Annotated in this window: 44 protein-coding genes (1 of these 44 cut by a window edge); 27 read left to right on the forward strand and 17 right to left on the reverse strand. The window is 60.6% G+C overall.

What is annotated here, in order from left to right; translation table 11 throughout:
* Positions 1-81 precede the first annotated feature (81 nt).
* The 4 genes from truA to G5221_RS02480 all read right to left on the reverse strand — a co-directional run bounded on the left by truA (position 82) and on the right by G5221_RS02480 (position 5,875).
* Positions 82-891 (reverse strand): tRNA pseudouridine(38-40) synthase TruA, encoded by an 810-nt coding sequence (gene truA, locus G5221_RS02465; protein ID WP_421262749.1) that lies wholly within the window; start codon positions 889-891, stop codon positions 82-84.
* A 188-nt stretch (positions 892-1,079) separates the two neighbouring features.
* Entirely contained in the window at positions 1,080-3,272 is a 2,193-nt protein-coding gene (locus tag G5221_RS02470) for a FimV/HubP family polar landmark protein (protein WP_421262750.1), read from the reverse strand.
* Between the two features lie 271 nt (positions 3,273-3,543).
* On the reverse strand, positions 3,544-4,560 hold the full coding sequence (locus G5221_RS02475) for an aspartate-semialdehyde dehydrogenase (protein WP_107684968.1): 1,017 nt from the start codon (positions 4,558-4,560) through the stop codon (positions 3,544-3,546).
* 193 nt (positions 4,561-4,753) lie between these two features.
* On the reverse strand, positions 4,754-5,875 hold the full coding sequence (locus G5221_RS02480; RefSeq protein ID WP_421262751.1) for a 4-phosphoerythronate dehydrogenase: 1,122 nt from the start codon (positions 5,873-5,875) through the stop codon (positions 4,754-4,756).
* A gap of 247 nt (positions 5,876-6,122) precedes the next feature.
* On the opposite strand from G5221_RS02480, the gene G5221_RS02485 reads away from it, so the two are divergent.
* The 26 genes from G5221_RS02485 to G5221_RS02610 all read left to right on the forward strand — a co-directional run bounded on the left by G5221_RS02485 (position 6,123) and on the right by G5221_RS02610 (position 39,762).
* The gene (locus G5221_RS02485) at positions 6,123-6,860 is read left to right on the forward strand and encodes a phosphatase PAP2 family protein (protein WP_421262752.1); all 738 of its coding nucleotides are present in this window, start codon (positions 6,123-6,125) and stop codon (positions 6,858-6,860) included.
* 101 nt (positions 6,861-6,961) lie between these two features.
* Positions 6,962-7,639, forward strand: coding sequence for a ribonuclease T (rnt, locus tag G5221_RS02490; protein WP_216953912.1), 678 nt, complete (start codon positions 6,962-6,964; stop codon positions 7,637-7,639).
* 273 nt (positions 7,640-7,912) lie between these two features.
* Positions 7,913-9,235, forward strand: coding sequence for a Na+/H+ antiporter family protein (locus G5221_RS02495; protein WP_005344933.1), 1,323 nt, complete (start codon positions 7,913-7,915; stop codon positions 9,233-9,235).
* A 363-nt stretch (positions 9,236-9,598) separates the two neighbouring features.
* Positions 9,599-10,357: a flagellar motor protein gene (locus G5221_RS02500; RefSeq protein WP_421262753.1), complete on the forward strand. Its 759-nt coding sequence runs from the start codon at positions 9,599-9,601 to the stop codon at positions 10,355-10,357.
* Positions 10,335-11,210 carry a flagellar motor protein MotB gene (locus G5221_RS02505; protein ID WP_194496089.1) on the forward strand — a complete coding sequence of 292 codons (876 nt, stop codon included), beginning with the start codon at positions 10,335-10,337 and terminating at the stop codon, positions 11,208-11,210. The genes G5221_RS02500 and G5221_RS02505 overlap by 23 nt, the downstream gene beginning before the upstream one ends.
* Positions 11,211-11,372: 162 nt before the next feature.
* Positions 11,373-13,511 carry a TonB-dependent hemoglobin/transferrin/lactoferrin family receptor gene (locus tag G5221_RS02510; protein ID WP_421262754.1) on the forward strand — a complete coding sequence of 713 codons (2,139 nt, stop codon included), beginning with the start codon at positions 11,373-11,375 and terminating at the stop codon, positions 13,509-13,511.
* Positions 13,511-15,517, forward strand: coding sequence for a prolyl oligopeptidase family serine peptidase (locus G5221_RS02515; RefSeq protein ID WP_421262755.1), 2,007 nt, complete (start codon positions 13,511-13,513; stop codon positions 15,515-15,517). The genes G5221_RS02510 and G5221_RS02515 overlap by 1 nt, the downstream gene beginning before the upstream one ends.
* Positions 15,514-17,961 carry a proprotein convertase P-domain-containing protein gene (locus tag G5221_RS02520; RefSeq protein ID WP_421262756.1) on the forward strand — a complete coding sequence of 816 codons (2,448 nt, stop codon included), beginning with the start codon at positions 15,514-15,516 and terminating at the stop codon, positions 17,959-17,961. Before G5221_RS02515 ends, G5221_RS02520 begins: the two co-directional genes overlap by 4 nt.
* A gap of 59 nt (positions 17,962-18,020) precedes the next feature.
* A complete protein-coding gene (locus G5221_RS02525) occupies positions 18,021-19,460 on the forward strand; it encodes a DUF1566 domain-containing protein (RefSeq protein WP_421262757.1) in 1,440 nt (479 codons plus the stop codon).
* A gap of 13 nt (positions 19,461-19,473) precedes the next feature.
* Complete coding sequence (locus G5221_RS02530) at positions 19,474-20,043, forward strand: DUF1566 domain-containing protein (RefSeq protein WP_005351118.1); 570 nt, start codon at positions 19,474-19,476, stop codon at positions 20,041-20,043.
* A gap of 376 nt (positions 20,044-20,419) precedes the next feature.
* Complete coding sequence (locus tag G5221_RS02535) at positions 20,420-20,824, forward strand: NADH-quinone oxidoreductase subunit A (RefSeq protein ID WP_005344919.1); 405 nt, start codon at positions 20,420-20,422, stop codon at positions 20,822-20,824.
* A gap of 29 nt (positions 20,825-20,853) precedes the next feature.
* Positions 20,854-21,528 (forward strand): NuoB/complex I 20 kDa subunit family protein, encoded by a 675-nt coding sequence (locus G5221_RS02540; protein WP_005344917.1) that lies wholly within the window; start codon positions 20,854-20,856, stop codon positions 21,526-21,528.
* A 2-nt stretch (positions 21,529-21,530) separates the two neighbouring features.
* On the forward strand, positions 21,531-23,336 hold the full coding sequence (nuoC, locus tag G5221_RS02545) for an NADH-quinone oxidoreductase subunit C/D (RefSeq protein WP_421262758.1): 1,806 nt from the start codon (positions 21,531-21,533) through the stop codon (positions 23,334-23,336).
* An 80-nt stretch (positions 23,337-23,416) separates the two neighbouring features.
* Entirely contained in the window at positions 23,417-23,959 is a 543-nt protein-coding gene (gene nuoE / locus G5221_RS02550) for an NADH-quinone oxidoreductase subunit NuoE (RefSeq protein ID WP_270817113.1), read from the forward strand.
* Positions 23,956-25,341 carry an NADH-quinone oxidoreductase subunit NuoF gene (gene nuoF / locus G5221_RS02555; protein WP_199416046.1) on the forward strand — a complete coding sequence of 462 codons (1,386 nt, stop codon included), beginning with the start codon at positions 23,956-23,958 and terminating at the stop codon, positions 25,339-25,341. The genes nuoE and nuoF overlap by 4 nt, the downstream gene beginning before the upstream one ends.
* Before the next feature lie 41 nt (positions 25,342-25,382).
* Positions 25,383-28,139 carry an NADH-quinone oxidoreductase subunit NuoG gene (nuoG, locus tag G5221_RS02560; protein ID WP_421262759.1) on the forward strand — a complete coding sequence of 919 codons (2,757 nt, stop codon included), beginning with the start codon at positions 25,383-25,385 and terminating at the stop codon, positions 28,137-28,139.
* A complete protein-coding gene (nuoH, locus tag G5221_RS02565) occupies positions 28,136-29,104 on the forward strand; it encodes an NADH-quinone oxidoreductase subunit NuoH (RefSeq protein ID WP_005337244.1) in 969 nt (322 codons plus the stop codon). Before nuoG ends, nuoH begins: the two co-directional genes overlap by 4 nt.
* Before the next feature lie 10 nt (positions 29,105-29,114).
* Entirely contained in the window at positions 29,115-29,657 is a 543-nt protein-coding gene (nuoI, locus tag G5221_RS02570; RefSeq protein WP_005351100.1) for an NADH-quinone oxidoreductase subunit NuoI, read from the forward strand.
* A gap of 10 nt (positions 29,658-29,667) precedes the next feature.
* Positions 29,668-30,219: an NADH-quinone oxidoreductase subunit J gene (gene nuoJ, locus G5221_RS02575; protein ID WP_335812715.1), complete on the forward strand. Its 552-nt coding sequence runs from the start codon at positions 29,668-29,670 to the stop codon at positions 30,217-30,219.
* Positions 30,216-30,524: an NADH-quinone oxidoreductase subunit NuoK gene (nuoK, locus tag G5221_RS02580; RefSeq protein ID WP_005337247.1), complete on the forward strand. Its 309-nt coding sequence runs from the start codon at positions 30,216-30,218 to the stop codon at positions 30,522-30,524. The genes nuoJ and nuoK overlap by 4 nt, the downstream gene beginning before the upstream one ends.
* On the forward strand, positions 30,521-32,368 hold the full coding sequence (gene nuoL / locus G5221_RS02585) for an NADH-quinone oxidoreductase subunit L (protein WP_421231455.1): 1,848 nt from the start codon (positions 30,521-30,523) through the stop codon (positions 32,366-32,368). Before nuoK ends, nuoL begins: the two co-directional genes overlap by 4 nt.
* A gap of 98 nt (positions 32,369-32,466) precedes the next feature.
* Positions 32,467-34,011: an NADH-quinone oxidoreductase subunit M gene (gene nuoM / locus G5221_RS02590; protein WP_421231454.1), complete on the forward strand. Its 1,545-nt coding sequence runs from the start codon at positions 32,467-32,469 to the stop codon at positions 34,009-34,011.
* Positions 34,008-35,471 carry an NADH-quinone oxidoreductase subunit NuoN gene (gene nuoN / locus G5221_RS02595; protein WP_421262760.1) on the forward strand — a complete coding sequence of 488 codons (1,464 nt, stop codon included), beginning with the start codon at positions 34,008-34,010 and terminating at the stop codon, positions 35,469-35,471. Before nuoM ends, nuoN begins: the two co-directional genes overlap by 4 nt.
* 181 nt (positions 35,472-35,652) lie before the next feature.
* On the forward strand, positions 35,653-36,777 hold the full coding sequence (locus tag G5221_RS02600; protein ID WP_216953930.1) for an FIST signal transduction protein: 1,125 nt from the start codon (positions 35,653-35,655) through the stop codon (positions 36,775-36,777).
* Between the two features lie 2 nt (positions 36,778-36,779).
* Positions 36,780-38,210, forward strand: a complete 1,431-nt coding sequence (locus G5221_RS02605; protein WP_421262761.1) for an HD domain-containing phosphohydrolase — start codon at positions 36,780-36,782, stop codon at positions 38,208-38,210.
* 16 nt (positions 38,211-38,226) lie between these two features.
* The gene (locus tag G5221_RS02610; RefSeq protein WP_421262762.1) at positions 38,227-39,762 is read left to right on the forward strand and encodes an HD domain-containing phosphohydrolase; all 1,536 of its coding nucleotides are present in this window, start codon (positions 38,227-38,229) and stop codon (positions 39,760-39,762) included.
* A gap of 64 nt (positions 39,763-39,826) precedes the next feature.
* Here the strand turns inward: G5221_RS02610 and purL are convergent, their stop codons facing one another.
* Positions 39,827-43,750 (reverse strand): phosphoribosylformylglycinamidine synthase, encoded by a 3,924-nt coding sequence (gene purL, locus G5221_RS02615; protein ID WP_421262763.1) that lies wholly within the window; start codon positions 43,748-43,750, stop codon positions 39,827-39,829.
* A gap of 149 nt (positions 43,751-43,899) precedes the next feature.
* Here purL and mltF point away from each other — a divergent pair, with 149 nt between their 5' ends.
* On the forward strand, positions 43,900-45,384 hold the full coding sequence (mltF, locus tag G5221_RS02620) for a membrane-bound lytic murein transglycosylase MltF (RefSeq protein ID WP_421250289.1): 1,485 nt from the start codon (positions 43,900-43,902) through the stop codon (positions 45,382-45,384).
* 373 nt (positions 45,385-45,757) lie between these two features.
* Here mltF and G5221_RS02625 read toward each other — a convergent pair whose 3' ends face one another.
* The 12 genes from G5221_RS02625 to pepB (G5221_RS02680) all read right to left on the reverse strand — a co-directional run.
* A complete protein-coding gene (locus tag G5221_RS02625; RefSeq protein WP_421262815.1) occupies positions 45,758-45,982 on the reverse strand; it encodes a zinc ribbon domain-containing protein in 225 nt (74 codons plus the stop codon).
* 124 nt (positions 45,983-46,106) lie between these two features.
* On the reverse strand, positions 46,107-47,603 hold the full coding sequence (gene der, locus G5221_RS02630; protein WP_005333794.1) for a ribosome biogenesis GTPase Der: 1,497 nt from the start codon (positions 47,601-47,603) through the stop codon (positions 46,107-46,109).
* Between the two features lie 74 nt (positions 47,604-47,677).
* On the reverse strand, positions 47,678-48,862 hold the full coding sequence (gene bamB / locus G5221_RS02635) for an outer membrane protein assembly factor BamB (protein ID WP_421262764.1): 1,185 nt from the start codon (positions 48,860-48,862) through the stop codon (positions 47,678-47,680).
* Positions 48,855-49,505 carry a YfgM family protein gene (locus G5221_RS02640; RefSeq protein WP_021229680.1) on the reverse strand — a complete coding sequence of 217 codons (651 nt, stop codon included), beginning with the start codon at positions 49,503-49,505 and terminating at the stop codon, positions 48,855-48,857. The genes bamB and G5221_RS02640 overlap by 8 nt, the downstream gene beginning before the upstream one ends.
* Positions 49,506-49,508: 3 nt before the next feature.
* A complete protein-coding gene (gene hisS, locus G5221_RS02645; RefSeq protein ID WP_005351051.1) occupies positions 49,509-50,786 on the reverse strand; it encodes a histidine--tRNA ligase in 1,278 nt (425 codons plus the stop codon).
* A 138-nt stretch (positions 50,787-50,924) separates the two neighbouring features.
* A complete protein-coding gene (gene ispG / locus G5221_RS02650) occupies positions 50,925-52,040 on the reverse strand; it encodes a flavodoxin-dependent (E)-4-hydroxy-3-methylbut-2-enyl-diphosphate synthase (protein WP_216977892.1) in 1,116 nt (371 codons plus the stop codon).
* Between the two features lie 10 nt (positions 52,041-52,050).
* Positions 52,051-53,022, reverse strand: coding sequence for a cytoskeleton protein RodZ (gene rodZ / locus G5221_RS02655; RefSeq protein ID WP_421262765.1), 972 nt, complete (start codon positions 53,020-53,022; stop codon positions 52,051-52,053).
* The gene (tapF, locus tag G5221_RS02660; protein WP_421262766.1) at positions 53,012-53,803 is read right to left on the reverse strand and encodes a PilW family type IVa pilus biogenesis/stability lipoprotein TapF; all 792 of its coding nucleotides are present in this window, start codon (positions 53,801-53,803) and stop codon (positions 53,012-53,014) included. The genes rodZ and tapF overlap by 11 nt, the downstream gene beginning before the upstream one ends.
* Before the next feature lie 11 nt (positions 53,804-53,814).
* Entirely contained in the window at positions 53,815-54,918 is a 1,104-nt protein-coding gene (locus G5221_RS02665) for a bifunctional tRNA (adenosine(37)-C2)-methyltransferase TrmG/ribosomal RNA large subunit methyltransferase RlmN (protein WP_005344856.1), read from the reverse strand.
* 167 nt (positions 54,919-55,085) lie between these two features.
* Positions 55,086-55,514 carry a nucleoside-diphosphate kinase gene (ndk, locus tag G5221_RS02670; protein ID WP_005333805.1) on the reverse strand — a complete coding sequence of 143 codons (429 nt, stop codon included), beginning with the start codon at positions 55,512-55,514 and terminating at the stop codon, positions 55,086-55,088.
* A 267-nt stretch (positions 55,515-55,781) separates the two neighbouring features.
* The gene (pepB, locus tag G5221_RS02675; RefSeq protein WP_005359802.1) at positions 55,782-57,065 is read right to left on the reverse strand and encodes an aminopeptidase PepB; all 1,284 of its coding nucleotides are present in this window, start codon (positions 57,063-57,065) and stop codon (positions 55,782-55,784) included.
* Positions 57,062-57,671 carry the end of an aminopeptidase PepB gene (pepB, locus tag G5221_RS02680; RefSeq protein ID WP_421262767.1) on the reverse strand. Its footprint extends 695 nt past the window's final position, so only the last 610 of its 1,305 coding nucleotides appear in the window; its start codon lies beyond the right edge, outside the window; its stop codon occupies positions 57,062-57,064. The genes pepB (G5221_RS02675) and pepB (G5221_RS02680) overlap by 4 nt, the downstream gene beginning before the upstream one ends.

The following is a 57,671-nucleotide window of genomic DNA, read 5'->3' on the forward strand; positions in this document are numbered from 1 at the left end:
GAGCCTAGATTGTTCAATGACTTAATAGCTCGATGGCAACAAATGACGGGTCATTAAACCACAATTTTTCGGGCGCAGTTACTAAAAACTGGTCGTACCCGGTGCCGAGTCCGGCAGCCACAGCGGGCCGAGCGGCAACTGCGGCAGAGCAAACTCGGCCGGGTAATCCACATCGACCAGATAGAGGCCACCGGCCTTGGCGGTCGGCCCGGCCAGATTGCGATCCTTGGCAGCCAGCACCTCGGCAATCCACTGCACCGGTTTGAGCCCCTGCCCCACCAGCAGCAGGGAGCCGGTGATGTTGCGCACCATATGGTGCAGGAAGGCGTTGGCCTTGATGTCGAGCACGATGTAGGGGCCGGAGCGGCTGACACACAGATGAGTCACATTGCGCCACGGGGTGTTGGATTGGCAGGCGACGGCACGGAAGGTGCTGAAGTCGTGCTCCCCCAGCAGGCTCTGGCCCGCCTGGTGCATCAACTCGGCATCGATGGTCTCGTGGTAGTGGCTGACGCCACTGCCGAGGATCGCCGGCCGGTAGTTGTGGTTGTAGATGACATAGCGGTAGCGACGGGCGGTGGCGCTGAAGCGGGCGTGGAAGCTCTCGTCCACCTGCTTGACCCAGCGCACGGCGATATCCGGCGGCAGGTTGGAATTGAGCCCCAGGGTCCAGGCCCCTTCGGCACGGTTCGCCTCGGTATCGAAGTGGATCACCTGACCGGTCGCATGGACACCGGCATCGGTGCGTCCGGCACACTGGATGGAGACAGGGTGGTTGGCGATCCGGCTGATGGCCTTCTCCAACTCCTCCTGCACGCTGATCACTTCACGCTGACGCTGCCAACCGAAATACCGGCTGCCGTCATATTCAATACCTAGGGCAATTCGCATGGATAAACTTGTCTTGTTGTGAAACGCAGTGAAAGAAACGGGGCGGATTATACGCGCTCAACTCGAAAAGTCCCACAAACCGCCTGATTGGCTTGCATGGGCGGAGAATTCACCCTGTGCAAATTGCCATGAAGAAGGGGGCAGCCAATGGCTGCCCCCTTCTTGCTGATCCCGCGACAGGGACAATTTTACCCCAACCGCTTGAGCAGTTTTTCCGCCTCGGCACGCTGATGCTCGGTGCCCTGCTCTGCCGCTTCTTGCAGCAGCTCGCGGGCGCTATCCTTGTCGTCGATCTCGAGGTAAGCGCGGGCCAGATCCAGCTTGGCCCCCACACCGCCGTCATCGGCATCCACATCAAAGCCGGTGGATTCAGGCAACACCTCGGGGAAACCATCGAGCCCCACGTCCAGCGAGAGACCCTGATAGGGCTCCTGCTCCGGCGCGGTGGCATCCGCATCGGCCAGCAGCTTGTCGATCTCGACGTAACCGCTTGCCTGGGCCTGTTCCCTTGGCTGCAATTCTGCCGGATGAGACTCCACTTCGGTAAAGGCATCCTCGAAATCGGAGAGCGCCAGTTCGTTGGGATCCCACTCAAGATCGAGCTCGGTCTCCTTGCCTTTGGTTGGCTCAAGCCCCAACTCGGCCAACATATCATCAGCCGAACCATCCACGCTCAAGTCGATGGCATTATTGCCCTCGCCCGCAGCCGGTTTATCCAGCTCATTTTCAAAATCACCCAGATCAAAACTGGCCAGATCATCAGCAGCCGTACTCTTGCTGCTTGCACTCAACTCCGGTTCCAGATCAGCCGAAAGATCCGCATCCAGTTCGGCAAACAGGGCTGCCTGCAGCTCCTCTTCGCTCATGAGCTCATCAGCATCCCTGGACTTGGGATTGAACTCGCTGGCCAGATCCATGTCGGGTTCATTGGCCAACGCGACAGGCTCATCCAGCGAGAGATCGAGATCCGGCACCAGATCCGGGTCACGACTGGCTGACTGGGCAGCCATTCGCTCCGGCTCGAAACCTTGCAGATCGATCTCGCCATCGTCGCTGAAAACCAGATCAACATCCGGCTTTTTAGCCGATTCATCTGGCTCGACCGGCATAAAGCCATCAGGGGTATTGAGATCCGGCACCGGGCGTACCGGCTCGTTGTCGGTCACATCGACACTCAGCAGATCGTCAAACTCGCTCTGCTCCTGATCCATCATCATGGCGGTGGACTCGGAGAGGCTCTTCTCCTGCTCCTCCAGCTCGCGACGGGCACGGGCCCGCAGCCACAGGGTCACCAGCGCCAATACCAGCAGCACCGGCAGCAGGATGATCATGGCAAGGTTGAGCGGTGAGGAGAGCAGCTCCATCAGCCAGTGCTGCTTGGGTTCAGGCTCTGCCACCACGGGGGGGACAGGTCTGGCCTTCAGCTCGGCGAGCTCTTTTTGCAGCGCGGTCTGATCCTGCAACTGGGCCTTGAGGGTCTCGACCTCTTCGGTGAGAGATTGCAAGCGCAGTTTGAGCCTGTGGTTCATCTCGGTCACCTGACCGAGCTGGGCATTGGCATCTTCCAGCGCCAGCGCCATCTCGGTGGCCGGTTTGCCCACCGGTTTTTCCAGATCGGAAGGCAGAGGCGCCGGTGTGGTGCTTGCTGCGGCGCTCGTCGCCGGGACTGGGGCCACCGCCTCTTTTGGCGCAGGCTCACTCGCCTTGACAACATCTTTGGTTTCAGCAGACGGTTGCGGTGCTACGACAGGAGCAGGAATGGGTGCCGCTTTTGCCGCAGGCAAAGGAGCTGGCGCGGTTTTCACCGGTTCGGCTTTGGCAGTCTCAACCTTCACGGGCTTGGCCGCCGGTTTGGCGCCATGGGCCTGCTTCTCGGCGAGATACTTGGGGCTTAACCCCTTCCAGCTGGCGTTGTCGCTGCGGAACTTAGCACGCGCCTGGGCATCGGTGATGACGCTCGCCTCGGCCACGGTCGGCAACAGGATGCGTGACCCCACCAGAATGTGGTTGATATTGCCATCGGCAAAACTGCGGGGGTTTTTCTCGTAGATCGCCACCATGGTCTGGTAGACGCTGACACTACTGGAGGGACGGTATTTGCTCGCCAGACTCCAGAGAGTATCGGTTGGACGAACAGGGCCATAACTACCGGCATTGGCCGTGACCTGACGTACCACCGGCTGGGCGGTTGCACGTACCGGTTGCGCCACGGGTCTGGCGACCGGTTGCGCCAGCGGCTGGGAATTGACGGCTGGAGGTGCGGGCTCGTCAGGGCCTTTTAGCTCGACAAAAAAAGGCTCCCGCGCAGCGTCTTCAGCCTGGACGGAGCCCAGCAGACCCAATGCGAGTAGCGTTGCCAATGTTATGCGGGAATGTCCCATATTCGTTCCTTCGTATGACGGCCCTATCACATTGAAAAATCTGGATAGTTACCCCAAAACAGTCGGTTCAATATAAATCAGGCTCGCGTCGCAAGCCAGTAGTCCGACACATTTAGCACCCGACTTGACTCTGAGTGTAGGAAAAAACTTAATCAGTTGATATCGCAACAGAATCTTGAAGTGACGGAGTGCGGCATGGGTCACACCCCCGATTTATCACAGGCCGGATGCGCAGCACTCCCTGCTGCGCATCTGTGGCATCTGACCTGCCTTACAGATAGTCGCGAACCAGCAGCTCGGCAATCTGTACACTGTTGGTTGCCGCGCCCTTACGAACGTTATCGGCCACGATCCACATATTGATACCACTTGGATGAGAAATATCCTGGCGCACCCGACCCACCAGCACCTCATCCTTGCCGGTTGCGTCACGCACCGGGGTCGGATAGTCCCCTTCGTCATCAAACAGGGTCACACCCGGCGCATTGCGGAGCAGCTCCTTGACCTGTTCGGCATCGAGCGGCTGGTGCAGTTCGACGTGTACCGCCTCGGCGTGGCCGTAGAATACCGGCACCCGCACGCAGGTGGGGTTCACGGCAATGCTGGCATCCCCCAGGATCTTCTGGGTTTCCCACACCATCTTCATCTCTTCACGGGTGTAGCCGTTGTCGGTGAAGCTGTCGATCTGCGGGATCAGGTTAAAGGCGATCTGCTGCGGATAGAGGGTCGGTTCCACCGGACGACCGTTGAGCAGATGAGCAGTTTGTCCCGCCAGCTCGCTGACACCCTCTTTGCCGGAGCCTGACACGGATTGATAGGTGGCCACGTTGATGCGGGCAATGCCCACTTCGTCGTGCAGCGGCTTCAAAGCCACCAGCATCTGGATAGTGGAACAATTGGGGTTGGCGATGATGTTGCGATTGCGAAAATCGGCCAGCGCATCCGGGTTCACTTCCGGGATCACCAGCGGGATATCTTCGTCGTAACGGAAGCAGGAGGTGTTGTCGATGACGATGCAGCCGTGTTCGGCAGCAATCGGCGCCCACTTGGCCGAGACCTCGGCACCGGCGGAGAAGAGTGCGATCTGCACCTGGCTCCAGTCAAACTCCTCCACATCGAGGATCTCGAGGTTCTTGCCGCCAAAGCGCACGGTATCACCGGCGCTGCGGCTGGAAGCCAGCGGATAGAGGGTCGCTACCGGAAATTCGCGCTCTTCCAGGATCTCGATCATCGCCTGACCCACGGCGCCGCTGGCACCCAATACCGCTACGTTAAACTGCTGGCTCATTCTTTTCTCCTCTGATAATGCTGCAATGGCGCCGGGTGGCGCCATGGTCGGCTGGCTCCCGCACGGCGAGATGACGCTGCCTGATATGGCTGAGCCGGCGCAGTAGTATCTGCGCCAGCTCAGTAAAAAATGGGGTCGAGGTAGCCAGTACGGCTCACCCCTTCCGGTTATCTTCCAACTCTTAGCCCCCGATTCAGGGACGTGACCGCGCAAATCCCAACGCACCGAGATCCTGACTGGCAAACGCGCCCTCGATCTGCAGGGAGGATAGTTCACGGCGCTCGGGATAATGTTTGCGCTGCTCGTCAAAGCTGCCGGACAGGCCGAGTCGGGCCCGGAAACGGGCATCATCGCGGCGCACATCATAGACCAGATGCACCAGCTGCTTGATCAGCGCCTGATCCGGTGTGCGGCCCGGCACCACCGCCTGCACATCGGGGGCTGGCAGGAGCTTACTCAAATCCTGACGAGGCTGGCGTCCCAGCTGCTGGCAGAGCGCCTGATAGAGCATCCAGGTACCGCGGGCCTTCCCCTCCAGGCTGTAACCGGCGATATGGGGGGTGGCAATCTCGGTATGGGGCACCAGCGCAGCCAGTGGCTCGGGCTCGTTCTCCCACACATCCATCACCAGTCGCAACGGCGCATCGCCCAACTGGCGCGCCAGCAGGGCCCGGTTATCCCACACCTCGCCACGGGATGCGTTGATCAGGATCTGCCCGGCAGGACGCGCGGCAATCTGCTCGGCATCGAGCAGATGGTAGGTCGCATCCGGCCCTTCACGGGTAATGGGCACGTGGAAACTGACGATATCGGCACCAAGAGCGGTCTGATAATCGACAAAGCCCGCATCGGGATTATCCCGCGCCCTGGGCGGATCGCAGCGCAGTACCCGCATGCCGAGCGCTTGGGCCTTGCCAGCCACACACTCGCCGGTATTGCCCGCGCCAATCACCGCCAAAGTCATGGCCGAGAGGTCGAGTTCATAGCGCTCCGCTAGCACCAGCAAAGCGGAGAGCACATAGTCCCCCACCGAATACTTGTTGCAACCGGGGGCGCTGAAGAAGGGAATATTGCGGCTTGCCAGCAACGCCTTGTCCACATGGTCGGTGCCTATGGTGGCGGTGCCGACAAACCCGAGTTTGGGGCTGGTCGCCAGCAAATCGCCGTTGACGCGGGTGACCGAACGCACCAGCAGCACATCGGCATCGAGCAGATCGCAGGCCTGCATCTGCCGTCCGGGCAAGGGGATCACCTCGCCAAATTCGGCAAACAGCTCCACGGCATGGGGCATATTCTCATCAACGACTATCTTCATCGGGCTCTCTTTGGTCACAACCGCCACGGGGGCGCCATTCTAGCGCAAAGCCGCCCGAGATTTCAGCCTGTGATGCAATCAGGCGCGAAAGGGGACCACATTGTTCGGTGGCCACTCTCTCCTGCTGTTCAAACTGAGGATGTCGCCACAAATGTGTAAGCAGAGGTAACAAACGTGCTGCTCGGCTTTGTCCGGGCATGTCACGGTGGCACAATGCCCCTCTTTTTCGCGATCGCCCATATCCACCATGCCGCCACATTTCTCGTCGCTCTCTATCTCCTCACTCACCCGCAGTCAGGTGCTTGGCTTCACTGCCCTGTTGATCCTGCCCCTGCTGATGCTCGCCACCCTGCCCTGGCAGCCTTTTCTGACCGGTTCACTGCAGTCAGGCTGGCTATGGTGGTTATACGCCCTTACCCGCATGGTCGATATTCCCGGGATCGGGGTCAGTGGCGCCCTCTTGCTGCTACTGACCCGCTACAAACTCAAACTGGAGCTGGCGCCCTTCATTGCGCTGGGGTGTGTACTGGCTGCCCTGCTTGCCAGCGACTGGGTGATCAAGAGCCTGGTCAAACACCTGACCGAAGAGCCCAGACCCTACCTGCTCTGGCTGGAGAGTCAGGGGCTGATCCCGGCCATTAAAAGCTTCTACGCCAGTAGCGTCGATGTACGCAGTGAGCAGGTGCATGCGGCCAGCCAGTTGCTGGCCCTGCCAGAGTGGCTCGGCCACCACTGGCAGGACGAGGTGAACTACGCCTTCCCTTCTGGCCACAGCATCGCCGCCATCAGCCTGGCCCAATTTTTTGGTCTGATCTGGCTGGCCCGCGCTCCCACGGGCGTCTGGCTGCTGCCACTGTGGGCATTGGGAATTGGTCTGTCGCGCATGGTAATGGGGATGCACTGGCCGGTGGATGTGCTGGCCAGCGCCCTGCTGGGGTCGTTCACGGCGTTGATTGCCGCCCGCTGGTGGCTGCACCGATACTGAAACCAGGCACTGCATTGTAAGCGGCTTACTGCAACGGGATGGGGGACAAGCCTGTGCTTTTTTGCCATAATGCCGCCTCATTTTATCCCGACCGAGATCCCATGACCGACGCAGTTCATACCCTCAAGGGCCGTTTCCGTGGTTTTTACCCCGTCGTCATCGATGTTGAAACAGCCGGGTTCAACGCCAAGACCGATGCCCTGCTCGAGATAGCGGCTTACACCCTGAAAATGGATGAGCAGGGTTGGCTCGTTCCCGATCACATATTCCACTTTCATGTCGAGCCCTTCGAAGGGGCCAACCTGGAAAAGGCCGCGCTGGAGTTCACCGGCATCGATCCCTACAACCCGTTGCGTGGCGCTGTCTCGGAAAAAGAGGCGCTGACCGAGATCTTCAAGGGAATCCGCAAGGGGATGAAGGAGCAGGATTGCGGCCGCGCCATCATAGTGGCCCACAACGCCACCTTTGATCACGGCTTCGTGATGGCTGCCGCCGAGCGCGCTGGCCTCAAGCGCAATCCGTTCCACCCGTTTGCCACCTTCGACACCGCTGCTCTCTCCGGATTGGCGCTGGGGCAGACCGTGCTGGCCAAAGCGTGCCAGAGCGCCCGCATCCCGTTTGACAATAAAGAGGCGCACTCTGCCCTCTATGACACCGAACGCACCACAGAGCTGTTCTGTCATATCGTTAACCGCTGGAAGAGCATGGGGGGTTGGCCGCCTGCGCATCCGGATGATGACACAACCGATGCCCCTACCGATGATGAGGGACAAGAATAAACGGATGAAGGCTGCCACTGGCAGCCTTCGCTTTTTGGGGAAGTGATTGATTGCACAGCGCACCGGAAATCGCTATCAAGGTCACTATCCACCGCTGAGCGCGGGATGCACGGAGACAAACAGGTCACAAACCCTCAGGTTGAGCAACCTTGTGCCACATGCTGCTGCAATATGAGGGGTTTGACTGATTTTTTTCTCGACATTTGTCACATTTTTCGCAAACTAACTCCCCTTCACATGACAGACAGCAATAACAAACTATAAGGAAATCAAATGAATCCAGTTGTTATCGCAGTCGGGCTGATGCTAGTGCTCAGTCTGCTGCGGATCAATGTGGTGGTCTCGCTGGCGCTGGGTGCCATTGCGGGCGGTCTGGTGGGCGGGTTGTCGTTGACAGATACCCTCACCACCTTCAGCGGTGGCCTGGGCGGTGGCGCCGAGATTGCCCTCTCCTACGCCATGCTGGGCGCCTTTGCAGTTGCCATCTCCCGCTCCGGGATCACCGACCTGCTGGCCCGCAAGGTGATCAGCCAGTTGGGCAAGGATGCCAGCTCGACCCGCATCATGTGGGTCAAAACCCTGCTGCTCTCTTCCGTGCTGGCCGTGGCTATCTCGTCCCAGAACCTGATCCCGGTTCACATCGCTTTTATTCCCATCCTGATCCCGCCGCTGCTGCATGTGATGGCGCAGATGCAGATCGACCGTCGTCAGGTGGCCTGTGTCATCACCTTTGGCCTGACAGCTACCTATATGGTGCTGCCGGTCGGCTTTGGTGGCATCTTCCTGAATAACATTCTGGCCAAGAACCTGATCGATAACGGCGTGCCCATCACCACCAGCCAGATCCCGCTGGCGATGGCCATTCCGGTTGCCGGTATGGTACTGGGCCTGCTGATTGCGGTATTCATCAGCTATCGCAAACCGCGCCAGTACGATCTGGCCAAGATCCTGGATGCCGAGCCCGAAGCGGTCGAGCTCAACCTCACCCACATCTGGGTGGCCCTGCTGGCCATTGGCGTAGCGCTGGGGCTGCAACTGATGACCAACAGCATCGTACTGGGTGCGCTAGCCGGTTTTGTCATCTTCACCTGCGGCGGCGTCATCAAGTTTCGCGAAAGCCAGGATGCCTTCACCCAGGGGGTGCGGATGATGTCGCTGATCGGCTTCATCATGATCTCCGCCGCCGGTTTTGCCGCCGTGATGAAGGCGACCCACGGGGTCGACTCTCTGGTTCAGGTGGTCGCCTCCGGCATCGGTCAGCACAAGGGGATCGCCGCCTTCCTGATGCTGCTGGTTGGCCTGCTCATCACCATGGGGATCGGCTCCTCCTTCTCCACCGTGCCCATCATCGCCACCATCTATGTGCCGCTCTGTCTGCAGCTCGGCTTCTCACCGATGGCGATCATCGCCCTGGTCGGTACCGCAGGCGCGCTGGGGGATGCGGGTTCACCTGCATCTGATTCAACTCTGGGCCCCACCTCCGGCCTCAACGCCGATGGCCAGCATGACCATATCTGGGACAGCGTGGTGCCCACCTTTATTCACTACAACATCCCGCTGGTGATCTTCGGCTGGATTGCCGCCATGGTGCTCTGATAGCCACTCTGGCATCGAACCATGCTCTGCAAAATACGAAACAAGAAGGCGACCTTATGGTCGCCTTCTTTATAAGCACGTTCACCTAATCACCAGGACATGGTCCCGAGAGGAGAAGCTCTTTATTGGGCGACATGGATTCCCGGATCTGGATGATTGCGCACTGCTTGTTTCGCTCCTTGCTCTTATGGGATCAGTCTCTAGCCACAGATGCCATAACAGCACTCAGCCCCCCAGCGTTGTGCGCCACACCCGTTGCCACATACCACGCCGATTAATTGCTCAGCGATTGGATATCATTTTGAAAAACTGATACTTAACTAGCTACACTAGCGATTATCACCATACAGGGACGTGTAAAAAATGAGCTTGATTGGCTTGGTGCTGGCGTTGATCGCCATCCTTGGCGGCAACATGATCGAGGGGGGGCACCCCAGTGCACTGCTCGATCTGCCCGCATTCCTCATTGTGATCGGTGGCACCATAGGTGCTGCGCTGACCCAGTTCCCTTTCTCCGTCGTCGGCAGCACCATGAAGCGTTTCAAATGGCTGCTCTCCCCCCTCAAGCTCGATATGCATGAACAGGCCCTGTTGCTGGAGACCCTGGCAGGCAACGCCCGCCGCAGCGGCATGCTGGCGCTGGAAGGGATGATCGACGAGATCAAGGATCCTTTCCTGAAGAAAGGGGTGCAGATGATGGTTGATGGTTACGAAAAGACCAAGATACACGAGGTGCTGGAGAACGAGATCGAGTTCGAGCAGGAAGATCTCGAACAGACGGTCAAATTCTACGAAGCCATGGGCGGCTACTGCCCGACCATGGGGATCGTCGGCGCGGTGTTTGGCCTGATCCACGCCATGGGTCTGCTGGATGCCCCCGACAAGCTGGGCGGCGCCATCGCCGTGGCCTTTATCGCCACTATCTACGGGGTATCCGCCGCCAACCTGATCTTCTTGCCGTTCGGCAACCGTTACAAAGGGTTTGCCCACCAGATCCGCCACTACAAGGAGATGACCCTGACCGGCATTCTCTGCATCGTGGATGGCGAGTCCCAGGCACGCCTGCAAGTTACCCTCGAACCTTATCTGGGAGGTCACGGTGGCGAAAAAGAAAAAGGCTGAAGCACCGGAGAACCACGAACGCTGGCTGGTCTCCTATGCCGACTTCATGACCCTGCTGTTCGCCCTGTTTGTGGTGCTCTACTCCTTTGCCATGGCCAAACAGTCCGAAACCCGGGTGCTTATCCAGGGCTTTATCGAGTCTCTGGGTAAAATCGGCCTCATCTCCCCGCCTGCCGGCTCACCCTTGATGCAGGGGGGCACAGGGATTCTCGAGCCGGAATCAAAAACCACGCCGAGCAGCCCGAAAGAGGAGACTGTGCTGGAGAAAGATGCCCCCATGGCGGCATCGGACCCCTTCAACGAGACCATAGGTGCCTCGGAAAAACCGAGCGCCACCGAAGCCTGGCCCCACAAGACCCAGGAGCAGGAGTGGGTGCAGGTGACCAAGCAGAAGCTGGAGCAGCAGCTAAAGGCCCAGATCGAATCGAAGGATCTCGAGGTCGAGCAGCTTGGCAGCCAGCTGGTGATCCGCATCGGCGAGAAGGCGCTATTCCCCTCTGATTCGGCGTTCCTGCAGCCCCAGTTCATCCCGCTGGTCAACAAGATCGCCGGCATTTTGGCCAATATCCCGGGGCAGGTAGTGGTCACCGGTCATACCGACAACTCCCAGGCGCCGGTGGAGCTCTATCGCAACAACTGGGAGCTCTCGGTGCTGCGGGCCTCTTCCATCGTGCAAACAATGCTGACCAACCCCCAGCTGGATGCCAGACGAGTCATCGCTCAGGGGGTTGCCGACACTCAACCCCGCTTTGCTAATGACACCCCCGAACATCGCCAGGCGAATCGCCGGGTCGATATCACCCTCTCTCAAGGCAAGGCAGCAGAAGAGTCGCTGCAACTGCTCAAGCCCTGATCACCCCGCTCCCGCTTCGCGCGGGAGCCTCTTTTTAAAAACAAATAACTCAATAATATCAACACCATAAGCTCTTAATGATAATGATTACTATTTGTTGTCAAGTGGTCAGGCCTCTGCAATAATGCCGCCCTTCAGGCTTAAATAAAAACAATTATCATTATGAACAAACTGCTTCAGGCATGGCCGGCACTCCTGTGTGCCTCCGCTGGCGCGGCCGATCTTCCCCCTGTGGAGAAGGCGCGCAGCGACGACTCCATCATTGTCACCGGGCAACGGGTACAACAGAAACTCTCCGATGTCTCCGGCTCCATCACCGTCATCACCCAGGAAGAGCTGGACCGTCAGGTCGCCAGCGAGCTGACTCATGTGTTTCGCAAGATCCCCGGTGTCTCGGTCACCGGCTCTGCCGGGCGACCGCAAAACATCAGCGTGCGCGGCATCGGTGGCAACCGTATCCTGCTGATCAAGGATGGGGTGCGCGTCAGTGACGGCTTTGGCGCCGACAACATCAATGACAAGGTGGGTCGCTTCAACTTCGATCTCGATGACATCAAACAGATTGAGGTGGCCAAGGGGGCCGGCTCCTCCCTGCATGGCTCCGATGCCATCGGCGGTACCGTGGTGATGAATACCAAGCAGCCGGAAGATTATCTGCAACAGCAAGATAGCTATCTGGCGGCCAAGACCCTCTACGGTGGCGACAGCAACAAGAAGAAGCTCAGCATGACCGGCGCGGTGCGGGCACTGGAGAGCGAACATCTGTTACGCCTCTCCGGCTGGCGTGGCAACGAAACCGCCAACTTTGAGGAGAACCGCATTCCGGCTGATCTGGATGGCATGAGTGCCTCCACCAGCAGCCGCCTCCCCCTCAATGCCCATCACGCTCTGCGGCTGGAGCTGGACTACTACGAGGATCACGCCAAACGCCAGATGGGGCCCAAAGCGGTGCCCCAACCCGATGGCAGCTGGGACGTGGTCGGTTTTCAGGAAGATGGCGATCAGCGCACCCAGGGCGGCAAGTTCAGCTGGGAGGCCAACGATCTGGGCATGATCGATACCCTCAACTGGAGCCTGTTTGGCAATCAGTCACGCAACGAAGCCAACCAGCGCCAGCTGCTGCGCAACGATGCCCTGAGCGGTTATCCCAGATATCGCAGCCAGCGCACCCTCTCCACATTCGAGGAGCTGCGCCTTGGCAGTGAGCTGGAGCTGCAGAGCAAGCTGAGCACCGGCTCGCTGGATCACACCTTCAGCTACGGTGTGGAGCTGGAGCAGGCCAACCACGAGCGGCCGGTCAGCAATCTGACCCTGGAAGATGGCATCACCACCCAGGGACAGAAAGCCCCCTTCAGCAAGGCCGAGACCCGCCGCGATGGCATCTGGCTGAGCGATGTGATCGATCTGGGCAACTGGCAGTTTACCCCGACCTTGCGCTTTGACCGCCAGCGCCTGCGCGCACCGGACAGTAATCTGGCCGAGAACCACAGCGACCACTTCTCCCCCAGTGTGGCGGCCAGTTACCGCTTCAACGAAACATGGCGCAGCTGGCTCAGCTATGCCAACGGCTTCCGCGCCCCCGCTTACGATCAGGTTTACGGCAACATTCCCCACTACTTTGCCATGCCGCCATTCGAGATCATTGCCAACCCCAACCTCAAGGAGGAGACCAGCCACAGTCTGGAGTGGGGAGTGAATGGCCAAAGCGACAACTGGAGCGTCAAACCGGCCGTTTTCTACAACCGCTACTACAACTTCATCGACTGGCGCCAGACCGGTTTTCGCCTCGATGACGGTGTCTTCCTGCGCCAATATCGCAACGTTGCCAAAGCAGAAACCTGGGGCGCCGAGCTGGCCGCCAGCCTCTGGCTGAGCGACGAGTGGGAGCTTTCGACCAATCTGGCCTGGATGGATGGCAAGGATCACCGCGGTGAGCCGCTGCGCACGCAGACACCGCTGGAAGGCAACACCACCCTGCGCTGGCAACAGCTCGACTGGGGGGTTGAGCTCAGTGGCAACTATGCCGCCGCCATGACCAAGGTGCCACAGTGCGCCAATGCGCAGACTTGCTACAACGGTGCCTGCCAGAGCAGCGCAGGTTGGTTCAGTCTGGATCTCACCGGCGACTGGCAGATCACCGAGGCGCTCAAGGTCAATGCCACCATCGGCAACCTGCTCGATACCCGCTACGTCCGCTATCAGGATGTGGCCGGACTTCCGGCTGGCAGCGATACCTCCCTCTACAGCCAGAGCGGCCACTACCTGTCAGCCAGCCTCAGTTACCGTTTCGTGGGGATGTGATGAAACATCATGCAATCATGGCGGCCCTGTTGGCCGTCCCGTTGGCGTGGGCGCAAGAGGCCCTGCCACCCCCGATCCCGTCCCAGCCACACCTGATTTCAGGCAATCCCGTACGCCAGGATCCCTACTTCTGGTTGCGGGACGAGAGCCGCAGCAACCCGGCCATTCTCGCCCTGCTCAAGCAGCAAAATCGCTGGAGCGAGCAGCAACTCGCCGCGCAGCAGCCGCTGGAGGCAACCTTGCGCGCCGAGTTTGCCCGTCATCCGGCGGGTGAACCCGTACCGGACAACTGGCTTGTGCGCGGCGATCAGGCATGGCTGCTGCGCCCGGATGGCTCACTCTGGCAACGCTACGGGGGCAAGGTGCAGCAACGGCTTCCCGCCAGAGCGGGTGAGGGCTATTACGACGCGGGCGGCTGGGCCCTGAGCCCGGATAACCGCACGCTGGCCATCGCCGAAGACAGGCGCGGCGATCTCGACTATCAGGTCACCCTGCTCGATCTCCAGAGCGGCAAGGTGCTGGCCAGTTTGGCGCAGCGCAGCGCTGATCTCGCCTGGTCACAAGATGGTCGCACCCTCTACACCATCGCCAACGAGCGCTACACCCTGCGCCCCTGGCAGCTGCGCGGCTGGCAGGATGGCCAGGAGCAGACTCTCTATGAGGAGCAGGATCCCGCCTGGCTGCTCAGCCTCTATCGCACCACGGATGGCCAGCATCTGGTGTTGCAGGGCAACAACCACGACAGCTCGGAGCAATACCTGCTCGACTCGGGCAAGCCGCAGCAGATAAAACCCCGCCAGCGCGGGGTGGAATACTATCTGGACAGTCAATCCGGCTGGGTGATCAAGAGCAACCGGGAAGGGGCGTTTGCCCTCTATTCAGCCAGCACGCCGCTCGATGAGTGGCAGCGCCTGTGGCCCGCCAAAGGGGAAGATCTCGGCGATCCCGAGAAGTGGCGACTGTTTGATCGCCATCTGGTGGTGCAGTTTCGCCAGCAGGGGGAGGATTGGCTCGCCCTGCTCGATCGCAACGGCCATGAACGCCAGCGCCTGCCGCTGGCCAGTGGCGCCGGTACCGGCTGGCTGCAAGGAGAACATGACCCGGCCAGCGACCGCATTCTGGTGCGCAGTCAGGGCTTGAGTCAGCCCCCCGGCCAGCGCTGGCTGGATTTAAACAGCGGCCAGTGGATCAACGACCAGCACACCGCAGGCAATAAAGAATTGCCCTATCAGAGCGAGCGGCGCTGGATCACCTCTGCCGATGGCACCCAGGTGCCTGTCTCGCTGGTGTGGCGCAAGGATCTGGCCCCTCGCGCCGTACTGCTCTACGGCTATGGCGCCTATGGCACGCCGATGCGCCCCTACTACCAGAAAGAGCTGTTAAGCCTGCTGGATCGGGGCTTTGTCTACGCCATCGCCCATGTGCGCGGCGGCGGCATGCTGGGGGAGCAGTGGGCCCGCGACGGACGGGGCATAAACAAGCAGAACGGTATCAGCGACTTTATCGCAGCCGGCAACACCCTGCGCCACTGGTCGCCCGACTCTGCTCCCCTGCCCCTGTTTGCCATGGGGGGCAGCGCGGGGGGCACGCTGGTTGCTGCGGCCCTCAACCAGCAACCGACACTCTTTAGCGGCGCCGTGTTGCAGGTTCCCTTCGTCGATATGCTCGGCACCATGAGCGATCCTGCCCTCCCCTTGACCCGTCAGGAGTATCAGGAGTGGGGCAACCCGGCCAAGCCCGCAGAGTATCAGGCGATGCGCCGCATCAGCCCCTACGACAACCTGCACCGCGCCCCCTACCCGCCCCTGCTGGTCACTACCGCCCTGCACGACAGCCAGGTGCCCTACTGGGAGCCGGTCAAGTGGCTGGCCCGCCTGCGGGAGCACAGCACGGGCTCCGGCCCCTACCTGCTGCTGACCGAACTGGAGGGGGGCCACCGCGCCGGTGGCGGCGATCGGGCTCGTGAATTTGCCTTCTTGTTGCATCTGGCGGGGATCAACCAATGACCCTGCCGCTGATTGGGAGTACCACTATGAAACCCCTGTTGCCCGCCCTCTTGCTGGGGCTGGCTGGCTTTTCCACTCAGGCCGCCGAACTGCGTTTTGTCGAACAGGACGCCCCGGCCGATACCCGCCTCTGGCTCGAACAGCAGCTCGGCGTCACCCTGAGTGATGCCCCGGCCTATCAGCGCCAAGGCAAGCTGGGCCACTATCTGCATTATCGTCAGCAGCTCAATGGCGCACCGATCGCCGGCCTGATGGCCGCCGTCAGTCTCGATGAGCAGGGTCGCCCGTGGCGCCTTTATCACAATACCCGGCTGATGCAGGCACTGGCGACGCCATGTGATGAAGCAAGCCGCGCCGGGGTGGATGCCTATACCGCCACGCTGGATGGTACTGTGTGGCAATTCGCTGGCAGTGACGAAGCCCAGCCTTGGTACTGGCAGGATGGCGACACACTGACTGCGGCCTGGCGTCTGCTGGCGGTGGAAAGCCAGCCGGGCAACAGCAAGAGCAGCTACTGGCAACTGTTTGTCACCTGCGATGGCAGCGCCCTGCTGGGGCGCACGCTGCAAGAGGCCAACACCCGTGCCGAAGCGATCCCGCTGGCAGGGGAAGCGGCTACGGTGCAGGCCCGCATCTTTGCCCTCGACCCACGCACCCAGCTGCAAGATGGCAACCTGCTGTGGCGCCACGATCTGGTGCTGGACAACGGGGCCTATCGCACCGTCCCGCTCACGGTACAAAAGGTGGATGACACCTACCAGCTGAGTGGCCCACGCGCCCGGGTCGTGGATGGCACGGCGCCGGAAACTGCCCCCTTTAGCAGCCCTGATGCCGATGGCTTCCAGCTGGATCACCAGCAGCCCGCCTTCCTCGATATCAATGGCTACTACCATCTGGATCTGGCACAGCGCCATGTGGAATCCCTTGGCTACCCGACGCTGATGGGCGGCCCCCTGGCCATCGATACCGATGCAGGGGAGCAGGACAACTCTCTCTATGACCCCTTCCTGCGCCGGTTGGAAATTGGCCGGATCGGGGTACCCGATGCGGAAGATCCCATGGTGATCTGGCACGAGTTTGGCCATGCGGTGCAGCACCATATCCTGCCCGACATGGGAGAAGAGGGTGACTGGGGCGCCATCGGCGAGGGCTTTAGCGACTATCTGGCCGCCAGCTGGCGCCAGCGTAGTCCAGAGGCTCGCCAGTTCGAGCCTTTCATGGTCTTCAACTGGGATGCCAGGATCAGCGGCCGGACGCCCCGTCAGCTCGACGATCTGCGGGCGCGCTATCATCCGGGCTTCCTCTATCCGGCTCACCTCACCATCAACGGCAGCAACGGCGACCAGCTGTGGGGCACTCCGCTCTTCACCGCGCTGCGCCAGGCCGTTGAACAGTATGGCGAGGTAGCCCGTGACGAGTTCGATACCCTGCTGATTGAATCCCACTTCGGCCTCGGCCCGCAGGTGCGGATGCCCCAGTTGGCGCGGGTCACCGTGGATACCGCCAACCGCCTCTATCCGGATCGCAGTTATGGCAAGCTGCTGGAGCAGGCCTTCCGCCACCACGCCCTGCTGCCCACGCCCATCGCGGCCCGCCTTGCCGATGACAGCTACCTGTTGCCCGGGGAGAAAAAGAGCCTCGCCATCGAATTGACCAACCAGAGCGGCCGCCCCCTGACCGTGGCTGACGCCAGCCTGCTCCCGAGCAAGGGTCTCATGGGTGACGGTCACTGGCAAGGAGAGCTAAACGCCGATGGCACCGCCCGCTGGACCCTGCCGCTGGAAGCAGCGAGCAACCTGACCTGTGGCGAGGCAGTCACCTTGCTGCTGCAGTTCCAGCTCACCCTGCCCAGCCCCACCGAGCGCCAGACCCGCCTTGACCTGCAACTGCCGATCGGTGAACCGCTCTGGCAGCGGGCCATCGGCCAGGGTGGCCAGATCAAGGATGCGGTGAGCGATGAACGGCACGGCCTGTCCCGCTTCACCCTCACCTTGCCCGAGAGCAAGGCCCGCATCGACAGCGGATTCGTGGTCGCCCTCGATCTGGAGCACAGCAAGCTGGAGCAGCTGGAGATCTGGCTCACCTCCCCTTACGGCACCCGGATCAGCCTGTGGAACAAGGGTTACGCCAGCCATACCCGGCTTAAGGGGGAGTTTCCCCGTGAACTGGTACCGTTCGAATCGCTGGACAAGCTGCATGGCGAACCGCTCGCTGGCCGCTGGCTGCTGGAGATCAACGACACCAGCGCCGGTGACACCGGTCAGTTGCGCAACTGGCGTGTAGCCCAGCAAGTCGGCGCCCGCTGCGACAAGGATGAAGCCCTGCCCAACACCGGCATCATTCCCCTTGAGCAGGATGAAGGGGGTGGCGGCACGACTTCCCCCCTGCTGCTGTTGCTGGCCCTCTGGCCCCGCCTCTGGCGTCGGAGCACCCCGCGCCGTTGAATCCTGTACCACGGGGGTTACCGCCCCCGTGAACCTGTGACCGAATCAAGGAATGTGAAGTGAAACCATCCGTACTGGTTATTGCAACCCTCTCAGCCCTGCTCAGCGCCTGTGGCGGCGGGGAAGATAACGCACCACTGGCGATCCCGGACTACCGGGTCGATGTCGCTCTGCCGACTGCCGGTACCCTGTGCGCCGATCTGGATCAGAACTGGCAATGTGATCCCGCCGATCCTGCCGTCAGCGGCGAAGGAGCTGTGGCCCTGGTCAGCCGTTCGGCCAACATCGTCAACTCGCCCCTGCTGTTCGTACCGAGGAGCGGAGGGCTGCTGCTGGCACATCCGGCCGCCAAAGGGGATCCACAACGGCTACAACCGACCCTGCTCAGCACCCTGTTGCAGAGCCGCATTGCCGAAGGGGTGGCCGCCGATCGCGCACTGACGCAGCTGCTGGCCGATCTCGCGCCGCTGCAACCGGGCAGCGACCGCGCGGCCCTCGCAGGTCTCGGCCAGTTTGATCAGGCGCTGCAGCAGGTGGCGATCAGCTTGCAGCAACAGGCCCGCACACGCCTTGCCACCGCCAAGGAGACCCAGTTGCTTACCACCAGCTATCGCGCCATCAGCCTGATGCTGGAGCAATTGGCTCAGGAGTGGCAGCGCAACGGCCAGTTTGCTGAAGAGACCCAAAGCGAGCTGCTGACCCTGCTGGTGCAGCAGCAGCCACGCAACCTGCTGACCGTCACCGGCGTCACCACCTTCAGCGATGGCAACGACCCGCTGCTGGAACAGGAACCCGATGACTATCCGGGACAAGATGCCAGCTGGAATCGCACTCGTCCCCAGCTTGCCTATCGCAAACTCGATGATCGCGGTCAGGCGCTCCCTGACAACGCGCCGAGCTGGCAGTGCGTCAAGGATCTCAATACCGGTCTGGTGTGGGAGGTCAAATCGGATGATCCCTTGAGCCCGGCCTGGAAAAGCAGACCCTTTGCCTATGAGGATGAGCAGTTCAAGGCGACCGCAGGCGAGCAGCAAGCGGCCTACCAGCATATTCATAAGAGGATCGAACAGCTCACCGCCGAAGGAGATCTGGCGGCCCTCGCCCGGGCACAGGCGCTGACCACCATGCTGACCACCCGCGCGTATCAGCAGTGGCTCAATGGCGAGCAGCGCTGCGGCATCAGCCAGTGGCGGCTGCCCAGCATGGGTGAACTGATGTCACTGATGCACTACGGTAGCCTGGCCAAGGACCCGCTGGGTCAGCGCATCATCGTGGATACCCGTTACTTCCCGGATATCGCCCCCTCGGAAGATGACACCTACCATGGCTACTACTGGAGCGCCACCAGCAACACAGCTCAGCGCTTCTCCGGTGGCCCCATCAGCAAACGCACAGTCCTGCTCCTGGGAGAAGATGCGGGCACCACCTATCCCGCGCTGGTGCAGCAAGATACCTATATCGAGCTGATGCAGGTACGACTGGTCGCCACTCCCCAATAATCCGAGGAATATCATGAGCCTTTATCGCTTTTCGTTCGCCATGCTGGCACTGCTGGCCCCCCTGGCCCACGGTGCTGCCATTTGTGATGACACCATGGATCGCACCGCCCCCTCTGCCCGTTTTCTTGACCATGGCAACGGCACCGTCACGGATCAACACACCGGCCTCACCTGGATGCGCTGCAAACTGGGGCAGACATGGAGTGGCAGCAGTTGCCTGGGTGAACCGACCGTTTACTACTGGCAGCAGGGGCTGCAAGTGGCGGAGCGGATCCGCAGTGACAGCAGCCATGCTCTCTATCACTTCGGCGGTATCAGCCAGTGGCGCCTGCCCGACATCAAGGAGCTGGCGACCCTGGTCGAGCACGCCTGCTACAAGCCCTCTCTCAATGAAGCCATTTTCCCGCGCGCCATGGCGGGGGGCGGTAAAGAGGTCAATGAGGGTTATGTCTATCTGATGAGCAGCACGGTAACCTCCGCCAATGGTCAGCGGGCGTATCTGGATATTACCTCGGGAGATATCGGTCTTCGCTCCATTGGCGCCTACCCGGATCAGGTCTTGCTGGTCGCCAATAAACCCTGACCGCCCCACGCTCGAAACCGGAACGCGATGACAGGAGAGGCTTGAAAGCCTCTCTTTTTATTGCTCTTGCCGCCCCCTACCTCACCCGCCATCACGCTCTTCTCCCGCCTGTGCCCCCTGCCCGCGATACCGACCTGATCTTGCTTCGCACGCGACATACCCCTTTCAGGTGATGACGAGGAGCAGCTCTCTGCGCTTTCCAGGCCTTTCTCGCCCGCCATAACCAACAAAAAAGTGCGCTTCTTAACAAAATTTAATTACCGGTTAACCGATTAATAATTAACCCGTAAAAATGACATGTAAATCAGTGCGAAAGTGTCATAATGCGTAACATTATTGTTAAGTCACTTGATTAATTTGGTTAGGAAAAACCTCTATGTTTGCTGATATTTCTGCTCAACATTGGGCTTTTGCCATTTATGTCATCGGTGCCATCACCATCTGTCTGGTGATGATAGGCCTCGCCGCCCTGCTGGGAGGTCGTGCCTACGGCCGCACCAAGAACAAGCCATTTGAATCTGGTGTCGACTCGGTCGGCAGTGCCCGCCTGCGTTTTTCCGCCAAGTTCTATCTGGTCGCCATGTTCTTCGTCATCTTCGACGTCGAGGCGCTCTACCTGTTTGCCTGGTCTGTCTCCGTGCGGGAGAGCGGCTGGGTCGGCTTTATTGAAGCCACCATTTTCATCGGACTGCTGCTTATCGGCCTGATCTACCTCTGGCGCATCGGCGCACTGGACTGGTCACCGCGCAAACCGCAGCTGAACAACAAAAACAGTGATTGAACCACAGACCCTTTCCTTGAGGTTGCACCATGAAGTACACCCTGACCCGGATTGACCCGGATGCCCCCGTTGAGCGCTACCCCCAGGAGCAGCGCCAGACCGTCGATGACCCACTGGCGCAAGAAGCGACGCGCGGCATCATGATGGGCCGTCTCGAGGAGGTGCTGCAAGACACAGTCAACTGGGGCCGCAAAAACTCCCTCTGGCCTTACAACTTCGGCATCTCCTGCTGCTACGTGGAGATGTGTACCGCCTTCACCTCCCCCCACGATGTGGCCCGCTTCGGCGCCGAAGTTATCCGCGCTTCGCCCCGTCAGGCCGACTTCATGGTGATTGCAGGGACCCCCTTCATCAAGATGGCGCCAGTCATCCAGCGCCTGTATGAACAGCTGCTCGAACCCAAGTGGGTGATCTCCATGGGGGCCTGTGCCAACTCAGGCGGCATGTATGACATCTATTCAGTGGTGCAGGGGGTAGACAAGTTCCTGCCGGTCGACGTCTACATTCCGGGTTGCCCACCCCGTCCCGAAGCCTTTTTGCAAGCCCTGATGCTGCTGCAGGACTCCATCGGCAAAGAGCGCCGTCCCCTCTCCTGGGTAGTGGGCGATCAGGGGATCTACCGTCCCCAGATGCAGGCCGAAAAAGAGCGCAAGCGCGGCGAACGGATCAATGTGACCAACCTGCGCACGCCGGATGAGATCTGACCATGAAACTGACTCGTGATTTTCCCAGCAATTACGCCATGGCCCAGTGGCAGCCCAGCGACCACAAGGATGCCAAAGTCATTGGCGAACTGTTTGCCCACTTCGGGGCCGAGCACTTCACCGTGCAGACCACGCGTACCGGCGTACCGGTGGTCTGGCTTCCCCGCGAACTGCTGCAGGATGTGATGAGCTTCTTGCGCAAGGTGCCCTCCCCGTTTGTGATGCTGTTTGATCTCAGCGCCACCGATGAGCGGCTGCGCAGCCATCGCGACGGTCTGCCCCAGAGCGACTTCACCGTCTTCTATCACCTCATCTCCATCGACCGTAACGCCGATGTGATGTTGAAAGTGGCGCTGGCCGAGAGTGACCTGCATCTGCCCACCATCACCAGCCACTTCCCCAATGCCAACTGGTATGAGCGGGAAGTGTGGGATCTGATGGGCATCACCTTCGACGGTCACCCCCATCTGACCCGCATCATGATGCCCAAGAGCTGGCAGGGTCACCCGCTGCGCAAGGATTACCCGGCGCGCGCCACCGAATTCGATCCCTTCATGCTCGATGCAGCCAAACAGGACATGGAGCAGGAGAACCTGCTGTTCAAACCGGAAGAGTGGGGCCTGGCCCGCGGCAACGAGAACGAGGACTACATGTTCCTCAACCTCGGCCCCAACCACCCCTCTGCCCACGGCGCCTTCCGGTTGGTGTTGCAGCTCGATGGCGAGGAGATCCGCAACTGCGTGCCCGACATCGGTTATCACCATCGTGGTGCCGAGAAGATGGGCGAGCGCCAATCCTGGCACAGTTACATCCCCTATACCGACCGGGTCGAGTATCTGGGCGGGGTGATGAACAACCTCCCCTATGTGCTGGCGGTCGAGAAGCTGGCTGGCATCAAGGTGCCACAGCGGGTCGACATGATCCGGGTGATGATGGCGGAGCTGTTCCGCATCCAGAGCCACCTCTTGTTCCTCGGTACCTATATCCAGGACGTGGGGGCCATGACCCCGGTCTTCTTCACCTTCACCGACCGGCAGAAGATCTACACCATCATCGAGGCGATCACCGGAGCCCGTATGCACCCGGCCTGGTTCCGTATCGGCGGTGTGGCCCACGACTTGCCGAAGGGATGGCAACGGCTGGTACAGGACAACCTGCTGAGCTGGCTGCCCAAGCGTCTGATGGATTACGAAAAAGCGGCGATGCGCAACAGCATTCTGCGCGGTCGCACCATAGGGGTATCGGCCTACACCACCGAGCAGGCGTTGTCCTGGGGTACCACGGGGGCCGGATTGCGCGCCACCGGCCTCAACTTCGACGTACGCAAATGGCGTCCCTACTCCGGTTACGATCAGTTCGACTTTGAAGTGCCGGTCGGCAGCAATGGCGATGCCTACGACAGAGCCACCGTGCGGATCGAGGAGATCCGCCAGAGCATGTCGATCATCGAGCAGTGCATGAAAAACATGCCGGAGGGTCCCTTCAAGGCGGATCACCCCCTCACCACGCCGCCGCCCAAAGAGCGCACGCTGCAACACATCGAGACCCTGATCAACCACTTCCTGCAAGTGTCGTGGGGCCCGGTGATGCCCGCAGCCGAGTCGTTCCAGATGATTGAGGCGACCAAGGGGATCAACAGTTATTACCTGACCAGCGATGGCTCCACCATGAGCTACCGGACCCGGATCCGCACCCCGAGCTTTGCTCACCTGCAGCAGATCCCCTCGGTGATCAAGGGCAGCATGGTGTCGGACCTCATCGTCTATCTGGGCAGTATCGATTTTGTTATGTCGGATGTGGACCGTTAAGTGATCCGCCCTCCCGGTCATGGCCGGGAATCGGGATCGCCGAACGAGCAGTAAAAGGACAAGCCACCAAAGGTCAAGTCATGAGCCAGCAATGTCAGTGTCACAATAATCAGACCCCACAGGGGCAAGGGGCATGCAGCAGCAAACAGGACGACTTCGTTCTGAGCCAGGCTGAACGCGATGCCATCGAACACGAGAAACACCATTACGAAGATCCCCGCGCCGCCAGCATCGAAGCGCTCAAGATCGTGCAGCAGGCTAGAGGCTGGGTCCCCGACGGCGCCATTCACGCCATCGCGGCCCAGCTCGGCATTCCCGCCAGCGATGTGGAGGGGGTTGCTACCTTCTATAGCCAGATCTTCCGCCAGCCGGTGGGGCGCCACATCATCCGCGTCTGCGACAGCATGGTCTGCTACATCAATGGCCATGAAGAGCTGATGGCCGGTCTCAAGGAGGTGATGAACCTCGGCCCCGGTCAAACCACCCCGGATGGCCGCTTCACCCTGCTGCCGGTCTGCTGTCTTGGCAACTGCGACAAGGGGCCAGCGATCATGATCGATGACGACACCTATGGCGGCCTCGATCCGGTGACCTTGCTGAAAACGCTGGAGGCTTACCCATGAGCCTGCCGCAGAACAAGATCCTCGCCTCTCTTGGCACCGCCAACCGCACGGCACGCGCCGCCGAGACCCACCCGCTCACCTGGCGGCTGCGGGATGACGGCCAGCCGGTGTGGCTGGAGGAGTATCAGGCCAAACAGGGGTATGACGCCGCCCGCAAGGCGCTCGGCCAGATGAGCCCGGACGAGATTGTCAGTACCGTCAAGGATGCCGGTCTCAAGGGGCGCGGCGGTGCGGGCTTCCCCACTGGCGTGAAGTGGGGGCTGATGCCCAAAGACGAGAGCATGAACATCCGTTACCTGCTCTGCAACGCCGACGAGATGGAGCCCAACACCTGGAAAGATCGCCTGCTAATGGAGCAACTGCCCCATCTGCTGATCGAGGGGATGATTATCAGTGCCCGGGCGCTCAAGGCCTATCGCGGCTACATATTCCTGCGCGGCGAGTATGTCGATGCTGCCATCCACCTGCGCCGTGCGGTGGAAGAGGCCAAGGCCGCCGGTCTGCTGGGCAAGAACATTCTGGGGTCCGGTTTTGACTTCGAGCTGTTCGTCCACACCGGCGCCGGCCGCTACATCTGTGGCGAAGAGACGGCCCTTATCAACTCGCTGGAAGGGCGCCGCGCCAACCCGCGCGCCAAGCCCCCCTTCCCCGCCGTTTCCGGCGTCTGGGGCAAACCCACCTGCGTCAACAACGTCGAAACCCTCTGCAACGTGCCTGCCATTATCGGCAACGGAGTCGCCTGGTATCACGGGCTGGCGCTGCCGGGCTCGGAAGATCACGGCACCAAGCTGATGGGCTTCTCTGGCAAGGTGAACAACCCGGGCGTCTGGGAGCTGCCTTTTGGCATCACCGCCCGCGAGCTGTTTGAAAATTACGCCGGCGGCATGAAGAGCGGCTATCGCCTGAAAGCCTGGCAACCGGGCGGCGCGGGCACCGGCTTCCTGCTGCCGGAGCACCTCGATGCCCAGATGTATACCGCCGGTATCGGCAAGGTAGGTACCCGGATGGGGACTGGCCTCGCCATGGCGGTGGATGACTCCATCAGCATGGTGAGTCTGCTGCGCAACATGGAGGAGTTCTTCGCCCGCGAGTCGTGTGGCTGGTGCACGCCCTGTCGCGATGGCCTGCCCTGGAGCGTCAAGCTGCTGCGGGCACTGGAACGTGGCGAAGGGCAATCCGGCGATCTGGCGACTCTGGAACAACTCTGCGGTTTCCTTGGCCCGGGCAAGACCTTCTGCGCCCACGCACCGGGCGCCGTCGAGCCGCTGGCCAGCGCCATCAAATATTTCCGCTCCGAATTCGAGGCCGGGATCAAAGGCAGCGGCGACAACCGCAAGCCGGTCAAAGGGATCCAGCCCAATCTGCTGGGCGAGCGCTGGTAACGACACCACAGATTTCACAAAACAGGTTTCAGGGAAGTTGTATGGCAACCATTTATGTAGACGGCAAAGAGTACGAGGTAGACGGAGCAGATAACCTGCTGCAAGCCTGTCTGTCGCTGGGTCTGGACGTCCCCTATTTTTGCTGGCACCCGGCGCTGGGTAGCGTGGGAGCCTGCCGCCAGTGTGCGGTGAAACAGTATCAGAATGCCGATGACAAGCGCGGTCGTCTGGTCATGTCTTGCATGACCCCGGCCACCGATGGCAGCTACATCGCCATCGAGGATGAAGAGGCTAAAGAATTTCGCAAGAGCGTGGTGGAGTGGTTGATGACCAACCACCCTCACGACTGCCCGGTGTGTGAAGAGGGCGGCGCCTGCCACCTGCAGGACATGACGGTGATGACCGGCCACAACAGCCGTCGCTACCGCTTCACCAAACGCACCCACCAGAATCAGGAGCTGGGCCCCTTCATCGGTCACGAGATGAACCGCTGCATCGCCTGCTACCGCTGCGTCCGTTACTACAAGGATTATGCCGGTGGCGAGGATCTCGGGGTCTATGGTGCCCACGACAACGTCTATTTCGGGCGGGTCGAGGATGGCACCCTGGAGAGTGAATTTTCCGGCAACCTGGTGGAGGTCTGCCCCACCGGCGTCTTCACCGACAAGACCCACTCCGAACGTTACAACCGCAAGTGGGACATGCAATTTGCCCCCAGCATCTGCCAGCAATGCTCCGTGGGCTGCAACATCAGTCCGGGCGAGCGTTATGGCGAGCTGCGCCGCATCGAAAACCGCTTCCACGGCAGCGTCAACCACTACTTCCTCTGTGACCGTGGCCGCTTTGGCTATGGCTACGTCAATCTGGCGGACCGCCCGCGCCAACCGCTGCTCAAAAATGGCAACGACCAGCTGACCATCACGGTCGATGGCGCCCTCAACCGCGCCGCCGATGCCCTGCGCACGGCCCGTGGCCTCATCGGCATCGGCTCGCCCCGCGCCTCGCTGGAGAGCAACTTTGCCCTGCGCGAGCTGGTGGGGGCAGACAACTTCTACGCTGGCATCGAGCAGGCCGAGTGGGCCTGTCAGCTGAAGATGCTGCAGATCCTGCAACAGGGCGGCGTGCCAACCCCGAGCCTGCGGGACATGGAAGAGGCCGACGCCATTCTGCTGCTCGGTGAAGATGTCACCATGAGCGCCGCCCGTATCGCGTTGGCGCTGCGCCAAGCCGTCAAGGGCAAGGCTCGCGAGCTGGCCCGCAAGATGAAGGTGGATCTGTGGCAAGTCGCCGCCGTTCAGACCCTGGGTCAGAACGAGCGCTACCCGCTGCTCATCACCAGCCTCGACACCACCCGTCTGGACGATGTGGCGGCCGACAAGCTGCACGCCCCCTATGCCGATCAGGCGCGCATTGGCTTTGCCATCGCCAACCTGCTCGACCCAGTAGCACCGGCCGTGGCCGACCTCTGCCCCGAGCTGCAGGCACAAGCGACTCGCTGGGCCGAGCTGCTCGGCAACGCCAAGAAGCCGCTCATCATTGCAGGCTCCAGTGCCCGCGATGTGGCGCTGCTTGAGGCGGCCAGCAACATTGCCCGCGCCCTGAAAGGCCGAGGACTGGAAGCCAACATCGCGCTGGTTGGCCAGGAGGCCAACTCGCTGGGGCTGGCCATGCTGGGCGCTCAAACCTTGTCAGACAAGCCGCTCGAAGCCGCCCTTGCGCGTATCGAGGCCGAAGAGGGGTTGGCGCTGGTCACCCTGGAGAACGATCTCTACCGCCGCGCGCCGCGCAACCGGGTGGATGCTGCGCTGGCACGGCTGCAGCACCTGCTGGTCATCGACCATCAGGCGACCCCGACCGCCAACAAGGCTGATCTGGTGCTGCCAGCGGCCAGTTTTGCCGAAGCCGATGGCACCCTGGTGAACATGGAAGGGCGCGCCCAGCGCTTCTTCCAGGTCTATGCACCCGCCTTTTACAACGCCGATATTCAGGTGCGTGAAGGGTGGCGCTGGCTGGCGGCGCTGCAAGGGGCGATCGAACGCAAGCCACTGCGCTGGCAGAACTTCGACCAGGTCAACCATGACTGTGCCACCAGCAATCCGCTGCTCGCTACCATGCTGGAAGCGGCGCCCAATGCAGGCTTGCGGATCCGTGGCATGCGACTGGCCCGTGAGCCGCATCGTTACAGCGGTCGCACCTCCATGCTGGCGGATCAGAACGTCAGCGAGCCGCGGGTAGCGCAAGATCCCGACTCCCCCTTCAACTTCTCCATGGAAGGGTATGCCGGAGCCCGTCAGCCGCTACCGCAAGTACCGTTCGCTTGGGCGCCGGGCTGGAACTCTCCCTCCGCCTGGAACAAGTTCCAGGATGAAGTGGGTGGCAAACTTCGTGCTGGCGATCCGGGTCGCCGTCTGCTGGAAGCAACAGACCCGCAGGCAGAAGGCAAGGAGCTGCTCGGCTGGTTCACCACCATCCCCGCCCCCTTCAAGGCCGCAGAGGCGCTGCAAGTGGTCAATTATGCCCAGCTGTTTGGCGGTGAGGAGCTGTCGGCCCGCAGCCCGGTCATTCAGGCCCGGATGAACGAACCCGAGCTGGTGCTCAATCCCCTTGATGCGCAGCGTCTGGCCCTCCACGGGGGCAGTCAGGTCTCCTTCTCCTGGGGCGGTAGCCACTGGCAACTGCGTCTGCGGCTTAGCGAGCAGCTGAGCGCCGGTCTGGTGGGGCTCCCCCTTGGGGTGAACGGCCTGCCGACAGCCCTGCAACAAGCCTCAATCACTAACCTGCAGGAGGTGATCGCATGAGCGAGTCGCTGATCGATCTGTTGCTGGAGGTGGGCAAGGCACTGATCGTGCTGGTGGGGATCGTGGGGGCTGGCGCCTTCATGAGCTTTATCGAGCGCCGTCTGCTGGCCCTGTGGCAGGATCGCTACGGCCCCAACCGGGTCGGGCCGTTTGGTCTGCTCCAGCTGGCTGCCGACATGATCAAGATGTTCTTCAAAGAGGACTGGATCCCGCCCTTCGCCGATCGGCGGATCTTTATCCTGGCCCCCATCATCGCCTTCACCGCCTTTATTCTGGCGTTTGCGGTGGTGCCCATCACCCCCACCTGGGGCGTGGCTGATCTCAATGTGGGGCTGCTCTACATCCTGGCCATCGCGGGGCTGGCGGTCTATGCGGTACTGTTCGCCGGCTGGTCGAGCAACAACAAATACTCATTGCTCGGCAGCTTGCGCGCCTCGGCCCAGACCCTCTCCTACGAGGTGTTTCTCGGGCTATCCCTGATGGGGATTGTGATCCAGACCGGCAGTTTCAACCTGCGGGATATCGTCGAGGCACAGGCAGACTTGTGGAACGTGGTGCCCCAGATTTTGGGCTTTGTCACCTTCCTGTTTGCCGGTGTCGCCGTCACCCACCGTCACCCGTTCGATCAGCCGGAAGCCGAGCAGGAGCTCGCCGACGGCTATCACATCGAGTATGCGGGGATGAAGTGGGGTCTCTTCTTCGTGGGCGAATATATCGGCATCGTGCTGATCTCCTCGCTCATCGTGACCCTCTTCTTCGGTGGCTGGCACGGCCCCTGGCTGCCCCCCTTCATCTGGTTTGCCCTGAAGACCGCCTGTTTCATGGTGTTCTTCATCCTGCTGCGGGCCTCCCTGCCTCGCCCGCGCTTTGACCAGGTGATGTCGTTTGGCTGGAAAGTCTGCTTGCCGCTGACTCTGATCAATATGCTGGTCACCGCGGCAGTTGTACTGATAAGTACGCAGTGAGGCACTCAATATGAAAATTGTAAGCATTATTCAGGGTGTCGGCACCCAGTTACGCAGTCTGGCCATGGTCTTCTCCCATGCCTGGCGGCCCCGTGAAACCCTCAACTATCCGGAGCAGGCAGTCTATGCCGCCCCCCGCTACCGCGGTCGCATCGTGCTGACCCGTGACCCCGACGGGGACGAGCGTTGCGTAGCCTGCAACCTCTGCGCAGTTGCCTGCCCGGTCGGCTGCATCTCGCTGCAAAAATCCGAGCGGGATGATGGCCGCTGGTATCCGGAGTTCTTTCGCATCAACTTCTCTCGCTGCATCTTCTGCGGCCTGTGTGAAGAGGCTTGCCCCACCACCGCCATCCAGCTGACACCGGATTTCGAGATGGGTGAGTATCGCCGCCAGGATCTGGTGTACGAGAAGGAAGATCTGCTGATCAGCGGGCCCGGCAAATACCCGGACTACAACTTCTATCGCATGAGCGGGATGGCCATCGACGGCAAGCCGAAAGGGGATGCCGAAAACGAAGCCAAGCCCATCGATGTCAAGAGCCTGCTGCCCTGAGGAGTCAATCATGGAACTGGCATTTTATGCCTCGGCCCTGGTGGCCATTTACAGCACGCTGCGGGTGATCAGCACCAGCAATCCCATGCATGCGCTGCTCAATCTCATCATCTCCCTCATCGCCGTGGCCATGATCTTCTTCTGCCTGGGTGCCGCCTTTGCGGGCGCCCTGCAGGTGATCGTCTACGCCGGCGCCATCATGGTGCTGTTCGTGTTCGTGGTGATGATGCTGAACCTGGGGAGTGCCCAGGCACAGGAGAAAAAGTGGCTCACCCCCATGACCTGGGGGGGCCCAGCCCTGCTCTCGCTGATCCTGCTGGGCTTTCTGGCCCACGGTATTCTCGGGGTGACCGGGGGCCTGCTCGGAGTGACCGAGGTGACCGCCAAGCAGGTGGGTGTCGAGCTCTTTGGCCCCTATGTGCTAGCGGTGGAGCTTGCCTCCATCCTGCTGCTGGCGGGTCTGGTAACCGCCTATCACCTGGGTCGGGAAGAGAAGAGCGGTGAAGTGCTCTCGGTCCCGCGCTCTGCTTCCCGCTCTGCACAAGAAGGAGGTCAGCAATGAATGGAATCCCTATGGAGCACGGCCTCCTGCTGGCCGCGGTGCTCTTCTGCATCGGCTTGTGCGGTCTGCTGATCCGCCGCAACCTGCTCTACATCTTGATGAGTATCGAGATCATGATGAATGCCTCGGCACTGGCGTTTGTGGTGGCGGGTAGCCGCTGGGCCCAGGCCGATGGCCAGATCATGTATATCCTGGTGATTTCTCTGGCGGCAGCGGAGGCCAGTATCGGCCTTGCCCTGTTACTGCTGCTCTATCGTCGTTACCACACCCTGAACGTGGACACTGTGAGCGAGATGCGCGGATGAGCCTCTTATATCTGACTTTTCTATTTCCGCTGCTGGGATGGCTGGTGCTGGCCTTCTCCCTCGGCCGGTTTGGCGAGCGTACCTCGGCGCTGATCGGGGTGGGCTCCATTGGCCTGTCGGCCCTCACTACCCTGTGGGTGGGCATCGACTTTCTGGGCAACCCGCCCGAGGGGGGCGTCTATGTCCAGCGCCTGTGGCAATGGATGGCGGTGGGCAACTTTACCCCGAGCTTCTCGCTGGCACTTGATGGCCTGTCGCTGACCATGCTGGGGGTGGTGACCGGGGTCGGTTTCTTTATCCACCTGTTCGCCTCCTGGTATATGCGTGGAGAAGAGGGTTACTCCCGCTTCTTCACCTACACCAACCTCTTTATCGCCAGCATGCTGTTTCTGGTGCTGGCCGATGACCTGCTGTTTGTCTACCTCGGCTGGGAAGGGGTAGGGCTGTGCAGCTATCTGCTGATCGGCTTCTACTACAAGGATCGCAACAATGGCGCGGCGGCCCTCAAGGCATTTGTCGTGACCCGTGTGGGCGATGTCTTCCTCGCCATCGGCCTGTTTATCCTCTATCGGGAACTGGGCACCCTCAATATCCACGAGCTGCTGGTGCGCGCACCGGTCCTGTTTGCCGAGGGCTCCCCTGCCCTGTCGCTGGCCTGCCTGATGCTCCTAGGTGGCGCGGTCGGCAAATCGGCCCAGCTGCCGCTGCAAACCTGGCTGGCGGACGCGATGGCAGGCCCGACCCCGGTCTCAGCGCTGATCCACGCCGCCACCATGGTGACCGCCGGTGTCTACCTGATTGCCCGTACCCACGGCCTGTTCCTGCTGGCGCCAGAGATCCTCCATCTGGTCGGGCTGGTTGGCGCCATCACCCTAGTGCTGGCAGGCTTTGCCGCGCTGGTTCAGACCGATATCAAGCGGATCCTTGCCTACTCCACCATGAGCCAGATTGGCTACATGTTTCTGGCTCTCGGTGTCGGCGCATGGGAAGGGGCCATCTTCCACCTGATGACCCACGCCTTCTTCAAGGCGCTGCTGTTCCTCTCCGCCGGTGCAGTTATCGTTGCCTGCCACCATGAGCAGAACATCTTCAAGATGGGTGGCCTGCGCAAGAGTTTGCCGCTGGTCTATGCCTGCTTCCTGGTGGGTGGCTCGGCGCTGGCGGCGTTGCCGCTGGTCACCTCCGGTTTCTACAGTAAGGACGCCATCCTGTGGCAAGTAGAGGCCTCTGGCCAAAGCGCGCTGCTGTGGGCCGGTCTGGCGGGGGCATTCCTCACCTCGCTCTATACCTTCCGGCTGATCTTTATCGCCTTCCATGGCAAAGAGCAGACCAAAGCCCATGCGGGCCACGGTCTGGCTCACCACCTGCCGCTGCAGGTGCTGCTGGTGCTCTCCACCGGCATAGGCGCGCTGATCACTCCACCGCTGGCAGGCGTACTGCCCGCAGGCCCGGGAGATCATATCGAAGAGGGGCGCCATGCACTGGAGGTTGCCTCCGGCATCATCGCCATTGCGGGCATCGCGCTGGCCGCGTTTCTGTTCCTTGGTGAGCGCCGTCTGGCCACCTCCATTGCCAACAGCGCGCCGGGCCGCCTGCTCAGCACCCTCTGGTTCAACGCCTGGGGCTTTGACTGGCTCTATGATCAGCTGTGGGTCAAGCCCTATCTGCTGGCGACCCGTCTGGTCGGGCAGGATCCGCTGGACTGGATGATGGGCCTGCCCGCCTGGCTTGCCCTGCGTGGCAACCAGCTGCTGGCCTGGACCGTGACCGGCAAGTTGCGCTGGTATGCCGCCTCCATGGGGATCGGCGCCGTGCTGGTGCTGGCGCTGTTGCTGCTGGGGTAACGCGATGAACAACCGGACGATCATACAGCCAGGCTGTTTGCTCTCACTGATGGAACAGGGAGCGCAATCTCATATGAACTTGAACGAGAGCTGATACCGTGACCTTACTCTGGATCTTGCTAATTCCTTTTATCGGCGGCTTGCTCTGCTGGCAGATGGAGCGTCTCGGCGGGCAGTTTGTCCGCTGGGTAGCCCTACTCTCCATGAGCGCCAGCCTGCTGTTCTCCTGTGCCATCTGGCTAAGTGGTGACTTCTCCCTTGCCACCACGGGTCTCGACAGCGCGGGCGTCACCGGTGCTGCCTCCGCCTGGGCCGCCGAGTGGCGCCTGCCGTGGATCCCCCGCTTCGGCATCTCTTTGCATCTGGCGGTGGATGGTTTGTCGCTCCTGATGGTGATCCTCACCTGCTTTATCGGGGTACTGGCCATTCTCTGTTCGTGGAAAGAGATCGTGCAACGCATCGGCTTCTTCCACCTCAACCTGCTCTGGATCCTGGGCGGCGTGCTCGGGGTCTTTATGGCGCTGGACCTGTTCCTCTTCTTCTTCTTCTGGGAGATGATGCTGGTCCCCATGTACTTCCTGATTGCGCTCTGGGGCCACTCGGTCACTGACGGCAAATCACGGATCAACGCCGCAACCAAGTTCTTCATCTACACCCAGGTGAGCGGCCTTATCATGCTGGTGGCCATCATCGGGCTGGTGCTGACCCACCAGCATGCCACCGGAGTCTTCACCTTCAACTATCTGGAGCTGCTCAATACCCCGATGAGCAAGGGCGTTCAGTGGCTGCTGATGCTGGGATTCTTTATCGCCTTCGCGGTCAAGATGCCACTGGTACCGCTGCACGGCTGGCTGCCGGATGCCCACAGTCAGGCGCCGACCGCAGGTTCGGTGGATCTCGCCGGTATTTTGCTCAAAACCGCCGCCTACGGTCTGCTGCGCTTTGCCCTGCCGCTCTTCCCGGAGGCCTCCGCCGAATTTGCTCCCTACGCTATGGTGCTGGGTCTTGTCGGCATCGTGTATGGCGCCATCGTGGCCTTTGCCCAGACCGACATCAAACGGCTGGTAGCCTACACCAGCATCTCCCACATGGGCTTTGTGATGATCGCCATCTACTCGGGGAGCGAGCTGGCCCTGCAGGGCGCCGTGGTGCAGATGATCGCCCACGGTCTCTCCGCTGCCGGCCTCTTTATCCTCTGCGGTCAGCTCTACGAGCGGTTACACACCCGGGATTTGCGCCAGATGGGCGGCCTGTGGGGACGCCTGCGCTATCTGCCCGGCGTTATGCTCTTCTTCTCGGTAGCGTCGCTTGGCATGCCGGGCACCGGCAACTTTGTCGGCGAGTTCCTGATCCTGGTCGGCAGCTTCCAGGTTGCCCCTGTCATCACGGCAGTCGCCACCTTCGGTCTGGTACTGGCCTCGGTCTACTCCCTCATCATGTTGCAGCGCGCCTGCTTTGGCCCCGCCAAGGATGAGAGCATGCTCAAGGGACTGGATCGCCGCGAGCTGACCATGATGATGGTGATCGCGGGCCTGCTGGTTCTGCTTGGCCTCTATCCCCAACCCGTGATTGACACCGCCAGCAGCAGCCTTATCAACGTGCTGCACTGGTATCTGCTGCCGACTGCTGGAGCCCTGCAATGACTTTCTCCGCTTCCCAACTGCTGGCACTGCTTCCCCTGCTGTTGACCACCGGGGCCATGGCGGCCCTGATGCTGGCCATCGCCTGGCGCCGCTGTGTCACCACCGCCTTTACCGTGACCATTGTTGGCCTCAACCTTGCTCTGTTCTCACTGCCCATCGTGATGGCGCAAGGGGATCAGGGGGTCACCCCGCTGCTGCAAGTGGACAGTTACGCCGTCTTCTACATGGGACTGGTGCTCATCGGCGCCCTGGCCACCTGCACCTTCGGTCAATCGTGGCTGAAAACCTACCCGGACAACCGGGAAGAGTTCTTCCTGCTGCTGCTGATCGCCACCGCTGGTGGTCTGGTGCTGGCCAGCTCCCGTCACCTCGCCTCTCTCTTTATCGGGATCGAGATGCTGACCCTGCCGATGTTCGGTCTGGTGGGTTACGCCTACCGCGAGCGCCACTCGCTGGAAGCCGCGGTGAAATATATGGTGCTCTCTGCCGCCGCCACCGCCTTCCTGTTGTTTGGCATGGCGCTGCTCTATGCGCAGGCAGGCAGCCTGAGCTTTGCAGCCCTGGGGCAGACCCTGGTCGAGAGCCCGGCTCACCATCCGCTGCTGATGGGCGGTTTGGGGTTAATGCTGGTCGGCTTTGCCTTTAAACTCTCCCTGGCCCCCTTCCACCTCTGGACCCCGGATGTCTACGAAGGTGCCCCGGCCCCGGTCGCCACCTTCCTCGCCACAGTCAGCAAGGTGGCGGTCTTTGCCGTGCTGCTGCGCTTCTATCTGGCGGTACCGGCGGCGAGCGATCCCATGATCCACTGGCTGCTGGCAGCCATGGCGGTCATCTCCATCCTGGTCGGCAACCTGCTGGCCCTGGTGCAGACCAACGTCAAACGGATGCTGGGTTACTCCTCCATCTCCCACTTCGGTTACCTGCTGGCGGTGATCGTGGCGAGCCGATTCGGCCAGATGCCGGTGGAAGCAGCCGGGGTCTACCTGCTGATGTATCTCTTCACCAGCCTGGGTGCCTTTGGCGTCGTTAGCATGATGTCGAGCCCCTATCGCGGCAAGGATGCAGACTCCCTGCACAGCTATCGCGGTCTGTTCTGGAAGCGCCCCTATCTGACTGCCGTACTGACGGTGATGATGTTGTCACTCGCGGGCATCCCGATGACCCTCGGCTTTATCGGCAAGTTCTACCTCATCGGCGTCACCGTCGAGGCGCAGCTCTGGTGGCTCTCTGGTACCATCGTGCTCGGCAGCGCACTGGGTCTCTACTACTACCTCAAGGTGATGGTGACCCTCTATCTGCGCGAACCGGGCATGCAGCAGCGCGATGCCAGCGCCGACTGGGCGCTCTCCTCCGGTGGTGTGGTGGTACTGCTCTCTGCCGCCCTGGTGGTGTTGCTGGGGCTCTATCCCCAGCCGGTCATCAGTCTGGTACAAGAGTTCCAGCAGGTGGTGTTGCAGTAACCCGGCTCATTCCCCTTCAAAACCGGCCCATGTGGCCGGTTTCTTTTTTATGTGGATTGCCTGCGGGCAGAGACCCTTTTGTGTTGGCATCTCACACCCCGTGCAGCCGTTGGTCTCGTCCGGTATTCATCCAACCCCCTTGCTGATATATTGATGACTGGCAGGAATGGAGTTCCGAGCGATGATGCAGCCTACTTTTCATCAATTTGATGCGCATCCACTGGCCGATGCATTGCTTCCCTATGAGGGGCAACGACTCGATGTGTTGCTAGCCGAGCGGGATGCCGCACGCGTTGCCGATCTGCAGCAGCAGTGTCAGCGCCTCAACATTCAACTCTGCGGCGCCATCTTTCCACGCCTTGTCAGTCGGCACGGTTTCCACGAAAGGGGGGCTTGGCTGTTGCCCCGACCAGCATCCCACAATCCTCTGCTGCTCTCGCTCTCCCCTACAGCCAGTGCCGATACACTGGCCGATATCATCTGCGAGCAGTTGGCGTCCCGACTGGCAGAATGGCCGGACACCGAGAAGGTTCCCACCCTCTTTCTCACCTTTGACGCCATGCTCCCCAATATTGCAACCCTGCTCGAGGGGATCTATCTAAGGCTGGCGGACAGGGTCAACTATGCGGGTGTCAATGCAGGTAGCGGCCAGTTCACAGCCATGCCCTGCCTGTTTGACACCCAGAGATTGCTGGGGCATGGGGTCAGCTGTGCACTGCTCTCCCCCCACAGTCCCCCCTTGCTGGAGCACGGCTATCAACTCACTGCCCAGCCCATGCTCGCCACCAGCAGTGAAGGCAACAAGATCTCCTTTATCGACTGGGAGCCGGCTTTTAGCCGCTATCAATCCCTGATCCGGCAGCAGTTCCAGCAAAACCTCACACCAGAGCAGTTCTATCGGTACGGTGTACATTTGCCCTTGGGGTTGCTGCGAGCCAATGGCGATGTGATCGTGCGGATCCCGGTCGCCGTTACCGACGAAGGTGCCCTGCTCTGCGTCGGAGAGGTGCCTGACCACAGTATTCTCACACTGCTGAAAGCCCCGGAAAGCCCCACAGAGCACGCTGTCGAACTGGCCGAAAAGCTCGGCCGGCACGGTACACCCGAGCGCCTCGAGATCTATTACTGCGCCGGCCGTCAGCAGCACTTCGGCGAACAGAGCACTCTGGAGCTGGAGACCCTCTTTAGCCACAGCGGAGCCCACGAGCTGGTCGGGGCCCTCTCTCTTGGCGAGATAGGAAGTGTAAGGCCGGGGGATTACCCGCTCTTTCACAACGGTGCCATCCTCTGTCTCAGTGAGGGTTAGCAATGAATAACGATCACGCCATGGCCATTGTCTGCGATCTCGCCCTCTGCATCGGTCGGGAGGTCACACTCGATGCCCTGCTCACCAAAGTGTTGCAGCGCTTTATGTTTCACTGTGCCACACCGGTTGGTGTGGTATTGCAGCAGCAACGGGAAGGATATGAGCTGCTCAAGGTCATTGGTGATGATCAGCTATCCCGGCACAGTGGCTCGCTGCTCTCCTTGCCTGCCTGGATTGTTGAAGGTGACCAATGTGCGCTGCAAACGACCTTGCCTCTCCCCGGTGGCCGACCGTACCACTTTGCCTATCGGCTCAGGGTTGACGGGGGATATCTCATCTTGCTGCTGGCCCCCCAACCCCAGCAGCACACAGTGCCGGTCTGCCATCTGTTCAGCCCGGTTCTCGGTAATCTGGCGCGCGCCATCCAGTTGTGCAAGGACAGCGAACAGCTCGCCAGGCGCCAGCAGGCCGAGCTGGTCGACATGCAGCGCCTCAACGAATCCCTGCTCAAGGCCATTCCCATCCCGGTGTTCTACAAGGATGTCGAAGGGCGCTTTCTCAGCTGCAACCCGGCCTTTACCCAGGTCACCGGGATCAGCAAGGCCGAGCTGCAGGGGAAGCGGGTGGACGAAATCCTGCCCCCGGAGATGGCGGACGAATATACCCAAAGGGACATGGAGGTGCTGCGCAGCAGGCAGCCGCAATATTTTGAACACACGCTGTTTGATCGCAGCGGCCACCGCTACCAGGTGCTCAACTTCAAGGATCTCTTCTATGACCATCAGGGCGAGGTGGCCGGAATCATAGGGGCACTGGTCGACATCACCCATATCAAGGAAAGCGAGCAGCGCCAGCGCACCCTGCTGTTTCAGACCATCGCGGCCCTCTCCTCCGCGATTGCCCACAAAGATCCGGTCACGGCAGGACACGAACGGCGCGTGCATGATCTCGCGCTGGCTATAGGTCAACAGCTGCAACTGCCGCAAGAGCAGCTGGATGGATTGGGTCTTGCGGCCATGGTGCATAACATCGGCCTGCTGCAGATCCCGGCGGAGATCCTCACACGCCCGCGGGAACTGAGGCCGGTTGAGTTCGAACTGATCAAACAGCATCCGGACACTGGCCGCGAGATCCTGCAACAGATTGACTTCCCCTGGCCCATCACCACCATAGTGATGCAGCACCATGAAAATCTCGATGGTAGCGGCTACCCACAAGGGCTACAGGGGGATGCGATCTCGCTGGAGGCGAGGATTATACGGGTCGCCGACTCCCTGGCCGCCATGACGGCCCACCGTCCGTTCCGGCGTGCCCTCCCCCTCACCGAAGCCTTCGCCGAGCTGACGCGCTATGCCGGAGTGCATTACGACGAACGGGTGGTCGATGCCTGTTTCGCCGTCTGGCAAGCGGGCTACCGCTTTACTACCACCTGACTCTGGTTGCACCAAGATGATGTTTAAAAATATACCGCCATCCACTCAGCCACCGGGCGTCAGCGATCACCCTACCGCAGCCCTGCTCCATCAGGTGATGGAACAGCTGCCCTATCGCGTCCTGCTGAAAGATACCCGTTCACACTTCATCGCCTGCAACCGTCTCTTGGCCAACGATCTTGCCCTCACCCCGGCAGAGCTGGTTGGCAAGTGTGATGCCGACTTTTTTCCGGCCGAACTGGCACAACGCTATCGGGATGATGATCTCCAGGTCATGGCCAGCGGCAAAACCCGGCATCACGAAGAACCCTATCTGAAGGGAGGGGAAGGCCGCTGGCTCAGTACCACCAAGTTTCCCCTGTACGATGAGCTGGGCAAGGTGATCGGCGTCGGTGTCTTTTTCGAAGATATTACCGACCAGAAGCAGCAGCAGGAGCGTCTCCAGCAATATACCTGGACGCTTGAAGCCATTACCCGCGCCCACCATGCCATGCTCAAGCAGGGGGACGAGCAGACACTACTGCAGGAGATCTGCGATGCCATCACCTTCGATGGTCGCTTTCCTCTGGTGATCGTGCTGCAGGCCGCTGATCAGGACAGAATGCAGATCCTGGCGCAGGCAGGTCAGGCTATCTGGTTTGCCAGCGATGACTGGCTCACCCGGGATGTGGCCCTGATCCGGGCCATCAGCTCAGGCGAGATGCTTAACGAAGCACTCGGCATCGAACTGGTTCACCACTCCGCCACCCTGAGGGGCCGGCTGCTGCTGCCATTGCAGTGGCAAGCCACTGTGCCAGGCGGACTGCTTATTCACAGCACGCAGGCCAGAGCCTTCACCGATGAGGAAGTACACCTCTTCAACGGACTGGCTGACTACCTGACATATGGCCTGCAAGCTCGTCGTACCCAGCAAGCCTATCTCGCCGCTCAGCGAGAAAAAGCCATGCATGCCCGCCAACTGGAGCTGGCCCTGGAGGATGCGCTGGGAGCCATCGCTGCCGTGCTGGAACAACGCGATCCCTACACCGCTGGTCACCAGAAGCACGTCGCTACTCTGGCGTTGGCCATCGGTCGGGAACTGGGGCTGGGTGACAAACAGTTACGTGGTCTTTATCTGGGCGCCATGGTGCACGATATCGGTAAAATCCAGGTGCCTGTCGAGATCCTGACCAAACCGGGCAAGCTGACCCCCCAGGAGTTCAATCTGGTCAAGGAGCACCCGACGGCAGGTTATCTGGTGCTCAAGGATATTGCTCTACCCTGGCCCATCGCCCGGATGATCCACCAGCACCACGAGTATCTGGACGGTTCCGGCTATCCAGGGAAGCTAAAGGGGGATGAGATCCTGCTGGAGGCCCGCATCCTCACCGTCGCCGATATCGTCGAATCCATGTCCTCGGATCGTCCCTATCGCGCCGCCCTCGGCATTCCCCAAGCAAGGGAGCAGATCATCCAGATGCGTGGCCATCAGCTCGATGCGGATGTGGTGGATGCCTGTCTGCGGATCCTAGACCGGGGAGACTTTATCCCCCAACCGCTCGGCAAGCCGTAACGACACGGATAAAAAAACCGGCCAATTGGCCGGTTTCTGTTTTTATGCGCTGGCGCAGTCGCGATTAACCCAGACGAACCCGGGCGTTGCGGAACATCCGCATCCAGGCGCCGTCCTCACCCCAGTTGTCGGGGTGCCAGGAGTTGGCCACGGTGCGGAACACCCGCTCCGGGTGCGGCATCATGATGGTGGCGCGACCATCGGTGGTGGTCACGGCGGTGATACCATCCGGCGAGCCATTCGGGTTGGCCGGGTAACGCGAGGTCACACTGCCGCGGTTGTCGACAAAGCGCAGCCCTACCAGACCGCTGGCCTGCAACGCGCTCAGGTGAGCGGCATCGCGCACCTCCACCCGTCCTTCCCCATGGGAGACGGCAATGGGCATCACGGAACCCGCCATGCCGGCGAAGAAGGCCGACGGGGACTCCTGCACCTGCACCAGGCTGAAGCGCGCTTCGAAGCGCTCGGAGCGGTTGCGCACAAAGCGCGGCCAGAGATCGGCACCCGGGATGAGATCCCGCAAGTTGGACATCATCTGGCAACCGTTGCAGACACCCAGAGAGAGGGTATCGCCACGCTCGAAGAAGCGCTGGAACTGCTCGCGGGCGTTGTCATTGAACAGGATGGACTTGGCCCAGCCTTCCCCCGCCCCCAGCACGTCACCGTAGGAGAAACCGCCACAGGCCACCAGGGTCTGGAACTCTTCCAGCTTGATGCGACCGGAGAGAATGTCGCTCATATGGACATCGACCGCCGCGAAACCGGCACGATCGAACGCCGCCGCCATCTCCACATGGGAGTTGACTCCCTGCTCGCGCAGCACCGCCAGACGGGGGGAGACCCCACGGGCAATGTAAGGTGCGGCCACATCTTCGGCCGGGTTGAAGCTGAGCTTGGCCTGCAGGCCCGGATCGGTGGCGTCCTGACGAGCAGCATGCTCCTGATCCGCGCACTCGGGGTTGTCGCGCAGGCGCTGCATCTGCCAGCTGGTCTCGCCCCAGATGGTGCGCAGGGCAGTGCGGCTGGCGCGATAGACCTCCTGACCGGCCCGTTGCAGGGTGATGAGATCCCCCTCACGCACCGTGCCGAGCACGTGAGAGCAAGCCGCCAGACCGTGACCAGCCAGCAGGGTCATCACCGCCTCTTTATCTTCGCGGCGCACCTGAATGACGGCGCCCAGCTCCTCGTTAAACAGCGCAGGCAGCAGCTCTCCACCGATGCGATCGAGCTGGATGTCGAGACCGCAGTGACCGGCAAACGCCATCTCGGTCAGGGTCACGAACAGGCCGCCGTCAGAACGGTCGTGATAGGCGATCAGCTTGCGATCGGCCACCAATGCCTGAATGGCGTTGAAGAAGCCCTTGAGCTGGACCGGGTTGTCGAGATCCGGCGCCTTGTCACCCAGCTGGCGATAGACCTGTGCCAGTGCGGAGGCACCGAGGCGCTGCTTGCCATTGCCAAGGTCGATGAGGATAAGGTCGGTCTCACCGAGATCGGTACGCAGCTGCGGAGTAACCGTGTTGCGCACATCCTCGACCCGGGCAAATGCCGAGATGAGCAGGGAGAGCGGCGAAGTGACGCTGTGCTCCTTGCCATCCTGCTGCCATCGGGTCTTCATGGACATGGAGTCCTTGCCCACCGGAATGGTGATGCCCAAGGCCGGGCAGAGCTCCTCACCTACCGCTTTGACCGCCTCATAGAGACCGGCATCTTCACCCGGATGACCGGCAGCGGCCATCCAGTTGGCGGAGAGCTTGACCCGCTTCAGCGACCCGATATGAGCCGGCGCCAGGTTGGTGAGCGCTTCCGCCACCGCCATACGAGCGGAGGCGGCGTGGGAGAGCAGCGCCACCGGGGTACGCTCGCCCATCGACATAGCTTCGCCGTGATAGCTGTCGTAGGTGGCAGCGGTGACGGCGCAATCGGCCACCGGGATCTGCCAGGGGCCAACCATCTGGTCGCGATTGACCAGACCGGTCACGCTGCGATCGCCGATGGTGATAAGGAAGGACTTCTCCGCCACGGTCGGCAGGCGCAGTACCCGCTCGGCCGCGTCACTCAAAGTGATGCCATCGAGCTGGAGCGCTTTGCCTTGTGCAGGCAGAGTCACCACGTCACGGTGCATCTTGGGCGCCTTGCCGAGCAGCACGTCCAGCGGCAGATCGATGGGCTGATTGTCAAAGTGGCTGTCAGAGAGGGTCAGATGCTTCTCTTCGGTCGCGGTACCGATGACGGCATAGGGGGCGCGCTCACGCTCGCACAGCGCCTTGAAGAACGGCAGCTTGTCCTGCGCTACCGCCAGCACGTAACGCTCCTGGGATTCGTTGCACCAGATCTCCAGCGGGCTCATGCCTGGCTCGTCGTTCGGGATGGCGCGCAAATCGAAACGGCCACCGCGCTCACCGTCGTTGACCAACTCCGGCATGGCGTTGGAGAGACCGCCCGCCCCCACGTCGTGGATGAAGACGATGGGGTTGTCGTCCCCCAGTTGCCAGCAGCGGTCAATCACCTCCTGACAGCGGCGCTCCATCTCGGGGTTGTCACGTTGCACCGAGGCAAAATCGAGATCTTCGGCCGACTGGCCGGAAGCCATGGAGGAAGCTGCGCCGCCGCCCAGACCGATGTTCATCGCCGGGCCACCCAGCACGATGAGGGCCGCCCCGACCGGGATCTCCCCTTTCTGGACGTGCTCGGAGCGGATATTGCCGATACCGCCCGCCAGCATGATGGGTTTGTGGTAGCCACGTACCTCGACGCCGTTGTGGCCCGGCACCTCCTCTTCGAAGGTACGGAAGTAACCGAGAATGGCCGGACGGCCGAACTCGTTGTTGAAGGCGGCGCCGCCGAGCGGCCCCTCCTGCATGATGTCAAACGCGCTGACGATGCGGCTCGGCTTGCCAAAATCCTGCTCCCAGGGCTGCTCAAAGCCGGGGATGCGCAGGTTGGAGACGGAGAAACCGACCAGACCCGCCTTGGGCTTGGCACCGCGACCGGTGGCACCCTCGTCGCGGATCTCGCCGCCTGAGCCGGTGGCTGCCCCCGGGAAGGGGGAGATGGCGGTCGGGTGGTTGTGGGTCTCCACCTTCATCAGGATGTCGACTTGCTCCTGATGATACTGGTACTCGCCGCTGGCCGGGCTCGGGAAGAAGCGGCCACCCTGGCTCCCTTCCATCACGGCGGCGTTGTCTTTATAGGCAGAGAGGACATGATCCGGCGTCTGCTCGAAGGTGTTCTTGATCATCTTGAACAGCGACTTGGGCTGCTGCTCACCATCGATGGTCCAGTCGGCATTGAAGATCTTGTGACGGCAGTGTTCGGAGTTCGCCTGGGCGAACATGTAGAGCTCGATATCGTTGGGGTTGCGACCCAACTTGGTGAAGTTCTCCACCAGATAGTCGATTTCGTCGTCGGCCAGCGCCAGACCCAGCGCCACGTTGGCTTCGGCCAGGGCTGCGCGACCACCGCCCAGCACATCCACCTGGGTGAAGGGGCGAGGCTCGTGGTGAGCAAACAGGGCGGCAGCTTCGCTCATCTCGGCAAACACCACTTCCATCATCCGATCATGGAGCACGGCGGCAATGGCGCTGCGCTGGGCGGCACTCAGCTCACCCGGCCCCTTGATGGTCAGGTAATAGGCAATACCACGCTCCAGCCGCTTGACTTGTTTCAGGCCGCAGTTGTGGGCGATGTCGGTTGCTTTGGAAGACCAGGGGGAGATAGTGCCGGGGCGGGGGGTAACAAGAAACAGCTGACCGCTGGGGGTGTGTTCGGGGATGGTCGGGCCGTAGCGCAAGAGCTGGCCCAAGGTCGCTCGCTCGGGGGGAGAGAGGGGGCTTGTCAGCTCGGCAAAGTGCACATACTCGGCATAGACATCCTCTATCTCTACTCCGCTCTCTACTCCACTCTCGTTTTTCATCTGTGCGAAGCGTTGCAGCAGTTTTTGGACACGAAAATCAGACAGTGCTGGGGCACCACGCAAGATATCCATATGACCTTTCTCACCAAGTTTTAAAGTGGGGGGGAATTGAGACGCGCGTATTATAGGGATCTGGCTCACAGCGGACAAACGTTTTTCTCACTTCACGCAGTGTGACTCTGCGCACACTCTCTGGTATAAAGGTGCCTCTTTTTTGACAAATGCCGATTTTTTCAACAAAGGTACTCACCTACTTGCGCTGCATTTTTCGACTGTTTATCGGGCTGTTGTTGACGCTGACGCTGGTTGGCTGCGACTTCTATACCCCCTCCAGCCAGCTGGAGCAGATCCGCCAACGAGGCGAGATCAGGGTTGGCACCATCTATGGCCCCACATCCTATTACCAGCGTGACGACCTCGCCCAGGGGTTCGATTATGAGCTGGCGCAACATTATGCCGAATGGCTGGGGGTGAAACTCACCATCATCCCGGTCAACACCACTGACGAACTGGTTACCCTGCTGAAAAAGGGTAAAGTCGATCTGGCGGCAGCCGCCATCATGGTCACTCAGGAGCGGCGCGAGCTGTTTCGCTTCGGCCCGGGCTTCTACCAGGTCTCTCCCAAGCTGGTATACCGTAATGGCAAGCCCAAGCCGGCCTCGTTGAACGATATAAAAGGCAAGCTGGTGGTGGCCGCCGGCTCCACCGGGGAAGATCTGCTCAAAGAGATGAGCAAAGAGAATCCCAAACTGACGTGGAGCACCAGCCACAACGCCGATGTGGAGGAACTGCTCAAGCAGGTGGTGGATGGCAAGATTGACTACACGGTGGTGCAGGATACCGTGCTGGCCCGTACCCAGCGCTACTACCCGGAGCTCACCGAGGGGCTGACCCTGGCACAGAAGCAGACCGTTGCCTGGGCCATGAGCAAGCTGCCCGATGACAGCCTCTATGCCAGCGTCATCGACTTTTTCGGTCAGCGCTTTATGGACGGCGCTATCGCCAAGCTGGACGAGAAGTACTTCGGCCACGTGCAGAACTTTGACTTCGTCGATACCCGCACTTTCCTGCAGCGGGCCAAGAGCCTGCTGCCCAAGTACCAGCCGCTGTTCCAGACCCACGCCAAGAATATCGACTGGCGCCTGCTGGCTGCCATCAGCTATCAGGAGTCCCACTGGGACCCGCAGGCGCGCTCCTACACCGGCGTGCGTGGCATGATGATGCTGACCGAGCCCACCGCCAAGGCGATGGGGGTCAATGATCGGCTTCATCCGGAAGAGAGCATCAAGGGGGGCTCTCTCTATCTGCAGCAGATGATGGAAAAGGTTCCCGACTCGGTGCCCGAGGACGAGAAGGTGTGGTTTGCTCTCACCGCCTACAACATCGGCTACGGCCATATGATGGACGCGCGCCGTCTGACCAAGGAACTCGGCAAGAATCCCGACGCCTGGAGCGACGTCAAGGATGTGCTGCCGCTGCTGCAGCAAGCACGCTGGCATCGCAAGGTGCGTTACGGCTATGCCCGCGGCAGCGAGGCGCGCAACTATGTCAACAACGTGCGTCAGTACTACCAGAGCCTGCTCTGGCTCGATAACGAGCAACAGAAGGCCCACCAACGGGAGAGTCTCGACAACGACAGCGAGCCGGAGATCGCCGAGCGCCCGACTATCATCGCCGAAGTGGTCAATCAGATCACCATGCGCTAACCAGCCATTATTCGGCTGTTTTCACGCAAACTTCTCTGTTACCATCGATTCACATCGGAGCCTATCCGAAATCGCATTGTTTTCATTATGTTGAGAGAGTAAATAACAGCAATTTCGGATGGGCGCCATCAATGACCCAAGGCCGGGATGGCCACCTGAGTTGGGAGGAGACCAAGATGCAAAAACGTAGAAAAATCAGTCTGGTCAGAAAAGCGAAGTGCAGCTGGAGCCCCAGACGCAAACTCAAGCTTAATGACATCAAGCGCAACCTGTGGCGCAGAAATCGATCCTATACCCTGCTTATTGCAGAGCACACAGCATAAACCCGGCATTCGCCGGGTTTTTTTATCTTCTTTCTCACCTGAAAATCGTCTTACACCAGCGCCGCCTTGAACTGTACCGCCCGCTTGGAGATCAGTGAGTTGCAGTGGTTGCAGAAGTAATCCACCGCGCCGCACGCCTTGAGACGCTCCAGCTCCTGCTGGCAGGTCGGGCAGATGGCCGTGACGCGAACAGGTGCCTGGCACTGACCACAGGTTTGCTCCTTGCTGCGGGTATCCAGTTCAGCCTGGCATGACGGGCAAAGCAGAGCTTCCATAATCAACTCCTCGAAAAGTGGATCAGCCATGGTCTTGTTCCATGGCTGATCCCCCTCCCCTTATTCCTCACCTTAACGTGGCGAGGATAACAAAGCGGCTGCCGGTGAGGGCAGCCGCAAGGACTTATTTCTTCTTCATTTTCAGCAGGCGTTTACGCTGACGTTCCTGACTCAGGGTCATGGTGTTCTTCTTGCCTTCAAACGGGTTGACCGACTCCTGGAACTCGACCCGGATCGGCGAGCCCATGATCTTGAGGGACTTGCGGAAATAGTTGATCAGATACCGCTTGTAGGAGTCCGGCAAGTCGTTCAGCTGGTTGCCGTGGATCACGATGCGCGGCGGGTTGTAGCCACCGGCGTGAGCATACTTGAGCTTGACGCGGCGACCGTTGACCATCGGCGGCTGGTGATCTTCCTGCGCCATCTGCATGATGCGGGTCAGCATGGCCGTGCTGGTACGACGGGTGGCGGACTGGTAAGCCTCCTGAATGGATTCAAACAGATGGCCGACACCGCTGCCGTGCAGGGCGGAGATGAAGTGGACGCGAGCGAAGTCGATGAAGCCCAAGCGACGATCCAGCTCGTTCTTCACATCCTCTTTCACCTTCTGATCCAGACCATCCCACTTGTTCACCACCAGCACCACGGAGCGACCGGCGTGGAGCACATAGCCAAGGATGCTCAAGTCCTGATCGGTGATGGTCTCCTGGGCGTCGATCACCAGCAGGCAAACGTTGGCATCTTCGATGGCTTTCAAGGTCTTGATAACGGAGAACTTCTCCACCGTCTCGTGCACCTTGCCACGACGACGTACACCGGCGGTGTCGATGACCACATACTTCTGCTCGTCACGCTCCATTGGAATGTAAACGGAGTCACGGGTGGTGCCGGGCATGTCATAGACGATGACCCGATCTTCACCCAGCATGCGGTTGGTCAGGGTAGATTTACCGACGTTGGGACGACCAACGATGGCGAACTTGATGGGCAGGTCGGCGAACGGGGTCTCCTTGGTGTCCTCTTTGGTATCGAGTTCACCGGCAGCCACCATGCGCAGCAGGGCTTCTTCGTCGAAGTCCTCCTCTTCCTCATCCTGCGCATCTTCATCGGTAGCGGAGTCGACCAGGGTCTCCAGATGGGGAGCCAGGGCCAGTTCCAGCAGGCTCAGCACGCCACGACCGTGGGCGGCCGCGATCTGGTAGACCTCGCCCAGCGCCAGACCGTAGAACTCGGAGACCGCGGAATCACCGTCGATACCGTCGGTCTTGTTGGCCACCAGAAATACCTTCTTGTGGGCCTTGCGCAGGTGCTCGGCAATGGCTTGATCCGCCGCGGTCAGACCGGCACGGGCATCCACCATGAACAGCACGACGTCCGCTTCTTCGATGGCCAGCAGGGATTGCTCGGCCATCTTCAGCTCGATCCCCTCTTCGGTGCCATCGATACCGCCGGTATCGACCACGATAAATTCCAGCTCGCCCAACTTCGCCTGACCGTATTTACGGTCCCGGGTCAGACCGGGAAAATCGGCAACCAGGGCATCCCGAGTACGGGTCAAGCGGTTAAACAGGGTGGATTTCCCCACGTTGGGGCGGCCCACCAGGGCTACTACAGGAGTCATAAAAGCCTCATTCTCAAGACGACAAAGGCTCCGGGTCCGAAGACCAGGAGCCGGATATTCACATTATCGGACGATCAAGGACGCTTGAGGGCGTACAACTTGCCGTCACGGCTCTGCACATACAGGGTCTCGCCATCCACCAGCGGGGCGGCATAGAGACCACTGCTATCGAGCTGCTGCATCGCCTTGATGGTACCGTCGGTACGATCAAGCCAATACAGGTATCCTTCCACATCACCCACCACCACATAGTCACCGAAGATGACAGGTGCAGTGACGGTACGATTTTCCAGCTGGGTGTTTGACCACAGCTCCAGACCGTTGCGACGGTCGATGGCAAACAGATGGCTGCGACTGTCGGTCAGCACGATGGCATTGCCGGTCATCGCCAGATCGCGATAGCCGGAATACTTGCGCTTCCACACTTCATCGCCGGTCATCAGTTTGCGCGCCATCAGCTGACCGTTGTAGGCGATGGCGTAGAGCTCATCACCGGCAATCAGCGGGCTGGCATCGACGTCAACCATACGGTCCAGCTCGGTGGCACCGCGCGGGTCGGCGACCTTGGACTGGCGCACCGGTTGGCCGTTACCGAGCAGGGCAATGCCCACCTTGCCATCGGCACGACCGTAAATCACGGCGCCGTTGGTGATCACCGGTGCACCGGCACTGCGCAGGGTCAGCGGCGGCTGCTCTTCGGAGAGCGACCACTGCATCTTGCCTTCATCAGTGTCGAGGGCGATCAGGCGACCGGAGGTGGTCAACACCACCACGCGGCCATCTTCCACCGCGGGGCTTGCCACCACTTCGCCGGGCACATTGGTCTGCCACAGCACTTCACCATTCTCTTCGTTCAGGGCGTATACCACCCCGTTCTCGGAGCCGAGGAACAGCTTGCCGTAACGGGAGACCAGGCCACCGGAGAGGCGGGCGCTGCGTTTGTCGGCGTTGACCGGCAGGTCGGCCAGATCGACGGTCCAGAGGCGATCGCCACTGGCACGGTCAAAGGCGCTGACATCGCCGTCGCGGGCCGCCGCGTAGATGCGATCCTCTTCCACCACCGGCTTGAGCTGGGAGTAGAAGTCACCGATACCATCACCCACAGTAGATGACCATGCGGTGTCGGCAGTGAAGGCAGATTCAACCTTGGGCAGCGGCGCCATCGGGTTGAGATCCTCTTCGGAACTGAACAGGGAGCACCCCTGCAGAGCGAAGGAGACCGCAGCCCCCAGCGCCACCATCTTGAATAAATTACGCATCCGGTGCCTCACCAGTCGCTACGGCCGGCAGGGCCAGATCGTCCATTTTCAGCTTGAGCTCGGCGCTACCCTGCAGGCCGCCAGCATCCGCCGCCGCCTGATAGGCATCACGAGCCTCTTCGGTCTTGCCCTGCTTTTGCAGCACATCACCACGGGCTTCGGCTACCTGCGCCTTGAAGGCCTCATTCTGGATGGTCGCCAGCTTGGCCAGCGCTTCATCTGCCTTGCCCTGATCATTCAACACACGGGCCAGACGCAGCGCCGCGATGGGACGAATGCTCTCGTCACCCGTGGTCGCCACCAGCTCCAGCTGCTCGGCAGCCAGATCCAGCTTGCCCGCCTTGACGGCAGCGGCAGCCAGTTGCAACGCGGCCAGTTCACCGTAGGAGTCACCCTTGTTGGCGGTGACAAACTGCTGTGCCTGCTCGAAACCGGCGGCATCGCCCTTGGCCAGCTGCTCAATCACCTGGTTGTAAGAGTGGGAGGAGGCCTCCATGGTCTCTTGCTGGTGCTGGTTGTAATAGCGCCAGCCGAACAGACCGACCAGACCGATCACGGTCCCGGCAATCACCGAGGTTCCGTTCTCTTTCCACCACTCCTTGATAACCTCAACCTGTTGTTCTTCGGTGGTATAGACTTCCACAGCTTACTCTCCTTTGGCTGCCAGCAGGGCAATGGCGGCGTCAACCTTGACGGTCTGTTGCTCGGCCTGACCACGCAGATATTTGATAGTGATCTCCCCGTTTTGCACCTCGGTCTCACCAAGGATCAGGGCGATTGCCGCGCCGCTCTTGTCGGCACGTTTGAGTTGTTTCTTGAAGTTGCCACCACCGCAGTGGCTCATGAGGCGCAGGTCCGGCAGGGCATCGCGCAGACGCTCGGCCAGCTGGAAGCCAGCTTGTTCGGTCCCCTCGCCCACCATCGCCAGATAGACATCCACCGCCGGGCGGATATCGGCGTTGAGCTCGAGAGTTTCCAGCATCAGCACCAGACGCTCCATGCCCATGGCGAAGCCCACGGCCGGGGTCGGTTGACCGCCCAGCTGCTCCACCAGACCATCGTAACGACCACCGGCGCAGACGGTGCCCTGGGCTCCCAGACTGCTGGTGACCCACTCGAACACGGTCAGGTTGTAGTAGTCAAGACCACGCACCAGACGCTCGTTCACTTCGTATTTGATACCGGCAGACTCGAGCAGGCGCTTGAGCCCCTCGAAGTGGGCCAGGCTCTCTTCGCCCAGATGGTCGAACAGACGCGGGGCACCCGCCAAAATGGCCTGCACCTTTTCATCCTTGGAGTCAAGCACCCGCAGCGGGTTGCTGTACATGCGGCGCTGGCTCTCTTCGTCCAGCTGCTCCTTGTACTGCTCCAGATAGGCCACCAGCGCATCGCGGTAAGCGGCACGCTCGGCGCTCTGACCCAGGGTGTTGAGCTGCAGGGTGACATGCTCGCTGATGCCAAACAGACGCCACAGACGGTGAGTCAGCATGATCAGCTCAGCGTCGATGTCCGGCCCGTTGATGCCAAACAGCTCGACACCGAATTGGTGGAACTGGCGATAACGGCCCTTCTGGGGACGCTCGTGACGGAACATGGGGCCCATGTACCACATCCGGCGTTCCTGGTTGTAGAGCAGACCGTGTTCGATACCGGCACGGACGCAGCTGGCGGTCCCTTCCGGACGCAGGCTCAGGCTGTCGCCGTTACGGTCTTCAAAGGTGTACATCTCTTTTTCGACCACGTCGGTCACTTCACCGATGGCGCGCTTGAACAGATGAGTCTGCTCGACAATCGGCATGCGCACTTCGCTGTAGCCATAGCTGGCAACGACCTGGCGCAGGATCTGTTCAACCTTCTGCCATACCGGGCTCTGCTCCGGCAGGCAATCATTCATACCGCGAATAGCTTGGATCTGTTTTGCCACGTTGATACTCGAGAAAAAGAGGTAAAATTTGGCCGCATTATAGGGATTTTCCCCCCCAAGGTAAAATCAGGGAATCCGGATGCGGGATTTAAAATCAGTCACCTGGAAAAAGGGCCACCCAATGTGGCCCTGTTTCGCTCACTCCTTGTCCATCGGGATCCGGTTGGCGGGATCCAGCATGGCGGCGCGGGCGCGAATGCGGCGCTCCAGAGTTGGAATGAGATCCTTGTTGTCGAGCCGATCGACCCGCTGGCCCCCTTCATAGAAGGCACTCTTGTTGGCGGCACCCGCCAGGCCAAGGTCGGAGACCAGCGCTTCGCCCGGGCCATTCACCACGCAACCGATGATGGAGACATCCATCGGGGTGATGATGTCTTCGAGCCGCTCTTCCAGCGCGTTGACGGTAGCGATCACATCGAACTCCTGCCGTGAGCAGGATGGGCAAGCGATAAAGTTGATGCCACGGGAGCGAATACGCAGGGATTTGAGGATATCGAAACCGACCTTCACCTCCTCCACCGGATCCGCCGCCAGCGAGATACGCAGGGTATCGCCGATGCCGTCGGTAAGCAGCATGCCCAGACCGATGGCAGACTTCACCGCGCCGGCACGGAAACCGCCCGCTTCGGTGATGCCAAGGTGCAGCGGCTGTTCAATCTGCTTGGCCAGCAGGCGATAGGCACCTACAGCCAGGAACACATCGGAGGCCTTGACGCTCACCTTGAAATCCTGGAAATCGAGACGGTCGAGATAGTCCACGTGGCGCATGGCTGACTCCACCAGCGCCTCTGGGGTCGGCTCACCGTACTTCTCCTGAATATCTTTCTCCAGCGACCCGCCATTGACCCCGATACGGATCGGGATATTGAGGTCGCGCGCGCAATCGACCACCGAGCGCACCCGCTGCTCGTTGCCGATGTTGCCCGGGTTGATACGCAGGCAGTCGGCACCGTACTCGGCCACTTTCAGGGCGATGCGATAGTCGAAGTGGATATCGGCGACGATGGGGATGCGGGTCTGTTGTTTGATAAGCCGGAAGGCTTCCGCCGCTTCCATGGTGGGCACGGAGACACGGACGATATCGGCACCGACCCGCTCGATCCGCTGGATCTGCTCGATGGTGGCGGTGACATCTGTGGTCTTGGTGTTGGTCATGGTCTGCACGGTAATGGGGGCATCGCCCCCAACCGGTACATTACCAACCATGATCTGTCTGGATTTACGACGAATGATGGGTGATTCGTGAGAAGACATGGGAAACAGATTACTCCTGCGGCAGTGAGAAGCGGGCTGTACGACCGTTGTTGTAACGGCTCATATCAAACGACTGCCCCTTGTAGTCAAGCTTGACGGCCATGGGCGCGCCAATGATGAACTTCAGGGGCTCGGCGCCTTCCAGCACCAGCTCGTCGTTGGCCTTCTTCAGACCACTGAACAGGGTCTTGCCGTTGGCATCCTTCACATCCAGCCAGCAATCGGCGGTGAAGCTCATCTTCAGTTGCGGCGCAGTCGCCGGATCAACGACAGCCTCTTCAGATTCGGTGCCATTGGCGCCGGATACCGCAGCATCGGTCGCAGTGCCGACAGCCGCGCTGACATCGGTCAGGGCAACAGCCGCAGAAGCAGGCGCCAGGGTAGCAGTCGCATCGGAGACCACCGCGGGGGCAGTCACGTCCGTGGCGGCAGGTGCGATGGCAGCGCCTTCCACCGGAGCTGTGTTGATCGCATCGGGCGGCGTGATTGCAGGTTCAGCCGGAGTCGAACTGGTCGCACTCATCTCGGTGGCTGCCAGCGCTTCATCACCGGCGGAGCGGCGTGAAGTACTCTGCCACCACCAGGCGACCGAGAGCGCAATCAGCACCAGGATCACCAGCCAGGTGACCACCTTGAGCCGATTGTCGTTGGCTTGCTGGCGGGAGCGACGGGAGAAGCTCTGCATGTCGATATTGTCGGGAGGTGTCAGACCCAGCTTGTCGTAAGCGGCCAGAATGGTCTCTTCCGGGATCCCGACCAGCTTGGCATAGGTACGCAGATAGCCCCGAATAAAGGTATGGGACGTATGTTTGTCGTAGGTATCCGATTCGATGGCGGCGATCAGGGTCAGACGAAGGTGAATGCGGGACGCAACCTGTTCTCGTGTCCAGCCAAGCTGTTCACGGGCATTGCGCAGCAGCTGGCCTGGACCTGCTGCCTGGGAGTCGTCTTGTTGGAAATCGTGTGGCTGTTCAATAGTCATTGGCTAAATAACGCTTGGCTTGTTGCGAAGTGGGATATTGCCTTACCAGCTCAGTCCCGAATTGGTGAAGTAATGCCGGCTTGTCCATTGCCTGTGCCAATCTGAGTCTCAACCAGAGACTCTCCTCATTCTCGTCTGACACATCGGCAAAACGGGCGAGGTAGGACTGCACATCAGGCAGCTTGCCATCTTTCATGGAAAGCTCGGCCAAGTCCAGCAATAACCCTGGATTGCGGGGATTATACCCCAAGGCCAGGCGATAGTACTCGCCTGCTTTATCATTTCTGCGATTTTGCAGGGCACAAAGTGCCGCATTTTCATAGGTATCGGCAATCTTCACATAGCCTGGTTGAATAACAGCCTGGTTGAATGCCTTGTCTGCCTCATCATAACGGCCACGATCACAGAGGAAGGCACCATAGTTGTTCATTGCGTCAGCATTGGACGGATCCATGGCAAGGGCGTTCTTGTAATGCTCTTCAGCCGCCTTGAAATCCCCCACCCTCTGGTAGAAGTAGGCAAAACCGATCTGCACCTGAGGATTGGAGGGGTCATACTGGAGGGCGCGATCAAGATTGAACTTGGCCTGCTCGGCATTGCCCTGACGCAGGTACTGGATACCCAGGTCGAGGCGGGTTTGAGCAGCCGCCTTGAGGTCAGGACCCACTTCACGCTGGGTCGAGTTCTGGCCAGCGTAAGTGGTCTCGGTCACACAGCCTGGCAGCGCGCAGAGCGCTGCCACTACGATCAATGTACGTGTATCCATTCCCTGTCTATACAATGGCTTAGCATTTAAACCATTTTGACGGAAATCCCATCCTGTTGCATCCGATTTTTGATAGTTCGCTTGGTACGGTCAATCACGTCACCCACCAGCTGACCACAGGCGGCATCGATGTCATCACCACGAGTCTTGCGGACAATCACGGTGAAACCGTACTCCATCAGTACCTTGGAGAAGCGATCGATACGACTGTTGCTCGGCTTGCCGTAAGGGTTGCCCGGGAAGGGGTTGAACGGGATCAGGTTGATCTTGCTCGGAGTGTCCTTGAGCACCTTGGCCAGCTCGTGAGCATGCTGCATATCGTCATTGATATGATCGAGCAGCACATACTCGACGGTCACCCGACCACCGTTGGCATTGGATTTGGCCAGGTAACGACGGACACCGGCGAGGAACTCCTCGATGTTGTACTTGTCGTTGATCGGCATGATCTCTGAACGCAGCTTGTCGTTCGGGGCGTGCAGGGAGATAGCCAGCGCCACGTCGATCTGGTCGCCCAGCTTGTCCAGCGCAGGTACCACGCCAGAGGTGGAGATGGTCACCCGGCGTTTGGATATGCCAAAGCCGTAGTCATCCATCATCAGACGCATGGCGGGCACCACGTTGGCGAGGTTGAGCAGCGGCTCGCCCATCCCCATCATCACCACGTTGGTGATGGGACGCTTGCCACCGACCACGCGGGCCGCACGCCACACCTGACCGATGATCTCGGAGACTTTCAGGTTGCGGTTGAAGCCTTGTTGGGCGGTAGAGCAGAACTTGCACTCCAGCGCACAGCCAACTTGAGAGGAGACGCAGAGGGTCGCGCGGTCATCTTCCGGGATGTAGACAGTCTCTACCTCCTGATCGCCCACCTGCAGAGCCCACTTGATGGTGCCATCGGCAGAGCGCTGCTCGCGGCTGATCTCGGGCGCCTTGATCTCGGCGATCGCCTTGAGGCGCTCTTTAAGCACCTTGTTGACGTTGGTCATCTGATCGAAATCATCACACCCAAAGTGATAGATCCACTTCATGACCTGATCTGCCCGGAATGGCTTCTCGCCCAGTTCGACGAAAAAGGCACGCATGGCATCCCGATCAAGATCCAGCAGGTTGATTTTTGTTTCGCTCATCAATGGCCTCAGTTCAAACACTTCATCAATTATTGGCTGACGACGTCAGGGGGCGGCATTGTACAAATAATGGGTCTGGCTTTCCACCTGGAGAATAGAGGGATATTGAGTAAACAGCGAAAACAACAAAGGGAGCCGAGGCTCCCTTGGGTCATCATCCACAAAAATCAGCCGCGCGGGCAGATCTCGTTGTCAGAGAAGAAGTAGGCAATTTCGCGGGCAGCGGATGCCGGTGCATCGGAGCCGTGCACGGCGTTGCGATCGATGCTCTCGGCATAACAGGCACGCAAGGTACCAGCCAGCGCCTCTTTCGGGTTGGTAGCCCCCATGATCTCGCGATTGCGACGGATGGCGTCTTCCCCTTCCAGCACCTGCACCATGACAGGGCCAGAGGTCATGAAGCTGACCAGATTGTCATAAAAAGGCTTGCCCTGATGCTCGGCATAGAAACCGGCAGCCTGTTCACTGCTCATGTGCAGCATTTTGGATGCCACCACTTTCAAGCCTGCGCTTTCGAAACGGCTATAGATGGCACCGATCAGGTTCTTGCTGACAGCATCCGGTTTAACGATAGAGAAGGTACGTTCGATGGCCATTGATATCTTTCCTTAACTACAGAGTTTTATTGTTAGAATCCATGTTCGCTGGCGATTATACGTAAACAAAAACCGGAAAAACACACAAACAAGCAACTTTTTATTAAACATCACTCCCTTGCAATCAACATCCACACTCATCTTGACCGAGCAGAGCCGGAAAATATGTGCGCTTGCGCACGATAGTTACCTTAAGCCGCCAAAATCCCATCTTTTGTTCATAATTCGAACAGCATGAAAAAGGCACCCGAAGGTGCCTTGTCTCGCCTATTTGGCTTCCGCCAGCAAGGCCCGCGCTATGGTGCGCATCCCCAGAGTATTGGCCCCCGGCGCCCAGAGGGCATCGCCGTTGTCACTGAAGCAGGCGGCCAGATCGATATGCAGCCAGCCCATCCCTTCGTTGGCAACGAAACGGGAGAGGAAACCCGCCGCGTTGGAGGCGCCACCCGGCCCGCCCCCCTTCACCGGACGGCTGTTGGCCGTGTCGGCGTAATGGGAAGGGCACTGCTGGCGGTGCCAGGGCTCCAGCGGTAGCGGCCAGGCCGGCTCATGCTCGGCATCGGCATAGGTCATGGCCCGGCTTACCAGTCCTTTATCGAGGCCAAACAGGGCATTGTACCGCCCACCCAGCGCCATCACGGCAGCACCAGTCAGAGTTGCGGCATCGATGATCAGCGGTGCGCCGGACTCACTCGCCAGTTGCAAGCCATCGGCCAGTACCAGCCGCCCCTCGGCGTCGGTATTCACAATCTCGACCGTGGTGCCGTTCTTGTAGGTGAGGATATCCCCCAGCTTGTAGGCATGGCCGGAGACCAGGTTCTCGGCGCAGCAGAGAATAAGCTTCACCCGCTTGTCGAGCCCACGCAGCATGGCCAGCGCCAGCGCACCGGTGACAATCGCCGCGCCCCCCATGTCGCACTTCATGGTGAGCATCCCCTCGGAGCTTTTCATGGAGTAGCCGCCGGAGTCAAAGGTGATCCCCTTGCCTACCAGCGCTGCCGCCACCGGCGCCTTGGGGTCACGCCCCGGGTTGAAGTCGAGCTCCAGCAATACCGGTTCGCGCGCACTGCCGCGGCCCACCTGATAGAGGCCGACCCAGCCCGCCTGTTGCAGCGCTTCGCCTTTCAAAATGCGATGACTCACCTTGTCCGGCGCCAGCTCGGTAATAAAGGAGGCCGCTTCCACCGCCAGCTCCAGCGGGCCCAACTGCTCCGGGGTGGCATTGGTCATCTCGCGCACCCAGCGGCCGCAGAGCCAACGCGCTTCCAGCTCCTCTCTGTCCTCTTCCGAGGACATGGCCCACTGCAGTTGCACCTCCGCCTTGGGGGTTTGCAGCCCTTGGGCAAAGGCCCACTGCTGTTCACGCTCCCAATGACCAGCCAGGGTCACTTTCTGGATCCCCTGCTGGCAGAGGCGACGGGCCGCTTGCTGGATATCGAGCAGCGGATTGGCCGTCACCAGATGGATCACCATGCCGTCGGCGCGGTGAGAGAGCAGCGCCCCCTCCCCCCACTCGGCCGGTGCAAATTCACGACTTAACCAGACATTCATGCGGTCACCTCCTGCAGCCAGCGGGCGATGGTACGCAGACCGTGCCCCTTGGCGCCGGTCGCCCAGAGATCGTTGCCCGATTTCTGATAAGAGGCTGCCAGATCCAGGTGCACCCAGCCTTTGCCCTCATCGCGCACGAAGCGGGAAAGGAACGCTGCAGCCGTGGTGGCACCGGCCGTGCCTTCGGCTGAGGCGACGTTGCCCAGATCGGCAAAGGCCGAGGTGAGCTGGCTGGCATGCCAGGGTTCTAGCGGAAGCGCCCACGCCTGTTCGTTTTCCACCTTGGCGGCGGCCAGCGCACGCAGCTGTTCGGTCTCATCGAGGGCAAACACCGCATTATAATCGCGCCCCAGCGCCATCTTGGCGGCGCCGGTCAGGGTGGCTGCGTCAAGGATATAAGCCGCACCGGTGTCGGAGGCCGCCATCAGGCCATCGGCCAGCACCAGACGACCTTCCGCATCGGTGTTCTGGATCTCGACCGAAACCCCGTTCTTGTAGGTGAGGATGTCGCCCAGCTTGAAGGCGTGGCCGGAGACCAGGTTCTCGGCGCAGCAGAGAATGAGCTTCACCCGCTGGTTCAGACCGCGGCTGATAGCAAGCGCCAGC

Source organism: Aeromonas sp. 602200 (assembly GCF_049173895.1).
Lineage (GTDB): Bacteria > Pseudomonadota > Gammaproteobacteria > Enterobacterales > Aeromonadaceae > Aeromonas > Aeromonas veronii_A.

Bases quoted from the DNA above. Each gene is read 5' to 3' on its own strand.
- truA (WP_421262749.1), bottom strand. From the start codon at position 891: ATGCGAATTGCCCTAGGTATTGAATATGACGGCAGCCGGTATTTCGGT.
- G5221_RS02470 (WP_421262750.1), bottom strand. From the start codon at position 3,272: ATGGGACATTCCCGCATAACATTGGCAACGCTACTCGCATTGGGTCTG.
- G5221_RS02475 (WP_107684968.1), bottom strand. From the start codon at position 4,560: ATGAGCCAGCAGTTTAACGTAGCGGTATTGGGTGCCAGCGGCGCCGTG.
- G5221_RS02480 (WP_421262751.1), bottom strand. From the start codon at position 5,875: ATGAAGATAGTCGTTGATGAGAATATGCCCCATGCCGTGGAGCTGTTT.
- G5221_RS02485 (WP_421262752.1), top strand. From the start codon at position 6,123: ATGCCGCCACATTTCTCGTCGCTCTCTATCTCCTCACTCACCCGCAGT.
- rnt (WP_216953912.1), top strand. From the start codon at position 6,962: ATGACCGACGCAGTTCATACCCTCAAGGGCCGTTTCCGTGGTTTTTAC.
- G5221_RS02495 (WP_005344933.1), top strand. From the start codon at position 7,913: ATGAATCCAGTTGTTATCGCAGTCGGGCTGATGCTAGTGCTCAGTCTG.
- G5221_RS02500 (WP_421262753.1), top strand. From the start codon at position 9,599: ATGAGCTTGATTGGCTTGGTGCTGGCGTTGATCGCCATCCTTGGCGGC.
- G5221_RS02510 (WP_421262754.1), top strand. From the start codon at position 11,373: ATGAACAAACTGCTTCAGGCATGGCCGGCACTCCTGTGTGCCTCCGCT.
- G5221_RS02515 (WP_421262755.1), top strand. From the start codon at position 13,511: ATGAAACATCATGCAATCATGGCGGCCCTGTTGGCCGTCCCGTTGGCG.
- G5221_RS02520 (WP_421262756.1), top strand. From the start codon at position 15,514: ATGACCCTGCCGCTGATTGGGAGTACCACTATGAAACCCCTGTTGCCC.
- G5221_RS02530 (WP_005351118.1), top strand. From the start codon at position 19,474: ATGAGCCTTTATCGCTTTTCGTTCGCCATGCTGGCACTGCTGGCCCCC.
- G5221_RS02535 (WP_005344919.1), top strand. From the start codon at position 20,420: ATGTTTGCTGATATTTCTGCTCAACATTGGGCTTTTGCCATTTATGTC.
- G5221_RS02540 (WP_005344917.1), top strand. From the start codon at position 20,854: ATGAAGTACACCCTGACCCGGATTGACCCGGATGCCCCCGTTGAGCGC.
- nuoC (WP_421262758.1), top strand. From the start codon at position 21,531: ATGAAACTGACTCGTGATTTTCCCAGCAATTACGCCATGGCCCAGTGG.
- nuoE (WP_270817113.1), top strand. From the start codon at position 23,417: ATGAGCCAGCAATGTCAGTGTCACAATAATCAGACCCCACAGGGGCAA.
- nuoF (WP_199416046.1), top strand. From the start codon at position 23,956: ATGAGCCTGCCGCAGAACAAGATCCTCGCCTCTCTTGGCACCGCCAAC.
- nuoG (WP_421262759.1), top strand. From the start codon at position 25,383: ATGGCAACCATTTATGTAGACGGCAAAGAGTACGAGGTAGACGGAGCA.
- nuoH (WP_005337244.1), top strand. From the start codon at position 28,136: ATGAGCGAGTCGCTGATCGATCTGTTGCTGGAGGTGGGCAAGGCACTG.
- nuoI (WP_005351100.1), top strand. From the start codon at position 29,115: ATGAAAATTGTAAGCATTATTCAGGGTGTCGGCACCCAGTTACGCAGT.
- nuoJ (WP_335812715.1), top strand. From the start codon at position 29,668: ATGGAACTGGCATTTTATGCCTCGGCCCTGGTGGCCATTTACAGCACG.
- nuoK (WP_005337247.1), top strand. From the start codon at position 30,216: ATGAATGGAATCCCTATGGAGCACGGCCTCCTGCTGGCCGCGGTGCTC.
- nuoL (WP_421231455.1), top strand. From the start codon at position 30,521: ATGAGCCTCTTATATCTGACTTTTCTATTTCCGCTGCTGGGATGGCTG.
- nuoN (WP_421262760.1), top strand. From the start codon at position 34,008: ATGACTTTCTCCGCTTCCCAACTGCTGGCACTGCTTCCCCTGCTGTTG.
- G5221_RS02600 (WP_216953930.1), top strand. From the start codon at position 35,653: ATGATGCAGCCTACTTTTCATCAATTTGATGCGCATCCACTGGCCGAT.
- G5221_RS02605 (WP_421262761.1), top strand. From the start codon at position 36,780: ATGAATAACGATCACGCCATGGCCATTGTCTGCGATCTCGCCCTCTGC.
- G5221_RS02610 (WP_421262762.1), top strand. From the start codon at position 38,227: ATGATGTTTAAAAATATACCGCCATCCACTCAGCCACCGGGCGTCAGC.
- purL (WP_421262763.1), bottom strand. From the start codon at position 43,750: ATGGATATCTTGCGTGGTGCCCCAGCACTGTCTGATTTTCGTGTCCAA.
- mltF (WP_421250289.1), top strand. From the start codon at position 43,900: ATGCCGATTTTTTCAACAAAGGTACTCACCTACTTGCGCTGCATTTTT.
- G5221_RS02625 (WP_421262815.1), bottom strand. From the start codon at position 45,982: ATGGAAGCTCTGCTTTGCCCGTCATGCCAGGCTGAACTGGATACCCGC.
- der (WP_005333794.1), bottom strand. From the start codon at position 47,603: ATGACTCCTGTAGTAGCCCTGGTGGGCCGCCCCAACGTGGGGAAATCC.
- bamB (WP_421262764.1), bottom strand. From the start codon at position 48,862: ATGCGTAATTTATTCAAGATGGTGGCGCTGGGGGCTGCGGTCTCCTTC.
- ispG (WP_216977892.1), bottom strand. From the start codon at position 52,040: ATGTCTTCTCACGAATCACCCATCATTCGTCGTAAATCCAGACAGATC.
- rodZ (WP_421262765.1), bottom strand. From the start codon at position 53,022: ATGACTATTGAACAGCCACACGATTTCCAACAAGACGACTCCCAGGCA.
- G5221_RS02665 (WP_005344856.1), bottom strand. From the start codon at position 54,918: ATGAGCGAAACAAAAATCAACCTGCTGGATCTTGATCGGGATGCCATG.
- ndk (WP_005333805.1), bottom strand. From the start codon at position 55,514: ATGGCCATCGAACGTACCTTCTCTATCGTTAAACCGGATGCTGTCAGC.
- pepB (WP_005359802.1), bottom strand. From the start codon at position 57,065: ATGAATGTCTGGTTAAGTCGTGAATTTGCACCGGCCGAGTGGGGGGAG.